The organism is Paenibacillus sp. J22FR21, assembly GCF_056269135.1.
Map to the genome: position 1 here is coordinate 980,418 of NZ_JBWDNJ010000002.1, position 57,671 is coordinate 1,038,088.

Below are 57,671 nucleotides of genomic sequence, written 5' to 3' on the forward strand. Positions count from 1 at the left end.
AAGTAATAGAAGTTAAGTGGTTGGATCTTGAATCTGCAAATAAATTCATGACTTACTTACCCGAACAATTAAAAGTAAGAAATGGAGAAAATAAAGTATCAGTCCCCTATCATTTCCATGGGAGAGTATGAGATTGATATATGAATTGCCGAAAAAGCTTCTTGTGATAATAGATTAGATAATGTCGATAGACATGAACTCTCTCACCTGCTCGTACACTGTACTATTGAGCTTGTTCGATGATAAATCGCCGCGGAGGGATAACGATGAATATGCGGATTGCCTTAGGCCAAATGCAAGAGCTGACGCAAGAAACCATGACGTTTGCCAAGCAATTAGGTGTAACGAGCGTTCAGCTCAACACACCGAATCTTCCTGGTGAACGCAGCTGGGATTTGGAGGATTTGGTTGCATTAAAGAAAACTTGCGATGATAATGGATTGTTTCTGGAATCCATCGAGAATGTCCCCATCCGCTTCTACGATAAAATCATGCTTGGTTTGCCTGGCAGGGATGAGCAAATTGAGAATTATTGCAGCATTATCCGTCATATGGGGCATGCCGGCATCCCGATACTGGGCCACCACTTTATGCCGAACTTTGTTTGGCGGACATCCTCGGAGCCGGGCAGGGGCGGAGCCATGTGTACGGCTTTCGATCTCGCGGTTGCAGCAAACGGCGTCAACCAGGTGAAATATGCTTCCAACCGTGAAGTGAGAATCCCGGACGAATCGGTCATGTGGGAGCATTATGCTTATTTCTTGAAGGCTGTGCTTCCTGTAGCCGAACAATCAGGTGTGCGGCTTGCGTTACACCCTGACGATCCGCCGGTTGCCATGCTTGACGGAACGGCTAGAATTTTCTATAAAGTGGAGAATTTCAAGAAAGCCGAGTCAATCGCTAATAGCGACGCATGGGGGCTTAATTTATGCCTTGGCTGCTGTTCGGAGATGGTCTACGGAGCCGCTAATGTCATGGAGATGATACGGTATTTCGGCCCGAGAAATAGAATCTTTTACGTGCATTTTCGCGACGTACAGGGCACTATGCCGAAGTTTCAGGAGTGCTTCCTGGGAGAAGGAAATTATCATCCGGCTGAAGTTTTGCGGGAACTGAAACAATCGGGATTCACTGGATTCATAATGGATGATCACGTGCCACATGTCATTAATGATTCAGCATGGGGACATCGCGCGCGTGCGCATGCCGTCGGCTATATGCAAGGGCTGCTGAATGCTTTGGAGCTTCTTGAACGGTAATTCACGACCCTATTCGCCAATCTAGCGGATAGGGTTATTTTTTTACCGTATTTTAACCGTTTGTTTGGTATACTAACCTATTATCTCGGATGTAGCGGCGGGGAGCGTAAATGTGAATATTCTATTGGCGGAAGATGATAAGAAGCTCGGCAAGCTTGTCAAATATATGTTAGAGAAGAAAGGCGGCTATCACGTTGATTGGGTGGAGAACGGGGAGGATGCGCTCGATTATGCCCGTGGATCGGCTTATGATGTGCTCATCCTGGACTGGATGATGCCGCTCATGGATGGTGTGGACGTATGCAAACGACTGCGAGGCGACAATTACGGACAAGCCATCGTCCTCCTGACGGCTAAGGATTCACTGCAAGATAAAATCTTCGGCCTCGATGCAGGAGCCGATGACTATCTGACGAAGCCTTTCGAGATGGATGAGCTGCTCGCTCGTCTCCGTGTGCTGGCAAGGCGGAATTTTGCCCCGAGGAAGCTGGATATTGTGACGTTCAGGCATTTTACGCTTAATCGTACCTCACATCAGCTATCGCGAGACGGCGAGGAGATTCTGCTTAGCCCGAGGGAGTATCAGCTGCTTGATTTCTTCTTGCAGAACACCGGCAATGTGCTGACGAGAGAGGCGATTCTCAATCGCATCTGGGGGCTTGGCAGTGATGTTTCCTACAAAAATGTCGATGTTACCGTGAAGATGCTCCGGGACAAACTGGACGATTCCGGTAAGGAGCCGGTCATTCACAGCATCAGGGGGGTAGGCTACCGGTTTGAAATGGACGCTTAAGAAGGGAAAGAAGCGAGACTTATTCCAATACACACAAAGGAAGCTCACGGTTACTTATACGTGGCTCATTATTCTGTTTCTGGTGTTATTCTCGATCATCGTATCGCTCTTCTTCATGATCATGGCTTACCAAGAGCAGAGCAATTCGCTTCGCAAGACCATGTTTGCGACCGAGGACGGCCGCGTTGTCGTTCCGGATTTGGAGAACAGCCGCGGCGATGATTTGTTTTTCTTCTATGTGCTGGATAATCGTGGTCAAGTGCTTGCTCAGAGCGATGCTATTCCGGAGCTTAAGGACCGCAATTTGGCGGAAATTGAAGAGTGGCAGCCCGAAGGGGATACGTTCCGGTTACGCTGGCTGCCCGAACTGCAGCGACGCTACGGGGATCTTCTGATTCGAACGGATGATCGGCTGCTCTTCGTTGGCGCGCATCCGATTATGACGACGAATGGACCGGCGACGATCTTTGCAGCGAAGGATGTCACCTTTTATTGGGATATCCTCCGGAATCTGCTCATCGTGTTCATCGTTATTCTAATTATTTTCATCATTGCAGCCGTCAAACTCAGTTCATCCATGTCCAGTAAAGCGATGATTCCGATTCAGCAAACGTTCAAGCAGCAGCAGCAGTTTCTGGCGGATGCTTCTCATGAACTCCGGACTCCGCTTAGCATTATGAACACGTCACTCGATGTGATTGAACTGGAGAACGAAGATACCATTACGCCGTATTCGAAGGAAGTCGTTTCGGATATGAAGGAAGAGATTGGCCGAATGAGCCGTATGGTGCAGCATTTGCTGATGCTCGCAAGGTCCGATGTCGGCTCAGTAGAGTTCGAAATGAGCGCTTTCGACATTGTGCCTAAGCTCCGCCAATGGGTGCTTGCTTTCGAAGGTGTTGCTCAGAAGAAAAGGATTAAACTGCGGACGATGCTGCCGGAAACGCTGACCGTGAAGGGCGATCCGGAGCGATTGAAGCAGCTGGTCTATATCTTGCTGGATAATGCGATCAAATACACGCCTGAAGATGGGAAGGTCGACGTTGGTCTTGACCCCAACCCAAGGCAGTGGCGGATCATTGTCCGGGACAGCGGTATCGGCATTGCCGCAGCGGATCAGCCTCGCATCTTCGACCGGTTTTACCGGGTCGAGAAGCATCGCTCTCGTGAAGAAGGCAGCGCGGGGCTTGGCCTCGCGATTGCGAAGCAAATCGTTATTGCCCACCGTGGTTCGGTTGTTCTCGAGAGTTCGCCGGGAAAAGGAAGCACATTCTCGGTAGAGTTTCCTGTCTAGCATACGATGAAGGCGAGCATCCCTTTCTCTTAGGACGATGAAGAGGAAGGGAATTATTTTTTTACCGTACTTTTACCATTGCCCTATATAGTTGGTACTGTAGAGACAAGATCACTGTAGGGAAAGGATGATTAAGCGTGAGACGCGTGAGACCTTGGGTGAAGAAAGCGCTGTTGGTATCCGTCATCATCGTAGCTGTCGGAGCCGGTTTAAGTGTAGTGGCCGGTGAACACGGGCGTGATGCATTGAAAGTTGTAAGGGTGAGTCAGGAGTTTCATGGCAGACCTGGAGACGACATGAAGGTTGAGATAAGAGGTGGCGAGGTCGGGGCTATGCCGGCATTACGCGGTGAAGCTATGACTGTGCCAGCGCCGCCGGTGCCGGTGTTCCGAGAGGGCGGCATACACATCGATCGGGATCATGAGAATGGTATTAGCCCCGGCGTAGCGGTAGGCGGAATCATTCTGATCGTCGGACTTTTATTGTTCTGGATGAGCAGGAGAGGCAAGAAGCCCAGAGTCGCAGATGGGGCGAATGTGCTTGCAAACATACCGACGGCATCGGACTTCCTGGACCAATGGGAAATGCAGCAAAACCAAACAAAGGAGTCGAAATAAGATGGGGATCTTCAAACGTATCAAAGATGTGTTTCTAGCCGAAACGAACGGTCTGATCGATAAGTGCGAGAAGCCGCTCCATATGGTGAATCAATATATGCGGGAATTTAGTGTCGAGCTTGAGAAGGGGCAGCGAGCACTGGCGCACCAGCTGTTTATTGAGAAGCGGCAAGCGGTGCTGATTGCGAATGCCGAGACGGCAGTTGAGAAACGGAGCCGCCAAGCGAGACTTGCGGTGGACCAAGGCGAGGATCAGATCGCGAAGCTGGCGCTGCAGGAGAAGCTGCTGCAGGAGAAGAAGCTGGCCGTCTACCGCGAGCAGTACGCAACGATCCAGGATCAGACCAAAGTGCTGGAAGAGCGTATTGCCCAGTTGCTGGTGCAATCGGAGGAGTACAATCATCGCCGCCTGCTGCTCGAATCCCGGGTTAATGTGGCAAGCTCCCTGAAGGAGCTGAACCAAAGTGTTGTATCGTTTCAGACGGACGGCATTGGCAGAGGATTCGCCCGGGCGGAGGAGAAGGTGCTGATGATCGAGGCGGAGCTTGCGGCCATGAATCATTTCAACACGCCGGCTAAACGGTCCGCGCCTCAGTATCTCGATCCGACGTTAACGGCGGAGATCGAATCATCACTAGCCGAGTTGAAGCAACAACCGGCAGCAGAACAATAGCGTTTAAGGAAGCAGTGAGCCGATTGCCGGTTCATTGCTTTTTCTTTGTATCTCGATTTAAGCTTAGAAGGTTTTTCGAATAAATGTGCGCTCTGACTATCTCGGACATGGTGATTCTTTCATAGATTACTATAAAGGGAAGAGGTGCATGAGCATGCCGAAAGTCGGCGTTGTGATGCCGGTTTATTATCAGAACGAAGCTCACATCCGAAAGGCGATTCAAACCATACGTAATCAACAATACCGAAGCTTTACCTTCCTGATTGTTATCGATGGGGCGCCAGAGCTGCTGCCGCTTATTCAAGAATGCACCGTGGGGGATCCCCGGGTAACAATCGTTTCCTATCCGTTCAATCAAGGCGTCGCATTTGCACTGAATTACGGCTTTGAAATCTTAATGGACCAAGGTTACGATTACTTGACTTGGGTATCGACGGATAACATCTATTACCGGCAATTCTTAGGTACATTAGTAAACGAATTAGATCGGGCGGATCCCAATGTGGGCATCGTGTACAGCAGCTTCAATCAAATTTTCGAAAACGGCGACCCGGCTCATACCCCGGATTTTCTCCGTACGCTGCGCAGCTGGCAGAATCGTCCCAAGGAGGCACTGCTCGATGGCTGTATTATCGGGCCTTCGTTTATTCACCGTGCGGCGCATTGCCGTCTCGTAGACGGATATCGGTTTAAATATATTCAAGACTACGATTATTGGCTGCGAATGACCGATTACTGCGATATTAAGTACGTACCTGTAGAGCTGATGGATTATCGAATTAATTCTCCGTTCAGCTTGTCTACTCACATCGCAAACGATATTTCGAAGCACCGCTTATGCTGGAACGAGGTTCACAGGGCCCATTATGAAACGCGCCAGAGACGAAGTATACCGCTCTTGTTTAGCGCATTGTTCATAGTGAAACCTGGCGAAGTAGCTCATGCGCATTCGGCGCTTGGAAACATCATCGACCAGTACGAAACTAACTTCGAGCTGATCATCGTCAGTCTAACGACACAAAGAGAAATTGAAGAAATCATAGAGTTGTTTGATGATTCTCGCATTCGAATCTTTTATTATGTCAATCATTCGATTAACTACGCCTTGCACAAGGCACTTGGGAAAGCAAAGGCGGAGTGGTGCATTATTTTCGACAGCGAGCATGCACCGGCAGATGTTACATTTATTCGTACTCTGAAAGAATCTAAGCTTATGGATGCGCAATTGACGTCATCCGTCATCAACTATAACGGGGATATCACTTCATCGAGAACGATTACGTATTTGTATCAGACGATGACCGTTCGTTCGAGGATGCAGGCGTTTATACAAGCATCGTTATAAGAGAACTACAGACTTGGTATAACAGTACGCAACGATCCAGGAACAAACCAAGGTATTGGAACAAGAACCGGCAGATAATGCCGGTTCTTCAGGTTTAGCGTCTACAGAGGCGGAGTTCGCAAGTTTTTTGAAAACAAGGAGAAGCAAAACAGTAGAGGGATGTAGAAGTAAATCATATATTCTCCGATACTAAAGTAGAGATGAGTTACTAGGTGAACTTGCTCGTCATTCCTTGTGAAATACAACAGGATTAGAATGAGCCCTATAAAACTTTTTATGCTCGTTCGTTGTTTTGTTTTGGTTGACTGTTTCAAGGTATGACAGGCGGCCCATAATCCGAGTGAGATAATGGCCAGTATTTTAACGATCCATACTGTAATTAAGAGGGATTCCATGCGCTGCATGAGAGGATAATCAAGGGTTGAAATCAAACTTAAGGTTGGCCAAATAATTTGCTCCAGCTGATTTTGACTAAAATACATGATGCTTAAGATGGACAAAATCAAATAAAAGGAGCCACTTACCAATACAGCCCAAAATGCCCACGGTTTTGCCTTCTTCTGCTCCCGAATGAAAGGGTAGATGACAAAAAGAATTTCGCATCTTATATATTCATGAGACATTTGTTTCGCGGATTTCGCGATGTCTGTTAGTGGTTGATTAAAAAGCGGTTGTATATTGTCCGGATGCAGGCGGGTTAAGACTGCTAATAGCTGTGGCATGATAAAAATAAATATACTTATCGTTCCCCACATACATAATCCAGTAACGGACTGAAAACCACCCGAAACTGCGTAATATACGACAAGCAAAATAAATACACCGATTGGCCAGATGTTGGCGTAAGGGAAGACCCAAACATGGATGATTTGAAGATAATTCCGAAAAGTTACGAAAGCACCCAATACGAAATAGAAGACCAGGATCAGATTCATAGCAGTCCCCAATGGTTTACCGAAATGCCTGATGTTAATCGCCACAAGATTCGCTTGTTCCGGTTTTTGCCGCTTAAGGATAAAAAACATCATCCAAACCAACAGTGTGAGGAAGAGTGTGGTAATAATGACCGAAATCCAGGCATCATGGCCCGCATGAAATGCGATATGATGCTGGAAGCTCATTGTCCCAAAGCTAGCTAAACTCACATACATCACAAAAAATAAATGGATTGGGGAAACAGAAAATTTATCGCTGACTACTCCATTCACGAGCATAGTCCCCATTCTTATTTAGCCTTATTTTTGTATACCAGACTTGATGATTTTAACTTTCGTACTGACAGTTGACTTCATCGAAGGATAAGCCGCATAAAACTCGGAAGCATCCCAGCCTCGCATTTTGCTTCGGAAGAAGCTGCCAAACCCAACCGGATCTAAACCTTCTTTGCAGCAGGATTGTATGAAATGTTCCAATTCATCTGATAGATATTTTTCAAGTTTCTTCTGTAAATGAGTCATATCAGAATCAGAGTAATGTTCGGGAATACCTTTTAGAACAACTTTTGCCGTTATATTCACCTTAACCGCATAGGAAAGCTGTGAGACTATCGCGTTGGATTTATTAATAAATGAAGCTTTAGACGTGATAATCTTCAAGAAAGCAATCGGTTCCTCTTCATTAGTTGAATGTTCAAGAGGGAGTTCCAAGCTGCCGTTTTTACCGTTTTCAATGAGCATCTTTAGCCATAATGCTTCTTTGTTTCCCAGTTGTTGCATGAATTTTCCGTCTTCTCGATCTTTAAACAGAACGGTGCCCTCGGTCTGGGCATTCTTATTGTTGTCTAAAGAAATAAGGGGTAAAAAAGCATCTCTTCCTTCATCGTAATAATTGAAAAGAATGGATTGTAAATCGCTATGAGGCAGATTAGCCATTTGGGCATTCTGAATAATCATATTCATGATAAATAAGGGGTCATGTGCCGGAATCGACGCAGCTAACAGATCGGTAGCCTTCTCTTTGGCAACAGCTAATTGAAGGTTACCTGAGATCGATACATCTTTAGATAGAAATTTCAGAATCGGACCAATGTTTTGCTTGGCATATTCCTTTCCAAAGACCAACATTCTCATTTGACCGTATTTGATCGGTTTATTGGTTTTGAAGTTAAGCAGCGGCATCATGTCATAACTGTTATTGGAAGTAGTTGTAAGCAGCTTCACCTTCGTTTTTTCTTTCTCCTGATAATCTCCGATAAGTACACTGGTCAGTATCTTGTGGTCATCCATGTCATAGCCGGCGGTCTGAACAATCTCGATTTGATCAATAAACTGTTCATTTCCACAAGAGGCAAGAGATATACTTAGAGCTATTACAAGCAGAGGAAAACGACCTTGTATCCTGCGTCCCAAACTAAAAGTCACTCCTCATCAAAATCACGTTTAACTTTAGCCTTGTTGGGCTTATAACGAACGCTTGTAGGGGGTTTGAGAAAGCTTGGTCTTGTATTGATCTGTGAATAAGAGGACCGGACTAAGCTGTCCTTGAGATCATTCGTACGAAGTGGAAAGAAGGGAACGGTATATGGATATCCCAATGAACGGAGCTGGGATAAATGGATAATCAAAATGGTCACGCCAAGCGCAATCCCCAAACTTCCCCAAACAGCAGCTAGAAAAATAATCGGGAATCTAAGAAATCGAATGGCATTGGACATCTTATAGATTGGAGTAACAAAGGAAGCGAGAGCAGAAAGCGAGACAATAATAATGAGAACATTGCTCGTTAAGGAGGCCTCAACTGCTGCTTGCCCCAGAATAATGCCTCCGACAATGCCAAGGGTTTGACCAATCCGACTAGGAAGGCGGGCTCCCGCTTCCCTTAAAAATTCGACCGTAATTTCTAAGAAGAGCGCTTCGATGAGCGGAGGGAAAGGAACGCTTTGTCTGGAATAGATCAGACGTCCAAGAAGTTCTTTCGGAATAATATCATAATGGTACGTAATGACAGCTACATACATTGCTGAGGCGAGCATTGAGAATACAACTCCGAAGATCCGAATGATTCGAAAAAATGAACCGAGCAGCCAAGGCGTATAGTAGTCCTCTGGTGATAGAAAAAAGTCAAATAAATTAGAAGGGCCCGTAATAAAGTAGGGGGATCCATCACAAACAACAGCTACTTGCCCCAATACAAGCGAATAAACAACCCGATCCCTGCGCTCTGTTGTTGTAAATAAAGGGAATGGGGTGAAGGAATTATCTGCAATAAGTTGATCTAATTGTGTCGTATCAAAAATGACATCAAAATTTATAGCTTTTATGCGTTTTTCCATTTTGGCAACATTTTCTTGATTTGCAGCTTCTTTAAGATACAGTAAGGAAACCCTGGTCTTGGATAATGTCCCGACTATCATTTCTTTAATGATCAAGTCGGGGCTGTTTAATTGCAGTCGAATTAGCTTCAGATTATGATCTACGTCTTCTACAAATCCGACCTTTGGTCCAACTACGCTAAATTCTTCTTCAGTTTTATTGCTTGTACGTAGGCCTTTCTTGCTTGTAATCGGAACAAGCGCATACGATTCAAGCCTTTTATCGCTGTACACAAGTAAAAGACCTTTCAACACACATGATTGGATGGTCTCCGTGTCATCCGTTATCTGAGTTTCGTCTATTGGAATATGAGCAACAATTTCCTCGATTTTACATAATGAAGTGGATGGATCTACTTGTTGAAGCGACTTTATGATGATATTAAGCATATCTATATCTACTAATGTTTTATAATAAGAAAGTTTCATTATTGTTGGCGCGGTAAGCATATAGGAGAGATCGACCGTAATAAAGTCGCTCGACTGATGGCAGGCCACAAGGAATTGCTTTATCGCTGTCTGATTCAATTGGCTTGTCGGCATGGCTGTTCAATCCCATCGTCTCGTTTATGTTTTATTTTGGATGAATACTTCGTTTATTATTCAATTTATGAAGAAGGGGCAGGCAGATGAGGGAGGAGACTCCTGCGTCCAGTCGCGAAGGGGAATTTACATTTTACACAAAACCACCGAAATCAGGATAGATTTCGGTGGTTTTTACATTTTCTTAGACATTTATAGCCGTAGGTTTACAAATCCTTAGGCTTGATTTAACGCAGTAGAAACATCTGCTCATTAATCTATACACATGGGAACGTTCCCATGTGGGAACGGTCTCACAGCTGTGAAGGGGAGTGCATCGTGGATAATCCGACCATCAAAGAAATCGCCCGGCGAGCCGGGGTGTCCAAATCTACCGTTTCGAGGATTATTTCCGGGAAGGGATATTCCAGTCCGGAAGCGCGAGATAAGGTGCTTGGGCTGATCGAGGAATTGCAATATAAACCGAATGCAGTCGCACGGGCTATGGTGTCGCAAAGGACGCATAACATTGGGTTACTCTTGTATAGACGAGATCATCCGATTGCTTCGCATCCCTTCTATGGCAAAATCGTCGATGCCGTCTTATTGGAATCAGCACGGTTGAACTATTCGATCTTCGTTACAACGGACCACGATATGTCGTATCGTTCGGCCGACTTCATGATCGAGAAACGGGTGGATGGGCTCATTCTGATAAGCCGGCTGCAGCAGAATGTCATTGATCATATCACGAACTTCGGCATCCCATTTGTCATGGTGAACGGCTCGACAGATGTTGATGGTGTCATCCATATCGTGAATCAAGACGAAGAAGGCGGCAGGATGGTCGCCGAGCACTTGACGCAAACCGGTCATGAACGAATATTCGTCATTGCCGGTCCTCAGAGTCATCGAAGTCATCATTTACGCTTGAAGGGGTTCATGACTTCTATTAGGCAGTCCGGTATTCAAGAAACATATGCGGCGATTCAATCCGCGGCAACTTCGACATTCGGAGAAGGATACGAGATCATGAGCCGACAATGGGGTCAATTTCGGGAAGACGGATATACGGCGCTCTTCGCCACTAATGACATGCTCGCTATGGGCGCGATGAAATTTCTGCTGGAGCAGTCAGTGCGTATTCCCGAGCAAGTGTCTGTGATTGGGTTCGATGACGTGGATTTCGCGACAATGTTCACGCCATCCTTGACGACAGTCAAGGTAGATACGGGGGAGATGGGCACCCAGGCTGTCCGGCTCTTAGACCAACTGATTCGGCAAGAACTACACATTGAACAACCCAAGCAGCTGACCCCGCGGCTGCTTATCAGACAGTCAACCAAATAACCAGCTATCCATTCTGAAAGGAGCGATAACCCTTCATGCGTTGGTATTTCAAGGCACTTGGAACACGAAAAATCATTGAATTCATTGTACTTGTCATCTTCGTTATCTTCTTTCTGGGACCGCTGCTGAACTTGGCAATTCTCGCCTTCACCGGAAAATGGAACTATCCGGACGTTATTCCGCATCAATGGTCCATGAAATGGTGGGCTTTCGTTTTCAAACAAGAGGACATCCCGCAATCCATCGGCTTATCCTTCCTGATCGCCTCAATTGTAACCGGACTGTCCATCGTGCTATGTATCCCGGCAGCTTATGCATTCGCACGCATTCGGTTCCCGTTCAGTCGTTTCTTCTTATTCTCGTTTCTGCTGACCCATGCATTTCCGAAGATGGGGCTGTATGTCTCGATCGCGGTGCTTTTCTACAAGCTCGGCTTGATGAATACGCTGCTTGGCGTTGTCCTGATCCATATGATTAACGTGCTCATGTTCATGACTTGGATTCCGACCGCCGCCTTCCGGAATGTACATCAAGCGCAGGAAGAATCAGCGAGAGACGTGGGAGCCGGACCGATTCGGGTATTTGTCAAAATCACCTTGCCAATGGCATTGCCCGGCATCATCGTCGCCTCGATCTTCACATTCCTAAACTCGCTCGATGAAGCACAGGGAACGTTCCTGGTTGGTATTCCGAATTACAAGACGATGCCGATTGTCATGTATTCCATTATCAGCGATTATCCGGCATACGCCGGCGCGGTGTTTTCTATCATACTGACCGCACCGACGATTATTCTGCTGCTCGCCGCCAAACGATTCGTAAGCGCGGACGTCATGTCCAGCGGATTTACGTTGAAATAACAAATCAAGTAAAGCGTGACTTAGGAGGCCGTTATGAGTATGGTTCAGAGCATTCAAGACGTTAAGCAAGCTGCGGAAAACCGAGAAATCCAGCTCTCCGTTCAACAGTTGTCGAAACGTTACCGCACCGGAGAAGGTGTAACTTCAATCTCGCTTGATGTGCGTAAGGGGGAGCTCGTAACGCTGCTTGGTCCTTCCGGCTGCGGTAAAACAACGGTGCTGCGCAGCATCGGAGGGTTTCTCGAACCGGACTCCGGCGATATTCTCATCGAAGGCGTGAGCGTGCTCAAGTCCCCGCCGGAGAAACGTCCGACTTCGATGGTGTTTCAGAGCTACAATCTATGGCCGCATATGACGGTGTTCGATAACCTGGCATTCGGTCTTAAAATACGCAAGATGAAGAAGGCCGACATCCGTAAGGCGGTCCAAGACGTTCTGAACCTTGTTCGCTTGCCGGACGCCGAGAACAAATATCCCGGTCAGCTATCGGGGGGACAGCAGCAGCGAATCGCGCTTGCCAGGTCCTTGCTCTTGAAGCCAGCCGTTCTTCTACTAGATGAGCCGTTCTCTGCGCTGGATGCTAAGCTTCGGCATGAGATGCGGGAGGAACTGCGTGAGATTCAGGCAGAGACCGGCCTCACGATGGTATTCGTCACGCATGACCAGGAAGAGGCGTTGTCGATATCCGACCGCATCGTCGTCATGAATCACGGCAAGATCGAACAAATCGCTTCCCCGCAAGAGATATACGATCAGCCTAGCTCTTTGTATGTCGCCCAATTTATCGGCAAGATGAACTTTTTGAAAGGGGTGATTTCGGAAGGCCAAGTCATGGTAGGGAAGTTGAGATTTCCAAATTCGAAATCGTTGTCCGGCGGGGGATGGCTGGCAATCCGGCCTGAAGATGTCATCATGTCGAGTCAAGAACAAGAGGGTTTACCCGGCATCGTTAAACAGATTATGGTTCTAGGCCACTATGCCGAAGTATCGATTCAATTACAGGAATATGGTGTTATTCGGGCCTTTCAACCGCGGGATGCCGTGAAGGAGCTACATTCCGGTGACCGGATTTCCGTCGGCTTCAAGAAAGTCATTACGTATCCGGAAGTCTAATCGAATCGAGTTTCAAGCGAGTCTCAAGCTAGACCCCAAAAACCCAATGCCAAGGAGGCAAATAATCATGTTAAACAAGAAATCCGCCCTTGCTTTACTGACTTTAACAACCGTTACCGCAGGTCTTCTCGCCGGATGTGGAAATACGAATAACTCGGAGAATGCCAACGCAGGTGCAGCAAATACGAAGCCGACGAATGCGAACAGTACTTCTGCTTCGACGGATACTTCGGCTGAACCCGTTGAATTCAGCTTCTATTTCACGGGCTCCGAGAACGTTAAGAATCTTTGGGACACGCTTGTGCCTATGTTTGAGAAAGACCATCCGGATATTAAGGTTAAAGAGGTCTATATTCCGTCCGGTACCGGCGCACAGCCTACTTACGACCGCATTCTCGCAGCGAAGCAAGCAGGCAAAGGCTCCGGCGACATCGATCTGTATGAGGATGGGCTGAGCAACGTAACGCAAGGGCAGAAGGACGATCTGTGGGAAACGCTTGATTCGGCCAAAATTGGCAACCTCGCTTCCGTTGACGCCAGTACGATGACGGACGTATCCAACCTGGCAGTGCCGTATCGTTCGTCCGCCGTCGTACTTGCTTACAACAGCGAGAAGGTGCAGACGCCTCCGAAATCACTGGATGAGCTGTTCACATGGATTAAAGCGAATCCGGAACGTTTTGCTTACAATGACCCGTCTACGGGTGGTGCAGGCAGCTCGTTTGTCACAACGACGTTGTACGACAAGCTCCCTGAAGATGCCATTCATAACTCCGATCCGGCCATTCAGACGCAGTGGAACACTGGTTTCGATACGCTGAAGGATCTCGGCAAATTTGTGTACGGTAAAGGCATTTATCCGAAGAAAAACCAAGGCACGCTGGATCTGCTCATCAGCGGCGAGGTGGACATGATCCCGGCTTGGTCGGACATGGCGCTCGAGCAAATCGGTAACGGTCAACTGCCGGCTACAACCAAAATTTCGCAAATCAATCCGGGCTTCAACGGCGGTCCGACGTACCTAATGGTGCCGAAGCTGTCCGAGAAGAAGGATGCGGTTAATGAATTCCTGAACTTCGTGCTGTCGCCGGAAGCGCAAGCGGTTGTCGTGACCACCATGCACGGTTTCCCGGGTATCCAGCTGTCGAACATGCCCCAGGATATCCAAGATTCCTTCAAAGGCGTGGCTGAAGGCTTCCGTACATTCAACATCGGCGATCTGGGCAGTGAAATCAACAAACGCTGGCAAAGCGATGTAGCGGCGCAATGATGAAGAAACAAGTGAAAATGGGGATACTGGGATTGCTTCTGGTCATCCCCTCTTTTCTGTTGCTGTTCGTCACGGTCGTCATCCCAATCGCGGTTTCGTTTAAGGAGAGCCTGACCAATAAGGAGGGCGGCATCGACCTGTCGAATTACAAGTTTTTGTTCACCGACAAGCTGATGCGCTCCAATATTATTTTTTCGCTGGAAGTGACGGTTATATCGGTTGTGATCGTACTGATCGTCAGTTATGCGCTGGCTGCTTACATGCGATTCAACAAAGGCAAATTAGTCGGGTGGATTCGGAATATGTATATGATCCCGATGTTTATTCCTACGGTCATCGCGACGTACGGTTTGATTCAGCTGTTAGGTAACCATGGCTGGGTATCGCGCTTTGTGCTTCTGCTTGGCGGCAGCGGTTTTCCACGTATTATTTTCGATATGAAAGGCATTATTATCGCGAATCTATGGTTCAACATTCCATTTACTACCATGCTGCTTGGTTCAGCCTTGGCAGGTATCCCGGATTCGGTGATGGAAAGCGCAAAGGATGTAGGAGCGGGGAGACTACGTCTGTTCACTCGCTTTATCGTACCACTCACCTACAAAACGCTGCTTGTGGCGGTCACCTTCGTCTTCATGGGCGTTATCGGCTCGTTCACCGCGCCGTTCCTGCTTGGTCCGAATGCACCGCAAATGCTTGGCGTCTCGATGGAGCAAATATTCGGTGTCTTTCAAGAGAAGGAGAAGGCTTCTGCGCTCGCATTCTTCACCTTCTTGTTATGCTCGTTCATGGGCTACTTCTACATTCGCAGCATGGTAAAAGAAGAGGCAGCGCGTTCGTGATGAATGTTAGGATGATTTCAAGACGGTAGTGAGGAGTGTGACAAGAATGAAACGTAACTTTCCGCTGATTACGGCTCACGCAGGCAGTATGAATACAGAGGCACATACACTTCATTCGGTTCAAATCGGACTCGAGCTTGGTGCCGATGTGGTGGAAGAGGATATTCGGGTGACCAAGGACGGAATTCCTGTGCTGGCACATGACGATGAATGGCTTACCGGCCAACGGTTGAATGTGAATATAGCGGGAATGACTTATGTGGAATTAAACGAAATGCAATTAGAGTCTGAGCATGGAAGTGCACCAAGGCTCCTTAAGCTGGAAGAGATTTTGCCGCTCGTGAAAGCTTCCGGCAAAATCGTGAATTTGGACTTAAAGGTTGATGCGGCAATTGAGCCTGCAGCGGCGCTGGTCCGCAAATTCGACCTGTCGCAGCATGCTTTCTTCTCGGGCTGCGAGTTCCAACGGGCACTGATGGCGAAGATTCTACAGCCGGAAATGCATAAACTCCTTAACACCAACGTCGAGCTGTTCAAGACCTTGCCTTATCGGGAGGCAATGATTCAAACATGTGCGGATGCCCGTGAAGCCGCATGCTTTGGCGTGAATATTTATCATGGACTCCTGAGGCAAGAATTCGTGGAATATGCCTCAGGTCTTGGATTGCCCGTATATGCGTGGACTGTGGAGGATGAAATGCAAATGCGACAATACGCGGAGTGGGGCGTACATTCCATCACGACACGCAATGTTGCGGCGTTAGTACGTGTGAAGCAGGTATTCCAGCTTGAACAGCCGTCTGTCTAACCACTCAAGTTCAACGACCCTTCCTACCTAGTAGTCATACATTCGACTATGGAAACATATCTATGAAACAATTGGTAGTTTCGTAGTATTAGGAGGCGGTTGAAGTGACCCATGAGCCTGTGTTTACGGTGGAAGAAGTCGCTATTATGCTAAATAAAGATAATCGCATCATTTACCAGTGGTTGGCAACGGGCACTTTGCAAGGAAAGCGCAGGACCAAGGGAAGAAGAAGCAGGTGGGGGATTCCCGCTTCCTCGGTAAAACCTTTTATCCCTAGCAGGTTAAGCGAACACGATAAGGCTGTTTTGGATATATCGGCTAAAATCCTAGAATTGAAGGATCGACCCTTAAGCGAGAGCAGCATGGATCTCCTGGATGAGTTATTCATGCATTTTCTCAGTCACCAAGACGTCCATGCGACAAACGCTCCCGAAGAAGAGGAAATGAAGAAGATTCGGTGCAACCGGATTGGTATCGTGACAAGGGATTGTATCGGATGGGATAAGTTAGCTTTGCACCAATTAATAAACATGAATCGGAATGGGTTCATAAGCGACGTGTCGTTAAGTGAAATCTTAATCTCGAACGAGTGGGTAGCACCTTATGAATACCTGACGAACGAAATCGTGTTTGTAAGAGATGCGAAATAAATTCTCGTATGTGAGAAAAAACGCCGGTGACCTTAAGCAGGTGACCGGCGTTTCCATATGAGTTTGGAGGTATCAGAAGTCCTGGGAGGTAGGACGCAGAACGATCTCGTTGATATCGACTTCCTTCGGCTGTTCGATGGCAAAGGCGATGGCCCGCGCCACGGCGCTTGCCGGAATCGCGGTTTTGTAGAAATCCAATACAGTGGATTGTGCCGTGCCTGTGGTGTTAAACTTCAGGTCGCTGTCTACCGCCCCCGGTTCGATGGACGTCACTCGGACCTTATCTCCGACTTCGTGACGCAGTCCTTCGGATATCGCACGTACCGCGAATTTCGTACCCGAGTAGACGGTGCCGCCCGGCGAGAAGACCTTAATCCCAGCAACTGAGCTGATATTAATGATGTGACCGTCATTCTGGGCAAGGAATCCCGGGAGAGTAGAGGCGATGCCGTACAAAACCCCCTTGAGGTTGATGTCAATCATCGCATCCCACTCATCGGTGTTCACTTCGGCCATAGGACGAATCGGCATAAGGCCGGCGTTGTTGACAAGCACGTCCAATTTGCCGTAATCAGCGATGACCGCATCGACAACAGCCTTGAACTGCACCTTGTCGGTCACATCGAGCGGATAGGCGCCGGCTTTCCCGCCAGCCTCCGTAATCTGTGCAACGACCTCGTCGAGCTTGTCTTTCCGGCGCGCTGCCACGGCCACGATCGCTCCTTTGGATGCAAGAAGTCGTGCAGTTTCCGCTCCCAGACCCGTGCCTCCACCTGTGATTAGTACTACCTTGTTCTCAATACCTTCGCTCATCATAATTCTCCTCTATGAATGTATTAGGGCCATGCCCTGGGAATTTGCTTAGACTTGTTATTACTTCACGCTGAGGTCAACATAGAACGGCACATTGGTCACGCCGAGCTCGCGGGCATAGATGAATAGTTGGCCTTTATGATGAGCCTCGTGTGCGACCAGGCGATGGAACATTTCTTCGACCGGCTCCGTAATATCTACTCCGTTAATGTTGATCGTGGCGATTTGTTGAAGATCCTCTTCGGTATAGGAGGCTAGTTTGTGCGCTGTCACCTCAGTCAATTGTTTAACGAGCTCGCGCGCTTCCACAATTGTCGCAGGAACAGGTGGAATATTCATGTCGCGTTTATCGATTTGAGCGAAGAAGAACTCCGGCGTCCAAGCAAGATGATGGATAAGCTCAAGCGTTGTCCATCCGCCTTGCCAAGGAGTCCAGCTGCCGCTGGAATCGGGAAGTTGTGCGACTAGTTCAACCAGGCTGTTATGATGCATTTTCCAGCCTTTCATGATTTTTTGGGATGCAGAAGTTGTAGTTGTTGTTGTCATTATAAATTCCTCCTAAAGTTTAGATAGCTAATGGATGAAGGCGATACAATACTCGTTGCTCTAACAATGCTTCAGCCGACAAACGGTAATTCATATAATGAGAAGATGCCAGATGGTCTTGAATGGCCGCTTCATCTTTCCATATCTCATAAAATGCATACTGACTGGGATTATCGGGACTTTCATGCAATACATAGCTTAAGCAGCCATCTTCAGCACGAGAAGGGGGGACAACCGCGAGCAGAACCTCACGAAGTTGTTGTTCATAGCCTTGTCGAGCTTTCAGAATTGCAACAATGGCAATGGTGCTCATGGTGACACTCCTTCCTTACTAACGCTCAAATACCTCAATGAGTGCCTTAGCCGCGCTTTCGGCCGATTGTGGATTTTGCCCTGTAATAAGATTGCCATCGATCTGGACGTTATCGGTCCAATTAGGTGTTGCTATCACATTAGCTCCTAATTCGCGAAACTTAGATTCTAAGAGGAAAGGCATGTATTTGTCTAACTGCGTTTCTCTTTCTTCTGCATCTGTGAATACAGCTACCGTTTTTCCGGCTATCAGGGAAGTGCCATCCGGCAGCTTCACCTTAACGAGTCCTGCAGGACCGTGGCAGACGGCAACAACCGGTTTGCCTGCTTCATATAAAGCAATAATCATCGACTGAAGCAATTGGTTGTCAGGCAGGTCGAACATCGTTCCGTGGCCGCCGGGAAGAAAGATCGCATCATAGGACGCAATATCCTTTACTTGATCAAGAGGGAGCGTGTTGTCAACGAGCGGGATCATGTCCAGCATTTCTTGAGGAGCGTCGACCAAGCTTCGATGATCGATTGGTGCTTTACCTCCGAGCGGGCTTGCAATTGTGATCTTATAGTTACGTTTAGAGAAAGCAGCATAAGGCTCACCGAACTCTGACAGCCACATACCGGTTCGTTCATCTTCACTTAATTTTTCCGCATTGGTAAGAACCATTAAAATTTGTTTTGTCATTAAAATAACCTTACCTCCTCATGAACTCATGTATTCATATCGGCCGTGGGTTAAACTTTAACATTCCTCCGCTGAGGATTGTACTTCCACTTCGTTAGAAGGCAATAACCAAACATTATGAGGAGAGTAAGTAGCAAGTACTGCATGCCTAAAACATATTGTTAACTTTGATTTCACTTATCACTCATAATAAAATCATGAATTCATTATAAAAAAATTTATTAATAATCCTTTGCAGCGTTTTCGCGTGAAGTCTTATAATAGTTCTGACGAATGGTAAAAATACGGATTGACCTGGTGGGAGGATAAGTGGGATGAGAACAAAGGCGTGGTACGCAAAAGCACCATTTCAATTTGAGCTGCGCGAGGGCGAGTTGGGGGAGATCGGCGAGAACGAGGTCCTGATTCGAGTCAAAGCGTGCGGCATATGCGGGACGGACATGACTAGCGTGAAATCGGCCGCGGCCGATTGGGAGGCTATCGGTCATGAAATCGCGGGTGTCATCGTTAGCAAAGGCGCGCATGTCAGCCATCTTGAGGAAGGGGCTTCGGTGACGCTCGAGACAAGTACGTTTTGCCGGATGTGTGAATGGTGTCGGAATGGCCGCTATGATCTGTGCAATAAGGGGCCAAGTTTCTGGGGACGGAATTTCTCAATGGGGTTCGCTGATTATATCGTCGCTCCCAAGGAGGTTGTCGTACCGTTCGAGGGAATATCCTTCGCTGTCGCGTCGCTCGTGGAACCGTTAGGTGTAGCAATGGATCTCATTGAGACGATCGATATCCGCATGGGTGATGACGTACTGGTATTAGGTCTCGGTCCAATCGGCCTGATGGCGCTTCGTCTTGCGAAACTTCGAGGTGCGCGAAAAATCTATGCTGCGGCACGATCTCATTCTGTTAAACGTATCGAGACGGCGCTCGCATTCGGAGCCGACGAAATCATTTATACGGACAAGACACCGCTAGAGACATTCGCCTTCGAACGCGGCGGGGTGGACAAGGTGCTCGTTTCGGCGCCGCCGTCGACGATTCCATCGGCAATCAAAGTGGCAAGGACCGGCGGCGTGATCGGTTACATAGGCATCGAATACGGCGAAGGCGCAAACATCAGTTTTGATGCGAATGAGTTTCATTTCAAGAAACTGCAGTTGAGGGCGTCTCATGCGACGCCGGCGCTATTCTTCCCGCAATGCATCGAGCTGCTGAAGTCAGGCGTCATCGATGGCGATGCTTTGATTACACATACGTTCTCGTTGGACGAATTTCCGGACGCGATGAAGTTGCTGCATGATGATCGCGGGTCCGCGATCAAGATGGTCTTAGTCAACGAATAGCGGGACACCTAGCAGGAGCTTGATCATGATAAAATGAAATTACTAGAATAATGTTTCATTAAATCCGCGAAATTTTGCGGATTTTTTTATTTAATAGCATTAATTCTTTTGGTCTATCTAATCGCTTTTTCTTTAATAGAACTTTAACAGATCCGACATCATTCAGGTTACTTCATTTGTTTGATTGTGGTAAATTAACCAAATACAGAAAACCAACATACTAGCATAATCATTATTGCCGCTGAGAGTGGTAGAACAATCGGACTGATATTAAAGTAAAGAGAGGGAAATCAAATCAAATGAAAAAGAGTGTAACAGGACAAAGTAACAGCGGCTTCTCCGAAACGGGGCTGCGCAGAATGCGCGACGTGCTGGAGCGGCATGTGGAGTCCGGGAAGATTCCTGGACTCGTTGCACTGGTCAGCCGGTATGGTGAGACACATGTCGAAGCGATTGGGACGATGCGCCATGACGGTGGCGCGCCGATGCGCAGGGACACGATCTTCCGAATGGCCTCGACGTCTAAGCCGGTTACGATTGCGGCAACGATGGTCCTGATCGATGAGTGCAGGCTGCGGCTGGATGACTTGGTAGAGCAGTGGCTGCCGGAACTCGCCGATCGGCAAGTGCTAAAGCGGATCGACAGTCCGCTCGACGAAACTGTGCCGGCGCGGCGGCCGATCACCGTAAGAGACCTCCTAACCTCCACGTTCGGGCTTGGCATGGATCTGACGACGATGGGGACACCGATCATGAACGCGATTTTCGAGCTGGGGCTTACGCCTAATCTACCAGTGCCAATGCCCGAGCCGGATGAGTGGATGCGCCGTCTTGGCACGCTTCCGCTGATGCACCAGCCCGGAGAGCGCTGGCAGTACCACATCAGCAACGATCTACTCGGCGTGCTTGTCTCCAGAGTCACGGGCCAGTCGTTTGAGACTTTTCTGCGCGAACGTATCTTAGATCCCCTGGGCATGAAAGACACTGGTTTTCACGTACCCGCGGGCAAGATCGACCGACTGCCAACCCTCTATGCACCAAACCCGCAGACCGGTGAATTCCTCGTGTGGGACGAGGCCAAGGAAGGACGCTACAGCCAGCCACCGGTGTTCCAGGGCGGCGGCGGCGGACTTACCTCGACCGCCGATGACTACCACGTTTACTTCCAGATGCTGCTGCATCAAGGGATGCACGGAACTGAACGGATCCTGTCTCGGCCCGCCGTCCAGCTGATGACGACCAACCGCCTGACTTCAGATCAACAAGCCGCCAGAGATGCCATGGCTAGAAACAATGTCCATATATCATTCGGCCAAGGGCAGCATGGCAGCTGGGGCTTCGGGATGGCGGTGCGCACCTACCAAGGAGACTATGCGCCAATTGGCCAGTTCGGCTGGGATGGCGGAAGCGGCACTGCGACGTACGCCGACCCGGACAATCAGCTCATCGGAATCCTGCTCACTCAGGTCGGGGCGTCCACTCCGGATTCATCGCGCCTTATTCACGACTTCTGGACCACAGTCTATCAGGCAATCGAAGACTGAGACGTGTCCTATGGATTGGCGAAGTATTGAAAGCCGCATAAATCGCGGCTAGAAGCCGAAAGGGAGTTTATTCATTTGCGAACACGAATAATGCTATTATCTCTAGTATTCCTTCTATCATTTTCTTGTATGCCAACGGTTATGGCCGAGTCTAATTCCACAAATATTCAATATTATGATACTAATTCATTCATTAAGAGTGACGGTTCATACTGGATTTGGGGCAGGGACCAATTAGTTCCAACTCATGTGCAAGGCATTACTGACGTTAAATATAGCTATGGCAATTTTTTTGTGAAGAATGATAATACCGTTTGGTATTGGAAACAACCAACAATGAATTATAATAGTGCTGATTTAGTTCAAGTTAAAGAATTGGACGGCGGTTATGCACAATTAGAGGGTTCTGGTGGAATGGCCATTCGTGATTTACAAGGTAGTGTCTTCTTTATTCCATGGGTTGATAACGACATTTTTGGCTACGATTTTCGGATTGTAAAGAAGATAGACGTCGATCATATTACGGATCTTACGAGTTTTGATAAGAGCGCACCCTATATGCCTGGAAGGGATTGGGTATTTCTGAAGGATAATGGAACTGTGTGGGCGTATAGTGGTTTTATGCCACGCCCAGTTTCTGCTGTTAAAGGATTGGATGACATTATAGATATTTACCGTAATCATGCGTTAAAGAGTGACGGAACTGTTTGGTATTGGACTGGTGAACCTAATGAATCTGCTACACAAGTACAAGGTTTAGTCAAAATCAAGTCAATTTTACCGGATTTCTTCTCCAGCATGTTTCTCGACGATCAATCAAGACTTTGGTACGGTGGATCTTATATAAATAGCTCCAATGAGGAACTTACAAAACAGCAAACACCAGTAATGATTACATCCATTGGTGAAGTGAAGGACGCTGTAACCATTAGTGACTCTTTAATTGTTTTGACACACAGCGGAGATTTATACGAAACTCCTATTACCCAAAGCAAAATGTCGAAAGCTCCTACATTTAAACGACTATCAACTAACGTACTGAATATGAAAGCAGCTGGAAGTCATATCATCATGCAAAAGAATGACGGTAGCTTATGGGGATGGGGAACAAATACCAATGCTGAACTTGGAGCAGGTGATAATCGTTCTGTTGCAATAACGCCGGTACCTGTTGGTGTTCCAATATCGTTAGAGGTTAACGGTGAGGACGTATTATTGACCAGTGGGGTTATCATGCGGAACAACCAATCCTTTATCCCGCTTCGAACTCTACTCGTAATGCTTAATGCAAACATCAGTTATGAAAGTAAAAGCAAGATCGTTATTGAAAGTAAAGAAGGAACTTCCCCTCCAATACGCTTATCAATTTATTGGAAATCCGGAGCGATCCTCTTAAATGAAAAGTCGATTGGTTCACAAACAAAAGCCTTCCTGCTGAATGGAACGTCCTACATACCTCTGAGATTTATCAGCGAGCAACTAGGTGCAGATGTTTCGTGGAGTAAGAAAGATCTTAAATTATCAATAACGTTAAAGGAGATCAATTCGTGAAGATGATATTGACGGTTATAAATGCTACGTAAATGCTGAATGTCAATCGAGTTGAAGCAAGACCATTGCAAACATTTTGCGATGGTTTTTTTGCGTTGCCAGCTGGGAATTAGTCAGGTGTCTTGCCTCTTTTTTCACTTCTTCACTTATTTACTACTTCTCAAAAAAATCGGTACTTTTAAAAAAAATCGATATATCAAAGACGGAAGACATCCCTCATACTCTTCATCAACTGGAATAATTTGAGAAGAATCGGATCGTGGAGCACAGAACGATCGATGAGGAGGAGGAGTTAAAAGAGACTTTTTCATGGTGTATTAGCTCGCTTTCCCATCCGAGACAACAGCGTGCTGCTACTCGAAGATCCAACTAACTCCTATTGAAAGGTGTGGATTTATGCGAAGGTTTTCTACTAAATTAGTTTCCATCATGTGTTTGATCGCTCTACTTACTGGTTTATTTCCTGCCGTCTCGTTCGGCGCGACCCAATCGTTCTTTGCTCCATCTGAAACATCCGGCAGCATCTCCGTCAAACTGTATCCGATGGAAAATGTCACCTCAGGTCAAACGAAGCTTGTTACGTTCGGCGTGCCATTCCCAAGAGGCTCCATAACGCCTGCGAATGTATCGAAAATTCGCGTGTTGAAGGGCGGTACTGAAATTCCCGCCTTCGTTGAAATGCAAACGCCATGGCGCAGCATAACAAATTCTTCTCTAGATGGGGCTTCCGTTCGAATTGCGCGCATCCAGATTCAGAACACGTTTACTTCCGTTTATCCGAATTCGGAGACAATTACGGTGGAATGGGGCCTTAACAACCGGGTCCAGAACATTTCGACACTTACGAATCCGAGGTCGGCATGGCATCAAGTAACGACGGGCACGTTCGCAGCGTCAGACAACGTATACGAACCTGACGTTTATGCGGTGCTGCCGAAAGACTTTCTTGCCAAAGGTGTGCTGAAAGGAACGCGGATGAACACGTTCGACAGCAGCATAACCGAGACAAGAGATAATCCGACCACGATGGATGCAACCGAGCATTGGCCGGGATACACGGAGATGGAGCATGCGTTCAAGAACAACTTCTACATGCTCGTGAACGAGGATGATCCTGCCGTTATAACCGGCGATTCCGGCTCCGGATACAGGAGCGACTACAAAACCAATTACGATCCATGGCTCTATGACCGCGCGGCAACGATGTACACGCTATACATGCGGAGCGGCTCGCTGAAATCGCTGCGAGAGGCAGTGCGGCATACCGACTATTACAAAACGAAAATTTACCCGGCGACAACGACGCCTTCCAGAGCCGTCGGACTTTTCACAATCAAAAATCCTGATCCGAACGGTTGGCCAGGCGGAAACGGCGCGATGTACAGCTACGACGAGTCGATGGCCTATACGTACTGGCTGACCGGTGACAACGATATGCTGACCTACATTCCGCTGATCGTTCAGGCGCATGAAACGAATGACGAGCCGACACGGTGGGATCCGAGCCTCGGGACTTGGACCGAACGGCATACGGCTTTCCGGTTGCTAGCCAACCTGATTGCTTACGAAGTAACGGGCAACACGACTTATAAGACGAATGTGCTCAATCAAACGGCTGATTTCATCTGGCATCAGAACGGTGCAGGCGGGCTAATTCCGGCAACCCGAGTCGACGGCGGACTCTATCATTATGGCAGCCAGCATGGCGACGGCGTGCCCGGCGATTTGATCGGTTCGACCTGGATGAGCGTGCTGACACAAGATGCCATGGTCCGCGCTTATGCGTTTACGGAAGATACGAATATCGCTAATTTTGTGAAGCGTATGGGTACTTTTCTGAATAACGCTTCGCGTTCGGATGCTTACCATAGCTTCGATACTTATGTCGGCGCACTTCGTTATCCAGATTATATGGTGAAATACGACGGGACTACGGATGCGCTGGACGGCGGACGCGGAAGCTCAAGCGATCCGACCGGAGGTACAACGATCGAACATGATCTCGAGGTGGGGAACGCGATAATGTGGGCCGACTACTTCGGTCAGTTGCTTGGCGGTTCGCCGAATACGACTTGGGAATCGGCTGTATCCGATCTATACAACGGCTACGATATCGGCGTTAACTTCTGGATTCGTCCGACCGGTCCTTCAGCGGGGAAAACCGCTTACCGGATTACGCCAAACCGCAAATGGGGCTGGGAGTTCCGCACAACCGGCAGCTTCACGTGGCTGGCGTCTCAACTGCTGTCCGGTTCCGCACCCGGCGATACGACGGCGCCAACAGTGTCGATCACAGCGCCGACAAGCGGTCAAACGGTATCCGGCACGATTACGTTGTCGGCAAACGCCTCGGATAATGTTGGCGTGGCAGGCGTGCAATTCAAGGTCGATGGCACTAATGTCGGCACGGAAGACACGTCTTCGCCATATTCGATCTCGTACAGCACGTCGGGCTTAGCGGCTGGATCGCATTCCATTACGGCGGCAGCACGTGATGCTGCGGGCAATACGACGACATCGTCCGCAGTGTCTGTGACGATAAGCGCGCCTGCCGATACGACGGCGCCTACGGTGTCGATTACAGCGCCAACAAGCGGCCAAACGGTATCCGGCACGATTACGGTTTCGGCAAATGCCTCGGATAATGTTGGCGTCGCAGGCGTCCAGTTTAAAGTCGATGGCACCAATGTGGGCACGGAAGACACGACTTCGCCGTATTCGATTTCGTACAACACGACATCGCTTACAAACGGTTCCCATTCGATTACGGCGGTAGCGCGCGATGCTGCAGGTAATACGACGATATCGTCCGCGGTGCCTGTTACCATATCGAATAGCGCCACGGGAACGGTCACTTTCCAGCAAGGAGTGAACAGTTACACCGGCGCGAAGGATGTGTCGCTCACATCGCAATACAGCGGCAACGGCGGCAATATTATCAGCGGCACGTTGAAAGTATTCGATCAAACCAGCCAGACAATGCCGTATGAAATCGATTCGCTGCTGCGCTTCGATAATATCTCGATTCCGGCCGGTAAAACGGTCGCATCGGCAAAGCTGACACTCAAGATGAACACATGGGCGACCGGCTTTACGATGGAAGGTCGTTACATGCAGACGGATTACGATCCGACTTATTCGCTCATCGGATGGCAGAACCGCAAGTCTGGAGCGCAATGGGCGACGGCAGGAGCAAAAGGCAGCGGGACCGATTATGTATCCGGCAAATCATTTACGATATCCAGCTTCACCGCAACCGGCGATCAGGTGATCGATATTACCCTCGATCCGACAATCGTACAGGGCTGGCTGACCACACCGTCCACCAATCAGGGCGTTCTGCTGTATATAGATAATCCAACTAACATTGCGCTGGATATATACTCCGCAGAAGACGCAACAACGGCAAACCGGCCGAAGCTGTCGATTACGTACCAGTAAATAATAAACGGGCCAAGGAGTTAATCTCCTTGGCCCGTTCTATACCTTAGCGTTTCGGCATTTTGCTTTCGTCCATGTAGAGCAGGTTCCAGCGATGATCGTCCAGGTCTGCGAATCCTGCGCCGTACATCCAGCCGTCAGTTTCACTCGGCTTGCCAAAGATGCTGCCTCCGGCAAACTCTACTTTTTGAATACAGGCATCGACTTCTTCCCTGCTGGCAGCGCCGAGAGAGAATATGACTTCTGCGCTATGGGATGTATCCGCGATTGTGGAACCGGTAAATTTCTCAAACGTCGCATCGGGGAACAGCAGTATCGTTGTTTGTCCAATGGCAAGCTTGGCTCTCTCATTACCATAATTCGTCGCCTGATATCCAATCTCATTGTAAAAGGCAGTTGACTTCTCGACATCTTTGACCGGCAGGTTAATCCAAATCTCCTGTGACATGGCTGTGGCCTCCTAGAATATAGTTCCAACTCCTCCTACTATACGCTACTTCCCGCAGCAGAAGCGAATTATATCTATCCTTTATTCCCTCTAACTAGTTATAATAGTTGGGGGCGATATCATCACAAGAGGAGATAGCATGAGCTTACGAGAAGGATTTAAAAAAGTCTTATTATATGGAGTTTTCATCGGTTACATAGTTTTGTTAATTCAAATATTGTTCTTATCGAGAGTTTCGATCTCAGAGCTGTTTAGTGGCCAAAGAAGTGTAGTTAGGTCCATCAATCTCATTCCTTTTCATAGTATAGGTGAGTTCATTTCCGGCAGGACGGCTAATATACAACAATTCGCTTTGGGCAATGTGGTTGGCAATATCCTTATGTTTATTCCCCTTGGTGTCTACTTGGCATTATTTAAGACCAACAAAAGAATAATAAACAATCTAATGTTTATATTGATTGTGAGTGTAATGGTTGAAATCATTCAAGGACTTCTGGGGATTGGATCAGCAGATATCGATGATATCTTTCTCAATGGTTTAGGTGGATGGATGGGTATTTTAGCGTATAAGTCTTGTCTATTCCTACTGCGAGACGAGAAGAAAGCGATTTCTGTAATCACGGTGCTATCTGCTATCGTCGGAATACCGGTTATCTATTATTTATTATTCATGATCAAAATGAAATTCTGAATATATGGATCGCCTTATGTAAGATCGGTAGGTTAATTCTACCGATCTTTTTTGCGTGCTGCGTATTATTGTCAATACTTTGTCCTCTCCCGAATAGGATTAAACATGTACCTATTCTGAGGGGTGAAAATCATGTATTCAGCAGAAATCAGCCGTACGAATCCGTCGTGTTTCTTGTTTATTATCGACCAATCCGGATCGATGTCCGATCCGTTCGGGGCAAGCACCAAGGCCGAGAGCGTCTCGGACGCCATCAACCGGTTATTGCAGAATCTTGTTATCAAGTGCGCAAAGTCGGAAGGAATACGCGATTACTATCACGTTGGCGTCATTGGCTATGGTGCCGGTGTCGGTCCGGCGTTTGGCGGCGTGTTGGCGGGAAAAGAAGTGGTGCCGATTAGCGAAATTGCCGATAACCCGTCCAAGCTGGATAAGCGTCTCAAAAAAGTACCGGATGGGGCAGGCGGATTGGTGGATCAACTCGTCAAATTTCCGGTCTGGTTCGAGCCTGTAGCAAACGGCGGCACGCCGATGTGCGAAGCGATGAGAACGGCTCATACCGTTCTTAGTCAATGGATCAGCGAGTACACGCATTGTTTTCCGCCGGTTGTCATTCATATCACGGACGGGGAATCGACGGACGGCGATCCGACGCTTGAAATGGAACAATTAAGAGCGTTATCGACGGACGATGGCCATGTACTGCTATTCAACCTGCATATTTCCGATAATCCGAGCGCAGTGGAGCTTCGCTTTCCGGAAACCGCGGATGAGCTGCCTGACGCTTATTCAAGGGTGCTCTACGAAGGTTCAAGTCCGCTGACGCCTTTTATGATCCGAGTCGCTGATCAGGAGTACGATTTGCATCTTTCGGATGGCGCGAGAGGTTTCGTGCTCAATGCGGATTTAACGCTCGTGATTCAGGCGCTTGATATCGGAACTCGCCCGGCCAATTTGCGATAAGGGCTGCTAAATATGCGAATTGATAGCGACTGTTATTCATTGCCGAAGGCGGGAAATCACAGCCATGAATATGAGGATGCCTCCCATATCAGTACACATGTTCAGAAGGAGACGACTATCAGCAGATTCGCTATAGCAGATGGAGCCAGCGAGTCCTCATTTGCCGACCTATGGGCGAATTTGCTCACAAGCGGTTATTGCTATGGCAGGATCGATGGGTTGCACATCCATAAATCGGTATCGCCATTATCGAAAGCCTGGCTGAAAAAAACCAACGGCAAAAACCTCCCCTGGTACGCGCACGAGAAGCTCAGCAGCGGGGCGTTTGCTGCTTTAGCTGGGATCACGCTCCGGTTTGCGAAGGATGCCGAGTCCGCGGCATTTGATGCGTTCGCGGTCGGCGACAGCTGTATTTTTCATATTCGCGGGGATGCGTTGATCGCGTCATTTCCTCTGAGCAACGTCGATGATTTTGAGCGTCGACCTGTACTCATTTCCAGTAACGCAGCCAATAACGTCCAGCTTAAATCGTCCGTTCACGAATGGAGCGGTACCGCCGAAGTGGGAGACGCGTTCTGGCTGATGACCGATGCCCTAGCCTGCTGGCTGTTAACCAATTACAGGGAAGATCGCAACGTAATCAGGCGATTACTTGAGCTGGAAGGAGAACGTGATTTCAACCGCCTCGTGCATGAAGAGCGACGGCGGCTTCATCGTGAAGGCCAATTCTATCTAAGGAACGATGACGTTACGTTCATTCGACTAAATCTGGTTAAAGGGAAGTGAGGCGATGTTCTGGCCCACTCCGCAAGATTATAGGGAAGCGATCCAGAATCCGCGTGTCTGCTTCAAGGATTCGGAGCTGCAGTCGGGACTCCCTGAAATGGATAAGTTCGGCCTGCCCCGTCCGATTTCGGGGAGCTTCGCCAGCGTATACAAATTGAAGTGCGGTGAGCGAGAGTGGGCGATCAGGTGCTTTACCAACAATGTAAAGGATCAGAAGATTCGTTACGATGCCATCAGCTTGCATTTACGCTCCAATCCTCTTCCTTATCTCGTTCCTTTCGAATATCTTTCCGAAGGCATCAACATTAATGGCCAGTGGTTCCCGGTCGTGAAAATGCAGTGGGTGGAAGGAGAGTCGCTGCACGATTACATAGAGCGCAATTTGCATCGTGCCGACGTGCTGCAAGAACTCTCCGACAAATGGATCGTAATGACCCGCGAGCTGCGCTCCGCCAATATTGGGCATGGTGACTTACAACATGGAAATATATTGATTAACCAAGACGAAATTATACTGATCGACTACGACGGGATGTATGTCCCCGCTTTAACCGGCATGCCGAGCAACGAGCTCGGTCATCGCAACTATCAACATCCGGGAAGGAATGAAGGACATTTCGGGCCCTATATCGATCACTTCTCAGCTTGGGTGGTATGGTTATCGATCGCAGCCGTTTGTGCCGATCCGTCAATATGGATTTCGCTTGAAGTGGGAGAGGAGGAGGAATGCCTCCTCTTAAGACGGAATGACTTTTTGAATCCGGACGTATCACGGGCGTTCGAGCTGCTGGCGCTTATTGAAGACAATGCAGTACGATCGTCTGCAAACTCCCTTCGCGCATTCGCGAAAGTGGAAGTGGCATTGGTGCCAAGACTCCCTGATCCCGAATGGGAGGGAATAGCCCTATTAAAGTCCGTAGAGGCCCGGTCTCTGCCGGAACCTTCGTATTCCGGTGGAGCGTCGTGGGTCTTGGATCATATCACCATTGAACCACGTAAGTTGCTGTCAACAACAGATCGTTTCTTGCCAGAGAGATTAGTCTCCTGCTTGATCCTATTCGCAGCAGCGTCAACAGCCGCTGTGCTATACAGTAGAGCGCCTGCCGCAGCGCTGTTCTATAGTTCGCTAATCGGTTTTGGAACGGAGACTGCTTATTTGTTCTGGCGTTTCCGGAAGTATCCTGCCGTCCGCGAAAAGTCAGCTATGAATAATAAAATAACCAAATTGGAACTTGACCTATCCGAGCTGAGAAGCGAACTGAACGAATGGATGGAGATCAAGCACAATTTTATTATGATCGAAGAAGATTTAATTCAGGATTGCGTACAAAGGCTCAAGGAAGCAGCGAATCGGGAGTTGCATGAAGCGGAAGCGGTGGAAAAGGAACTTCATATTCAGCTAAGCGGGTTGTTTGGCGAAAGACAAATCATCGACCAGCAGGAGAAAACGGAGTTGTCCGGCACGCTGGCCTCATTCCAAAAAGCATGGCTGGAAGAGCAATTAAGCAAGCACAAGATCAGCCAGGATAAAATACCGGATATAGACGATGAGATGAAACGCCGTTTAAGATCGAACAACATTCGTACGCCGGCTGATTTCAAAGACATAACGATCAATCAGTCCTATGGCCGCAAACATGTCGACAAGGTGTATTTGATTCTCGCAAACGGCGGTTCAGTTCATGTAGGCATGAGCCGAGTCCAAGCGAAAGCGCTGATCGATTGGAAAAGAAAAATCGAGCGCAGGTATCGAACGAAAATCCCTGCAGCACTTCCGCGCAGTGAAATCTCTGCCATAGCGTTAAGGTATAAGGTTCCGAAATCCAACTTGAATGTTGCAGAACAAACGTTTAGAACCGGAGCACAGGACAAGGTTGATGCGATTAAACAGGCATACCGTCCGGAGCTGGAGTCCTTAAAGAAAGAAGTGGATACTACCGGAATTCGGCTAGCGAATGAGCTTCATCGACTTGATAGACAGATCGATGAACGAAATAAGTGCCATTCGTCCAAACTGGCGGAGTACCGCGATCTAAATAAGCGCATCGCATCCTATGCGAATGTTTACTTTATAAGCTTCGTCAAACAAGTATTCCGGTTTCGCGACTGTAACAAAGTGCATGGTCGTTCGTAAGATCAGAAGCCGCTACTGCGGCTTTTTTAAATTTAATGAGATCGCTAGATTGTCGAAGTCAGGCTGTACGAATCTATCTTTCGGGAGGGCTGCCGAATGAATGGCGATTTATTAACGGTATTAATTGTTGATGACGAACTGCCGATTCGTCAGGAGCTTCGTTTATTTTCCTGGGAGAAGCATCATACCGAATGGATTGGAGAAGCGGAGAACGGCGAGGAGGCGCTGCGGTTCTGCCGCTGCCTCACGCCGGATATCGTTATAACGGACATCACGATGCCGGTCATGAACGGCATTGAGCTGTTTCGAAGCCTCAAGGCGGAGTTTCCGCAAATCCAAGTGATTCTACTTACCTGTCACTCCGATTTCGCCTATGCGCAGGAAGCGGTCAAGCTCGGTGCCGTAGAGTACCTAGTAAAAGTCACGATGGATGACTGCGATCTCGCGCTAGCGATTGACCGGGCGAAGGAGAACGTTTATCGTGAGAAGTCGCTTCGGCACAGCGAGGCGGAGCGTCAACGTCGGGAGTCGTCCGAACAGCTGATGGACATGACCCTGCAGGCTGCCGGTGAGGACATGCTGACAGCTTGGCTTCATTCTACATTCCGGGCTGCGCTTCCGATACAGCTTGCTGCGATTCATGTGGAGACGAGAAAGGCAGGGCGTCTATTCGTTCATCAAACATGCGAAGAGTCGCTGACCACACTAGAGCGCCAGAAGCCGTTCACCTGGGTTCCTGCCGACAGTGGCAGCGGTATTTATGTGCTCGTATTCCGTACGGAGGAGGGCAATCCGCCGGAAATTCACCGCGAACTGGAGGAGATAACAAAGACGCTGTATCAATCTCTCGAGAATAGGCTTCCTTACCTTAGCGATACATTCAAACTGTATGGTGTCATAAGCGAACCAATCGGGAGAAGCTTGGATTTCGCGGCTATATACCGCAGCGTTTGCGAGAGGCCTGTTGCGGTTTTCTATGATAACTCCAGTCGAGTATTTTCCACTATATCTACCACGACTGCTTCACTTGACGATCAATCGGCGAATGAAATGTCGGTCAAGCTATACAAAGCACAAAGAAACCGGGATCAGCTGGCGGCATTCATTCGGGGGGAGTTTCATCATTGGGCGATGAACACAACCATCGTACCGGAGGAGCTAAAGTCATTCGTTGCCGATTGGCTGCGCGGCTGGCATCGGGAACAAGCAGGGCAAGACCGCAACGGTAGGAAAGCGCTTGGCGAGATCATTGTTGCTGCTACCCTAGATGAATTGGTGGATGCTTTCATCCATGAAATCGAGTCGACCGACAGAATCAAGAAGTGTCGCAGAGAAATCACGGAAGCAAAGTCGTTTATCGAAGCCAACCTCGACAAGCCGATTACGCTCAACACGGTATCCCGGGAGGTCGGTCTGAGCCCGCATTACTTAAGCCGGCTGTTTCGAGAAGAAACGGGAGTTCCGTTCAACGATTTCGTAATCGGCAGAAGAATTGACAAGGCGACCGATCTACTGCTGCATACATCGCTTCGAGTCTATGAGATTGCGCAGCAGGTTGGCATTCCTAGCTACCGTTATTTCTCCGCTATATTTCGCGAACGGACCGGAGTGGCTCCAACCGAGTTAAGAATGACAGACCATAATGGCAAAGGATGATAGGAATGAAACGGATCTATCGCTGGTATAGGGGTTGGAGCCTCGCGACCAGACAATTTCTGTTTTTATTTATCATAACGTTCGCTTTCTTTATACTTCTGGCCTGGAACAACTACTACAAGGCAGCTGATTTGTTTAAGAATCAAATGGTATCGGATTCCGTGACGTTGATTGCACGCACGAACCAGTTTCTGGATACGTATCTGGACAATAGCCGGAATGTTCTATTGTTGTTATCGACGGATGCCAAACTGCTGAGGGAAGGAGACAGCCACCATATATCCGAATCGCTCCGATTCATTGTCGAGAACAATAGCGCGCTAGTGAAAACGCTGTATTTCGTTCGCAAGGATGGTAATGTGTTCGCCAGCTCCCAGCTCAATTACGATATTATCGGCAATCCGCAGCTAGACTCGATTTATGACATGTCTCTGAAGAGCTACGGCGCGGTGGTTGTCAGCCAGCCTTATGTATCTCCGCTCTCCGGTCAGACGGTGTCCATCTCCAGGCCGGTAAACGGCGATAACGGAGAAAGTATTGGTGTCGCAGTCATCGAGCTCAATCTGGATAATCTGAATCGGAAAATAAGTGAATATACCTCCGGTTCCTACCAGACGTTCGTCATCATGTCCGATACAGACAGAGTTGTAACGTTCGATCGCGATAACGGCATACTGCCGCAAAAGCCAGGCACTTATCACGAGGACCTCCCCAATGCGTTCGTCGGCAAACTTGCGGAGCTCCCGATAACGGCAAGTGAAATGAGCGGGCCAACCGGCAAGCTCGTTGTCGTCAAATCCGGACAGAATCGGCTTGGCTGGACGCTGCTCGTGCTGATCAAGGACCGATACTTCTATCAAAACGTAATCCGTTTGTTCGATAATTACAAGGCGGCCGCCAGCATATGGTTCGTGGTTCTTCTGTTCATGGCGTTTGCGATGTCTCGCTATATGACCAAATCGATTCGAATGCTCGCAATCAAGATGGACCGGGTACATGATATGGGCGTCATCCCAAGTCTTGTCGTGAAGAGAGATGACGAGATCGGACGGCTTTCCCAAAGTTTCAACGCCATGATGGAGAGGATCCGCAATCTGCTGCAGGAAACGAAGCAAATGGAAGAGCGGAAGAAATTGCTGGAGCTAAAGGTGCTGCAGAGTCAGATTGCTCCACATTTTCTGTACAACACGCTGGCATGCATCGGAAGTTTGGCCAAGCAGCACCGGACGCAAGAGGTGAAGGAAACGATCAGAGCACTAGTCGGCGTATTATCGCTCAGCTTCGATAAAACATCAGAATTTATTACCGTCAAGGAAGAGCTGCAAGGACTAAACATGTATATGCAGATCCAGAAAATAAGATATGGAGATAAATTCAGCTTAGTTCAGGAGATCGATCCGGAAGTGTTGTCCTGCACCATACTGAAGCTCACGCTGCAGCCCATATTGGAGAATGCTGTTTTTCACGGGGTCGTCCCAAGCCATTTCGGGAAAGGTCTCATTAGCGTCCGGGGATCCGTGCGGAAAGGCAAACTGCGGTTTTTTATCCGCGATAATGGGGCTGGAATGGAGAAGTCGAAGCTCCGAAAGGCACTTGACGAGCAGGTGGAAGAACATGGAAGAGAGCGTTCCTCGGGCATTGGGATGGCGAATGTCCACCATCGTCTGAGGCTTCACTATGGTGCTGCATACGGGCTAAGGATCGGCAGCGTGCCGAATGCGGGGACGGTCGTCTGCATTACGCTCCCCGCACTGCAACAATGATTAATTAGGAACGGCTTGAACCGAGATTGTCGGTTTTGTACTTCATTTCGCAAGATCACTGTATAGTTGAAAGCTTCGAAGCCTTGTTATACTTGGTTTGCGTAATTGAATGCGCTTACACATAGAAGCGAGGTGAACCCTATGAACCAGCGAGTTGCCGCCTTTGGAAGTAACATTTGGCGTTTCAGAGCTTATTACTTGATGCTCTCACCCGGACTTATTTATTATATCGTCTTCAAATACATCCCGATGTATGGCATCATTATCGCTTTCAAAGACTTCAACATCATGGACGGGATCTGGTCCAGCTCGTGGGCTAGCCCATGGAACAAGCATTTCATTACCTTTTTTCATTCACCGTATTTCTCGCAGCTGCTAACGAATACCTTTCTGATCAGCTTCTATAAATTACTCTTCGGGATGATACCTCCCATAGTCATGGCGCTGCTGCTTAACGAATGTCGGATACGCTGGTTTCGATCGCTCATCCAAACCTTAACGTATATGCCGCATTTTCTGTCTTGGGTGATCATATATGGCATTCTGCTTGCGCTTCTGTCCCAAAGCTCCGGTTTGCTGAATCAATGGTTGAAAGATGCGGGAGGAACGGCAATTCCCTTCCTAACCTCAACGTCTTCCTTCCGTACCATCCTGGTCGGATCGGAGATTTGGCAAAATCTCGGCTGGGGAGCCATCATCTATTTGGCGGCAATTGCCGGCATCGATCCAACGCTATACGAGGCGGCTCGGGTGGACGGCGCGGGAAGATTGCGAATGATCTGGCACATTACGCTTCCCGGTATTCGGACCGTTATCATCATGCTGTTGATATTGAAGCTGGGCCATATCCTTGATGCGGGCTTCGAACAAATTTATATCATGTACAACATCCAAGTCTATGCCGTCGCTGACATTCTCGATACTTGGGTGTTCCGTACCGGCCTGCAGCAGCTTAACTTCAGCTTGGCCTCGGCGGTTGGATTATTCAAGGCTGCGATTGGATTGGTTCTTGTGCTGGGGTCGAACAAACTCGCAAAGCGGTGGGGAGAGGGCATATGGTAAAAAGCACGAATGACCGCATCGCCGATACCGTAGTTTTCGCCATTCTGCTCGTGTGCGGGCTTGTCGCGGTATTCCCTCTTCTGTACGTTCTATCCGTTTCGCTCACACCGTTCAGTGAAGTACTTAAGAATGGAGGCTTCATTCTTGTGCCGAGATCAATCACATTTGGCGCCTACCACAAGCTGCTCACGGAATCGAATATTCCTCGCGCCTTCGGGGTTACAGTACTGATTACCGTCATCGGTACGATACTCAATATGGTGATTACGGCTTTAATGGCGTTTCCGCTAAGCCGCAAACAGCTTCCGGGACGCAACTTCTTTCTGATGATGGTAGTCTTTACACTGCTGTTCAGCGGCGGGATCATACCGACTTATCTGGTCGTCAAGTCGATCGGGCTTTTGGATTCCATTTGGGCCATGATTTTGCCAAACCTGGTATGGAGCTTTAACGTGCTCATTATGAAAAGCTTCTACGAGTCGCTTCCTGAGGAGCTGTTCGAATCCGCAAGAATCGACGGGGCCAAGGAATTCCGTATCTTATTGCAGATCGTCATCCCGCTATCCGTACCGGTAACGCTGACTATCGGATTGTTCTATATGGTGGGTCACTGGAACGAATTTTTTCAAGCGATTATGTACGTAACCGATCGGACGCTGTTCCCCCTTCAGGTGGTTGTGCGCGAGATATTGATCCAAACCCAGCAGCCGCTGGAAAATGCCGATAACATGACACCGAGCGAGACGCTGCAAATGGCTGCCGTTATTCTGGCCAGTTTGCCCATTATTCTGGTATATCCGTTTATGCAGAAGCATTTCACTAAAGGCATGCTGCTAGGCTCTGTCAAAGGTTGAAGCTCGGCGACCCGTTACTGCAGGAACGGGAATGACCGGTTTAACAATATAAGCGTATAAACGAAAGGGGATCTAACCAATGAATCGAATGAAAGCTGTTGCCGTCACGCTAAGCAGCCTTGTGCTTGTATGCAGCTTACTTGCAGGCTGTTCATCGGGCAATTCCTCGAATGCTTCGAACAAGAACAATTCCGAAGCATCTGGCGCAAGCACCGCGAATTCCGGTGAAACGAAAGGCGAGATCAAGCTCGATATCATGGAGACCGGTAACAATTTACCGACTCCGGACAAGGATTTCATTAAACACGCTATTGATAAAGCGATTCAAGCAGATGTGAATTTAACCGTATATGCGTCGGGCGATGATTATCAAAACCAGCTGAATGTACGGTTGGCATCCGGTAATTTCCCCGATTTATTCCAAGTATCGGATCGTGCCGCACTGAAGCAATTCGTGGATCAAGGGCTTGTGCTCGATTTAACCCCTTACACGGATAAACTGCAGCCGGTGAAGGATTTCATCGGCGGTGAGAGCTTGAAGAAGACAACGATTAACGGCAAGGTGTACGCCGTTCCGAAAGCGCCAAGTATACCGTATAACACCTATTGGATACGCAAAGATTGGCTCGACAAGCTCGGCCTTCAGCCGCCTTCTACAATTGACGAGTTTCTGAATGTAGTGAAGTCGTTCGCAGAGCAGGATCCGGATGGAAACGGCAAGAACGATACGCTCGGACTTACCGGCAGCAAGCTTTCCACGTTCTCCCCGATCTTCGGCGCATTCGGCGTAGGGGACCCGAACACGTTCTACGTCAAGGATGGGAAACTGAACAATTCGATGTATGATCCGGCAATGATAGAGGCACTCGGTTTTATTAAGAAGCTGATTGACACCGGCGCTGTAGACCCGGAGATTATGGCCAATACCGGTCTTCAGCATCAGGAGAAGGCGATTAAAGGGCAAGCAGGCATCATCTGGATCGATTGGCCGAACCTGAGCAAGGATCAGTTCACCGAGCAAATTAAGAAAGTAAATCCAAACGCGAATTGGATACAGCTCGCACCTCCTAAAGGGCCGGGCGGACAGTTCGACGGACCGTACGATCTAGGCGGCACCACCGGCATCTATGCGATCCCCAAAGCGCTGGAAAACGACAAGGAAAAACTGCAGAAAGTATTCGATCTGTTGAACTTCGTTTCCGGTAAGGAAGGTTCAATGCTGGTACAGTTCGGCATAAACGGAACGCACTACAATTTGGAAGGCGATAAGGTCACGCCGACTGCGCTGATGGGCAAGGAAGCCGGATTTACTTGGCTATATCAGTTTACCGGACGTCCCGAATTAACCTACTTAGAGACGAAATTTGCGCCGCAGTCCACCTATATCCAATTCGCCAACAGCCAGCCCAGATTACAAATTCTGAACGGGTTCCTGACGAATCCGGAAGGGTACAATCCGGCGGATACCAGTCGTTTCATAGATGAAGAATTCGTTAAATTCATCTATGGCAACAATCCGTTTACGAAATACGACAGCTTTCTTCAAACGCTTGAATCAAGCATGAACTTCAAAACGTACTTGGATGCATCGACCAAACAGCTGGAGGAGCTCGGTTACGGCAAATAAGGTAAGAGGCTAGAGCGCATCCATTGCGTGTAAACGCTTTACAGGATTAATTTACCAACTCAACCCTGGCAATGACTACGAAGTCGGAGGTAAATTATGAGCAAATGGTATAGAGGGTATCTTGGTGATGCTTATAAACTATTTCTCTTATTCCTGCTACTAGTGCCGTACATCCCTGCCGGAAGAAGTACGCTCGCGGAAGGGTTGAAGCTTACAACCGGAAACTATTATTACAGCCCTGCTCCTGATGCGGGCAATTCTCCCGACTACGGGGCAGCCGGCTTGGTATCCTCAGAGGGGGGCAAACTTCTTGACGACCTGATGACGACCTATGCCGGTTGGATGGGAAGCGCCACAGCCAAAGGAACGGTACAAGTGGTGTTTGACCTGCTGAAGGACTACCCGCTGGACAGCATTAATATTGTATTGAATTCGCCAAATGGCTATTGGGGCTATAAACAATTTACGGTGAAATACCGACCCGAGGCTACGACGGACTATTATTATATTGCAGGCAAGCATGTCAGATCAGGAACCGCCTTGAACGATTCGGTTAGCATCCCGATGAACAACAAGACGGCCAGATTTATAGTCATCGATATTAAGCGCTCTAACGCTTATCAGCATATCCCGCTTACGGAAGTGCAAATCGTCAGAGGTACAGGCGATGAAGGACAGATTGCTGCACCTGCTTTTACCGTAGAGCAGATGCAGGCTGAACTGAAGAAAGACGCTTTGATGGTAGATAAATACGGACAATGGATCTATGATACATGGGCCGGAAAGGTTGAAACGGACGCTCAATTACAGGCGGATTATGCGAATGAGGCGAAAGCGCTGGCGAAGGTGTCGCTTGACCGCCGACAATATGATCCGTTCGGCGGGATCAAAAGCGGAGGGCAGAAAGCAGCCACCGGATTTTTCCGACTTGAACAACTAGATCATAAATGGTGGTTTATTACGCCTGCCGGCTACAAGTTCATTCTAAAAGGCGTGGATGCGACAAGCATATGGGAATGGGGTTACGGAACACCGTATCAGCATATCGACGGCACGCCTCGCCAAGTCTTCGAGGAGCTTCCGGATCCGAACATTTACGCGCCAGCTTACGCAATTGACTTAAACGGAGAAAGAGTCAGCTTTGTCATCGCCAACATCATGAGAAAATACGGCAGCGACTATGAGTCGAAGTGGGAAGAAATCACTAAGAAGCGAATGATCGATTGGGGCTTCAATGCCTTTAGCAAGTGGACCCGACCTAACCATGTTACATTCCCTTATATACAGGTGTTGCAAGATCCTATGAATTTAGAAAGAATTCAATGGACCTACGATGTGTTCGATCCGCAAGCGAAGTCCATGATCGACAACGCTCTGAGACCGCAGCTTAGAGAGGCGAAGAACGACCGGTGGTTGATTGGCTACACTTACGATAATGAGGCGGGATGGTCGACCGATATCGTCAGAGAGATTTTGAATTATGACTCGACTTCTGCGGCTAAGAGAGCTTTTGTGGATTTTCTTGCACCTCGATACAACAATGATATTGCTGTCCTTAATCAGCTTCTGGGTACGGACGCTGAATCATTGGACACCTTGATGAATACATCGATCGCAATCGCGAAAGTTCCGGCTGTCGATGTATCGGACTATATCAAGCTGGCATCCAAAACGTATTTCTCGACAATCCGTTCGATAATCGAGAAATATGATACGAACCATTTGTTCCTAGGCTCATCAATCGTTTCTACCTGGCGAACCAGTCTGGATTGGGATTCGGCAGCCATGGAATTCGTAGATGCTTTCTCTGTTGATATGTATTCGAAGGATACAAGTTGGCTTGCCAGATACGAGGCATTCGGTAAACCTCTGTTGAATCTGGAGTTTACATTCAGTACGAGTGAGCGCGGGTTAACGCCCGTCAATGCGGCTACAGCAACGGTCGGTATAGCGGAAAGAGGTGCGGCTTTCAAAGCTTTCATCGAGAAGCAAGCAGCGCATCCGCTGTTTGTCGGCTCGGGGTGGTTTGGGTATTTCGATCAGGCAGTCACCGGACGCAAAGACGGCGAGAATTTCAATACCGGTTTGGTAAACCAGCAGGACCAGCCTTATACGGATATGGTCAATATGATGAAGAGTGTCAACGCAGAGCTGGAAGCGATCCATGAGAATGGGGGATAGGATTTTGCTGTAATAACAAGCTCGAGACGAATAGGTCTCGAGCTTGTTTGGTTTCCATAGCCTAACAAGAAGGCTTTTTTTGGAGTTGACAATCCAAAATCAAATTGTTAGTATGAGCACAGAAGTTTGGAGTGAACACTCCATAAATCGAAAGGGGATAGGACAACATGAATTCAACTCAAACTACAGCACTTATTACAGGAGGAACAAGCGGTATCGGGCGAGCAATTGCGAATCAGCTTGCTGCACAAGGCATCCACGTCGTGGTTGCGGGGCGCAATGTGGACCGTGGGGAACAGACAGTTGCGGCAATTCTAGCAGCGGGAGGAAAAGCAGATTTCGTGCAAACGGATCTTCGCGATGCGTCAAGCGCAAGAAGCCTGGCGAAGCGCGCAATTGAACTGGGTAACGGACGAGTCGACATTCTTGTCAACAATGCAGGCGTCTTTCCGTTCGGACCGACGCATGAGACAATGGAGGATGATTTTGATCTCGTGTACGCACTGAATGTCAAAGTACCTTATTTTCTAGTCGCAGAATTGGCGCCGCTGATGGCGGAAAGCGGCAAGGGGGCCATCGTCAACATATCGACGATGCTGGCCGATTATGGAATGTCCGGTATGAGTCTTTACGGTTCGAGCAAGGCAGCAATCAACCTGCTTACCAAAGCATGGGCAGCCGAATACGGCCCAAGCGGTATCCGTGTCAATACCGTCAGCCCCGGTCCTACGCGTACGGAAGGCACTGAAGCAATGGGGGAAGGACTTGATCAGCTTGCTGCCCAAGCACCGGCAGGGCGTCCTGCATCAGCCGATGAAATCGCTGAGGCCGTCGTCTTCCTCGCGACGGATCGTGCCAGCTTCATTCATGGCGCAAACCTAGCCGTCGATGGTGGACAAACTGCAGTTTAATTATTAACAATCTCACCGTTTTTATTAGAGTAAAACCGATCCAGGCAAGATTCGAAACTCATCACATCCTAACGTTTATTAATGGATTGCATCATCCAATTTTGGTATACTACATGCATGGAAAATATAATGGATGTCCAAACGCCAAAGCAGCGGCTGACAAAAAAGGGAAAAGAGACACGCGCGCGTATCGTCGCCGCCGCAGCCAAATTAATGTTTGATCGCGGCGTTGCCGGCACAAGCGTGGAAGATGTGCAGCGGGAGGCCAAGGTCAGCTCCTCCCAGTTGTACCACTATTTCAAGGAGAAACGCGATCTCGTATTAGCTGTCATTGTGTATCAAACCGAACAAGTGCTTGATGCCCAGGAGCCTCTGCTAAGTCATTTGGATAGCATGGAGTCGCTTCGCATGTGGCGCGATGCCATCGTGAAGCTTCAGATTGAACGGCAATTCCAAGGCGGCTGTTCAATTGGCTCGCTTGCCAGTGCGCTTGCGGATACAGATCCGGCAGCGCGCAGCGAACTCGTTGCCGGCTTTATGCAGTGGGAACTGGCTATTCGCAAAGGACTACGCGCTATGTATGACCGTGGGGAGCTGAGAGCCGACGCGGACCCGAACCATCTCGCGCTGTCGCTGCTAACTGCGCTTCAGGGAGGCCTTCTTCTTACTCAGGTTCGGAAGGAGACGAGCCCGCTCGAAGCTGTATTGGACGCCATGCTTGCGCATATCCGCACGTTCGTCGTCTGATTTACCGTCCGATTAAATCATGTTTCTTCTGTAGTTGATATTGTTACTTTGAAGCCGCTAATGATAGCGGCTTTTTTTGTTGTGCTCCAAACTTGAGCACTTATTATTTAATTCGCTTGACTACAAATAAAGGGCATGATAATATAACTCATGTAACCAGCAAATATAAATATAGATGGTTACAAATTAAGTCGTCAAAGGAGGATGGATGAGAACGTAGACGACAGAAAATGGATCGAATGGATAGCACGGATAACGAGTTCAAACGCGATGAATACTAATGAACACAAGGATATTATTATCGTTTATAAACACAAATACACAAATACACAATTAGATCATGAATAGGAGCGAATACAATCATGAACATTATCGAAAAGAAACTATATACAGCTACTGTTAACGTACAAGGTGGAAGAGATGGGAAAGCAGTTTCCAGCGATGAGAATCTAAATGTAGATTTGCGATATCCGAAAGAGTTAGGCGGTAACGGAGAGGGAACGAATCCGGAGCAATTGTTCGCCGCAGGATTCGCGGCTTGCTTTGAAGGCGCGATGGGCACTGTCCTTCGTTTGAAAAAAATCAAATCGGATGGCATTTCCATTGCTTCTAGCGTCACACTCGGCAAGGATGCGAATGACGGCTATGCGCTTGCTGTAACGCTGGACATTACGCTTAAAGGCGTAGAGCGCAGCATTGCGCAAGAAGTCGTAGATGAGGCACATAAAGTTTGTCCTTACGCCAAAGCGACTAAAGGAAATATTGAAGTCATCTCGAACGTAATCGGTTAAGACTTATGAACGCACTTCAATGTAAATAAGGAGGTTATAAGATGGAGGTCCATGCATTATTTAAAGAAACGTTTCAGGGACAAATAAGTCATGGAATCACACTTGTAGACTTCTATAAGCCAGGAAACAACGCTTGTCTAGAGCAGCTTAACATTGATCTTAGCCTGGCTCAGGAAGTTAGATATCAAGCTGCCGTAGTCAAAGTTAATATAGATCAGGAGCAAGAACTTGCAGCAGAATACGATGTGTCGAGTGTGCCAACCTTATTGTTGTTCAAAGATGGTTATAAAGTGGAAACTTTAGTCGGACAACACAGTAAAGAGGCATTGCAGAAGTACATCATCAGCTATGCAACAATGAGCGACTCTTGCGTTTGACGGTTCTTAACGGCAGCCATACAGGCTGCCGTTTCTTCTATATCATTGGCTTTGAATACGTTTGCGCAATCGCAATAATCAGGGATTATTGCATAATTTAGGTATTGCGGAGAGACAATAGTGTAACTTTGAGATATTGAAATGTAGGAAAAGAGTGATTAGAAATGACTGCGGTCCCTCGACAATGGAAGGAGCTTCGTGAGTCATCGGATTTCGTATGCTATGAACATCCAACGAACGATGAGTCTTTTTTCATCGGCTATTTTCATTCCCTCTTGGAACCGAACGTTTTGCACGATCATATCCTCGGTCCACTGAGCAACGAATCGAATCAGACTTTCAATGAATTGTACCGTTCGATTCCGGTTGGGGAGAAAGAAATAAGTAACGATTGGGATACGATTCAAGGCAAGCTTCTGCGGGGATATGTCGTCATTCAATATGGTCTGCAATCGGATCAATGCATGGTGGTCAATGCCGCGACAGCCAAAGGACGAAGCATTTCAGCGCCTGAGATCGAATTTACGGTGGAAGGGCCCAAAGAGGCTTTTGTAGAAGCATTGAACATGAATCTCAATTTGATTCGTAAGCGAGTGCCCTATCCCGAGCTGCGCGTTAAGGAGTTTGAAGTAGGGGAAATATCAAAGGCCAGAGTAGCGGTATGTTACATAAAGGGATTAACGAACGAACAATATTTGAATACGTGTATCCAGCGCATTACGGATGTTCAATTCGATCAAATAACGAATATCACAGTCCTTCAACAAATGATTGAAGATAATTCCAACTCCATCTTCCCGCTGACGATCGGAACCGAAAGGCCGGATTATGCGGCTTGGGCACTTTCATCGGGGCAAATTTGCGTGTTGATGGACGGTTCCCCGATTGCGGTTTTTGCACCGGTCAATCTGGGGTATTTTTTTATCACCTTCGAAGACTATTATTTGCCATGGATCGTTGGCTCGATTTTACGTGTCATTCGCATGTCTTCCGTGCTGTTTTCCGTGTTTTCCTCCTCCTTGTATATTGCCGTGATGACTTATCACGGTCAGGGCATTTCGAACGTTTTTTTACCCACGATCGTTTCTTCTAGGATGAATGTACCTTTTCCGCCTTTCGTGGAAGTGCTCATTCTGGAGCTTGTCATTGAACTGCTTCGGGAGGCAGGCGCCAGATTGCCTACCAAAATCGGTCAAACCATCGGCATTGTCGGAGGTATCGTGCTCGGCACAGCGGCTGTCGAGGCTGCGCTGACAAGTAACTTTTTATTGATTATTGTAGCGTTATCAGCATTGGCCTCCTTTACTACCCCAATCTTTCGAATGAGCGCCACCATACGACTTCTACGGTTTCCATTTATCATATCCGCTCAATTAGGAGGGCTGCTTGGCATTTTCATTTGCACCATTGCTATTTTTGCGCATTTGCTTCGATTAACGTCACTTGGAATGCCTTATCTCGTTCCGTTTTATCCCTTCCGCGCTACGGATGCATATGACACCGTGATACGTCCTTCCTATTCTAAGTTTAATCATCGCTTGAGCTACTTTAGATCGCAAAGACCGGTAAGATTCAATAAAGAACAACCAAAGAGGAAAAAAGACATCGACGAATGAGCGGCTGGAGGAATGCGAAGATGAAGGCAGTGGAACCTGCGCGCTTGACAGTATCGCCTTATCTGGTATTTCCGTTGGTGCATGCCATGCAATTCGGCTCCGAATATCTCGACATGTCCATTAAACCGATCCAGTTCGCCGGCAATGACACATGGATTTCAGTTCTTATTTGCGGGCTGTGTTTTCACGTCATCATCTGGATGATTTATGGCATACTTAACAGCAACAAGACGGATCTGCTCCAAATTCACCAACGATTCTTCGGCAAATGGGCGGGCAGCGGGCTAAACATGATATTCATCGTTTACTTCTTGCTCCATGCAAGTTTGTTAATGAGACTGTTTATCGAAATCGTACAAGTGTGGCTGTTTCCTGAACTCGCGACATGGCTGCTCGCGTTGGTGCTGCTTCTTCTTGTTTATTATATCGTTACGGGCGGTTTTCGGGTGATCGTAGGCATCTGCTTTTTCAGCTTATTTAGGCATCTATTAATCATGTCCATGCTATTCTCGGCCGGGTATTTTCATTTCAATAATTTGTCGCCTATCATGGATCATTCGTTGAGCGAGCTGCTCATGGCGACTAAGGAGCTGACATTCCCCTACGTAGGCGTAGAGATGATATTCTTTGTATATACGTTCATCAAGACGCCTGAAAAGTCGCACAAATGGGCACAATTAGCGAATTTTATTACGACATTATCCTATCTTGTCGTTGTTCTGTTTTCATTGTTGTTGTTCAAGATCGAACAATTATCCAATCAATTATGGCCGCAATTGACCAAATATAAATTCGTAAAGTTCCCGTTTATCGAGCGATTCGAATTCGTTGGCGCTTCTGCGCAGATATTTTGGATTATTCCGATCATTTGCCTTTGTATATGGGCTTCCAGCCGGGCGGTTAAAGTCATGTTTTCCGTTAAACAAAGGACGGTCTTACCGATTTTTTTGGTTGTTGTGTTTGCCGCCGTAAGTATGATTGCAGGCCGCAATCAAGTCGAAGCACTTCAATCCCTGTTAGCCCAAATCGGCTTCTATATGATATTTGCGTACATCCCGTTTATGTATCTAGTCGATAGGGTCAGAGTGAAAGTGAAGAGCACGGTATGAGCCGTTTATTCCTGTCGCTAGCGGCCATCTGCTTCCTGTTAACGGGGTGCGCTACACAACAAATTCTAGACAGAGTTACCCTATTTATCGTCTGCGCCTTCGATGAAGCTCAGAACGATCAAATCGAAATTACGATAGCGACGACCAGGTTTCAGAGCGGGAAGCCCGGCTCGATCTCCAATCAATTACTCTCGAAGGTCGGCTATACGAGCGTAGGGATTAGGGAATTATTGGACACGCGATTGGACAGACCTCTCAATTCGGGTAAACTTTCCGTGGTTTTAATCGGAGCAGAGCTGGCAGCAAAGGGACTTAGGAACGAATTGGATATGGTTTTACGTGACGCGCAAGCTTCTCGAAGGATGTATTTGGCTGTTGTTGACGGAAGTGCAAAAGAAGTACTGCGGAAGAATTTCAGCTCGGATCAGGAAAAAGGGTTGTACTTGTTTAACTTGCTCGATATGAACGAACGTGCGAATCTTGTGCCCAAACAAAATCTGCATGAGTTCGGCTATGCCTTTCTGGGTAAAGGAATGGATCCTCTATTACCTATACTTAAAGCACAGGAAGATCAAATTTACATTGCCGGCCTGGCTTTGTTCAAGGATGACAAATATGTAATGAAGCTGAATGATAAGCAGATGAGGGTCATGAAGCTGCTTAAAGAAAATGTGAAGCGCGGTGCAATTGAAACGAAGCTGAACAACGGATCTCACGTTGCGGCCGAAGTTATCGGAACAAAGGTGCGTTATCGGATCGACAAAGATAAAGAACGTTCGAACTTGTCGTTAAACCTTCATTTACCTGCCCGAATCGTCGATTCAAGGGCAGTGACCTTGAATCGACCCATGATTGAGCAAATCGAAGCCAGTTTCGAAAAAGATCTAACCGATTCCGGAACGGAACTTATCAAAAGATTTCAGAAAGAAGGAATCGACCCGCTCGGTTTGGGGGATTTCGTTAGGAGCAAAACGAGAAATTGGAACGAAGAGAAGTGGAATAGAGAATATGGCTCGTTAAACGTACTGGTGAATGTAAAGATGGATATTGAAGAGACCGGAATCACGAAGTGAAGCTGCCGCTTAGGCGGCTTTTTCTAGGCTTGATTTTAAATGCTATAGCATATAAAATAGGCGATAAGGCGCTTGATGTCAAAGGAGACGATTATGGAACTGTATGATTTCACGGGATTTCAGATTCATCGCACAGATGTGAAGATGAACAATTATTTCACGAAGCAATTAAAGCCATTCGCAATTACGCCGGATCAATGGGGCATTCTTGGTGTACTGGACGGCGATAAGGCAACGACTCAGAAAGAGCTTGCGGAAGCCATTGACCGGGATCAAACCACGGTTGTTCGAATGATTCATTCTTTGGAGAAGAAAGAGTTTGTTCAACGCTTCGTTCATGATACGGATAAACGTTCCCACAATCTATACCTCACCGACAAAGGAATGGAGCTTAAATCCAAGGTGCTTCCCGTTGTCATCGCAGCGCATCATTATGCGACAAGATATTTGAGTAAGGTGGAAATCAATGAATTGAAAGCAATCCTCGAGAAGCTGTATGCAGCCGTTAATGATGAGTAAAGGGGAGGTGAGCAGCATAATCATTAACGCCTTATGCATGCTATAGCATGTAGTTTTAAAATTAAAACATGAGTTAAAGGAGCTACTTCAAATGATAACGATGATTTTGCAAGTAATTGTCGGTGTGTTTTTCATGTTCACGGGGATTAGAATTATAAGCGGCAAAATGGCGCATGAATTCAAACGCTTCGGACTGCCGCCGATGTTCAATCTCATGACGGGGTTTATTGAGATCGTTAGCTCGATTGGGATGATTGTTGGTATTTGGTACTCAGTTACAGCCGTGATAGCCGGACTTCTATTAGCCGTAACGATGCTTGTAGCGGCCTTCGTTCTTCTTGTCGTTGCCAAAGATCCAATTGCGAAAGCAATTCCGTCGATCATGTTATGCCTGCTGTCTGTAGGAATCACCATTAACCTATTGGTATAACCGGACTTATGCCATATTGAGATAAAATTAAAGAATTCTCATCATCTCTTACTCTCAACAAAATGATACAAAATGTCTCTCTCAATGATTGAGGTCATAGATTTAAAGCCCTTGTATAAAAGGGGTTGATGTTGGTTTTCCTAGTATTTATGCGTATAAATGCGAGTTTTGACAGATTTCAAATTGAATTTGTCAGCGCAACATTTCGTAACCTCCATGCGTTATAATAAACAGCTTTTCGACGCAGCGGGTCTTCATGACTCGCGGAAAAGGAGGTTAGGGTATGAATGTAGTACGTAAAGTGCTGATCGCATGGCTGCTGTTGGCTCTTGCGATTCCGGCTTTTATTGCAGATGCGGATTCGCTTTCCACGCAAGCGAAGTTCGAGGTACTAAAGGGAGAAGGAATCTTCACCGGAATGGGGGACGGAAGCGCAGGACTTAACCAATCGATGACGCGCGAACAATTCGCCGCCGTGCTGTTCCGACTCTGGGGGTTATCAGACAACATCAACACGGTAAAGTCGAGCTTTAACGACGTGTTGAAGTCGAGATGGTCTTATCACGAAGTGGAGGCTGTGAATCAGGCTGGGCTCATGACGGGAACAGGCGTGCGCAAGTTCTCTCCCGCCGCTAATGTAACGGTGGAGCAACTGGCTGCTGTACTGGTTCGAGCATATGGCTATGGAAATGGCAGTTCTACGGTTGCAGGCCTCGTATCTGCATGGGCAAGGAGTTCGGTCAGTGCCGCGCTCGATCACGGCTTTATCTCTTACCAGAGCAATTACAAAGCAGCCGCTACCCGCGGGCAGCTCGTCGACGCCGCTTATGCCGTTTATCAACAGCAGAACCAACATAAGATTCAGGTGAGCAGCATTCAACCGCTCGCGAACAGTATCATTCTAGTGACCCTGAAGCAAAAAGTCGCCTCGATTGATCTGTCTGACTTCTCGTTAAAGGACGATCAAGGTACGGTTATCGCGATCAGAACAGCGACTCTGTCATCGGATGGCATGACCGTTACGATCTTGACGGGGCCTCAACAATGGAATGTCATCTACACACTCACGGTGGACGGAACGGGCTGGCGTTATTCCGCCGTTAGGGATAACAACGACGGCACGACTGACACTCGTCCTACCGTAACCAAGGTCGAGAACCTGGGAGATCGGACGATTCGGCTGACGTTCTCTGAGCAGCTAAGCCGCTCCACGGCAGAGGATCCGGACCATTACGACATCGTTTCAGGTAACCTTAGTCTCTATAGTTTTGCGTTATCCGACGATCGACGCATGGTCACGATCACGACGAGCACGCAAGAAGACGGTTATCTGTATCGGCTGTCCGTATCCGGCGTGAAGGATCTAACAGGCAACACGATGACTTCCCGGAGCGACTTGTTCTTCTACGGCATTTACGACCTCGATGGATCGAAGCCGACTGTCGTTAGTGTCGCCGGTCAGAACAATTCGACAATCCAGGTTGTCTTCAGCGAGAAGGTCGACGCAAGCGACGCTCGCAATGTGAACAACTACAGCATCAATAACGATTTGTACGTCACCCGCGTGACCATCGCGAGCGATGGCAAAACGGTAACGCTGTACACCAACGAACAAGTGAACGGCAGGGAATACAAGCTGACGATTCGCAATATTGCCGATCTAGCCGGTAACGTCATGGACGCGCGGCGCGATATTGTTCTCAAAGGCACGAACGATCACGATAAGCCTGAAGTCCAATCGGTGTCAGTACTTAGCAATTCGACCGTCGAAGTGCAATTCAGCGAGAAGGTTAACGAGGGTCAGGCGAAGAACGTTTCGAATTACACGATTAACAATAATCTCAGAGTAACGAATGTCATTCTGGGTAGTGGCGGAGACACAGTTATTCTTACGACGACGAAACAGACGGATGCCGTGCTGTATACGATGACGATTCAAGGGATCTCCGATCTGGCAGGAAACGCGATGGATAAAGCGACGAACCTGTATTTCGGAGGCCTTGTCGATTACAGCTCTCCGACCATTGTCGGCATTCAAGCGGCAGCACGCCAAGTGGTCTTAACGTTTAGTGAGCGTTTGGAAGCGAGTACGGCGAACCGCGTGAGCAACTATAAGCTGGGCAGCGATCTAGGAGCAGTCAAGAGTGCGGTGTACGACGATGCGAAGAAGTCTGTCACTCTCACGACCAATACGCAGACGCCGGGCGACGTTTATTCCGTCACCATCAATCATGTGAATGACCTAAGCGGCAACGAAATCGCGGCGGATACACGCATCCAATTCGTCGGCAGCGATCGCGAAACGTCCGGATCGATCGAGTTTCAAAAGCTCGAAATTGTCAATCAAAATACGGTTCAAGCAACGTTCAGCCGTGCGTTGTCCGACTCCGAAGTCGGCTCTCTCGACTTGACGATTCTGAAGGATAACAACCGTAATGTCGACGTGAGCGGGTGGAGCGAATACGTTGTCCGCAAGTCCGGCACGAATAACGTGGTTGTCATCCAGCTAAAGACGAAGCAAACGGGCAATCCTTCCCTGTTCGTCGCGGGGCATGTCTACACCGGCCGCATCTCTGATTTGCCTGGTTTGGTCAACACGGACGGGGCGAATCAGAAGGTATTCCCAGGCACGGAGAAGAAGAACGACGAACCTTACGTTACCCAAGTGTCGGCGCTGAACAACAGGGCGATCAAGGTCACCTTCAGTGAGCCCGTTCGTAACGTTAGCGCGTCTGGATTCAATCTTCTGCGCGATGACGATTCGGCGATCGACATTGCCCGAGATAGCCTGAACGAAACGAACAGAATCGTGACCGAAGTGACTCTATATCTAGACGAAGATGTGCGGTCCGGCAAGACTTACTTCCTGCGTTTCAAGGACAGTATCAAGGACGCGGCGGGATGGAACGCCATCCGCACGCAGGACGGCACGAAGCCTTATCAAGTTGTGTTCGCGGGAACGTCGACTACCAATCAGGCACCTACGGTCACGAAGATCGTTTCGACGGACCGCTACACATTCGAGCTTCAATTCAGCGAGCCTATATGGCTTGATGACGATGGGGGCTTCTCGCTGTACGCCGTATCCGGAGGAAACGACATCGACATTCAATCAAGCGGAAACGCGAGCTACGTCCTGTCCCCGGACCGCAAGTCCATCACGGTTTACCTGAACGCCGACCAGCTGGATCCGCTGAAATCGAATCAGCGCTATCGTTTGGAATACGATTCGAATCACGGACTGATCGTGGACGATCAAAGGGATAAGCTGGAGGACTCTGACAACAGCAGCGTCTATGTCTTTACCGCATCAAGTGCGAATAATGCCATTCCTTATATTGCGAAAGTAAACGCGCAAGGAACGGAAATCAAGATTACGTTCAGCGAACCTATCAAAGGCTACTCGGATGAAACTAATTTCTTCAACATCGTAGTAGATGGCAAACAAATCACGCCCACGGAAGGTCGTCTGGACGGGCAAACAATCGTATTGAAAGTGCCGTCGCTAGCTTCGGGCAAGATCGGAACGATCTCGAGTACCAGCAAAGGGGTCGACTCGATCCGGGATTACAACCGTTTATCTCCGGACCCGGATGCGATATTTACGTTCGGCGTACAGTAAGTAATCCCTATCGAATGACGTTTAAAGGAGGACCCTCGTGGTCCTCTTCTTTTTGATAATAAATGATTTACAGGGGAACGTACGTGCGCTATGCTTGAATGGCACCAAATAATGGAATTCCTACTGGGCGATGTAGAGGCGTTCTGCAATTTATTTAACATGGATTGGGGAGGACGACATGGTCAATAATTCTGCAATTCGAACAAACATAATAGGTGGTAGTGAAGTTGGTGCCATCTCGGTTGACATGGATAAACGCAGCATTCATGAAACGAATAGCTTATTTTGGAATACCAAAGGTAATGACGTGTTAGGAGGAACCGCACTTCCGTTCTATGGAGCATATGTCTCGGAAGATAGTTGCCGGCTGTTTGGCGATGTCTCGGGGAAGAAGATGCTGGAAATAGGTTGTGGAAGCGGGCAATCCTTGCAATACCTAGGGGAACGCCAAGCATCTGAGCTATGGGGGATGGATCTGTCTGCAAACCAACTGGAGAAGACAAAGCAGCATTTGACGGCATGCGGTCTTTCGGCCACATTAATCTGTTCGCCCATGGAAGAAGAATGCGGTCTGCCTAACAATTATTTTGATTTTGTTTATTCGGTTTATGCGATCGGCTGGACAACCGACCTTGAGGGAACTTTTCGCCGCATAGCGTCTTACTTGGTAAAAGGCGGGGTATTTATTTTCAGCTGGTCTCACCCGATACATAAATGTGTTACCGCAGAAAACGATAGTCTTGTATTTAAGAAATGTTATTTCGATGAATCTTGGTACTCGGTAACTCTTGGTGAAAGTACGCTAACCTTATCGGACCGTAAACTATCGACTTTTGTGAATGCGTTGGCAAGAGAGGGATTTGTAATTGAGCAAATGATTGAAGAATCGGATGAAGAATTAATGATGCAGTCGAGTGACCGCGATTTTGCAAATAAAGCAAAGATGCTTCCCGTAACCTTTGTAATCAAGGCGCGAAAATTATAGAGTTTTGATGTTGAAATGGAGGAGGTTTGAAATGGGATTCCCGACACATATCGTATCTGCCGGCGGAATTGTAGAGGATGGCAACGGAAATATACTATTGGTCAAAGCTCATGATGATGGCTGGGTTTTCCCAGGTGGCATTATTGAAGTCGGTGAAAATCTGATTAACGGTGTGATTCGTGAAATCAAAGAGGAAAGTGGAATCGATGCGACCGTAAGCCATTTGATTAACATTGTTTCTAATACAGGTTTACATAAGTGGTATGACGGCGTGACGGATGTCCCTACGAAGGTCATGTTTGATTTTGCGTGTAAAGCGGAGGGAGGCGTGTTAACTACCTCGGATGAAACAAGCGACTCTCGTTGGGTTCCAAAGGATCATGTCTTGGCGTTTCTGACTCTGCCATTCATTCGTATTCGCTACGAAAGCTATTTGAATTTTAACGGCTCGGTGAATTATTTGGAGTACACTACTCCGACAACGTCAGAATGTGAAGTCAAGGTACATAGGCATGTTTAATAGAACTGCTGAACAATCTTGATCAACACGACAAGGCGAAATTGAATAAAATGCCGTTCATGCCATAAATGCCGGAACCCTATGAAACATAAGGGTTTCGGCATTTGGCGTTCTGGTGCTTACTTTTTTATGAGATCAATCAAGGTATCTCCAGAATTGTTTACCCCTGCGGGATCGCACTTTCATCCAAAAAGCCGATTTCCCATTGATGACCGTCTAGGTCTAGGAAACTTCTCTGATACATGAAGCCGAGATCTTGTGTGTCATTTGCAATATGGCCACCTGCTGCAATCGCTCTGTTAACTAACTTGTCCACTTTGTCGCGGCTCTCGACCATTAATGCAATCAAGACTTCGGTTGTTTTGGATGAGTCCGAAATCTCTTTCTTGGTGAAGGTCTTGAAATACGATTCCACCAACAACATGGCGTAAATGTTTTCTCCGATGACCATGCAAGTTGCATTGTCGTCAGTGAAGTTTGGGTTGAACTCAAAACCTACTTCGGAGAAAAATGCCATTGCTTTCTTCAGGTCTTTTACTGGAAGATTAACAAACATACTTTTGGCTGTTTCTGCCATCCCGATCACCTCAAATATACAGTAGCACTATGCTAAATTGAATGTCAAACCAAGAACTGTGTTCATAACCGGCTAAACTATTATTCTATTAGTCCAAGCACTTTCACTTTCTATGAACAACTTTGCTACTCTCATCTTAAGCAGTTTGCCATTGGCAGCTGCTTTTTTCATTAACGTATCGCAACAAAATACTGAATACCTATGTACAAAATGTGGGATAATTATCTAAAAATGCTCCTCTCGATTCAATTTTAGTAGGTATGGTTAAATTTTGTTCATTACGATCGAATTCGTTGAGAATTGATAAGTGTCTGAGGAGGGGTCTTATGTTGAAGAACTATCGGCTGACCAAAGCAGTCAAGCACGGTCTGGGCCACTTCGATCCGAATGATACAGGCGGCTTCGGAAGCAAAGAAGAGATACAAGATGAGTTCCAACAGATGGAACGGAAGCTCCGCAATCTGCAGGACAAGTTGTTTGCTTCGAAGACGAATGGTGTGCTCGTCTTGTTCCAGGGGATGGATTGCAGCGGGAAGGACGGCGTCATCAAGAAGGTACTGTCCAACTTGAATCCGCAGGGCTTTCGAGCGGAGAGTTTTAAGAAACCGACTATTGAAGAGTCTGCACATGACTTCTTATGGAGAACGCATAAGGTCGTCCCTGCCAAGGGTTATATTACCTCATTTAATCGTTCTTATTACGAGGATGTGCTCATTACCCGGGTGCATGGCTTGATAGAGGACAAGGAAGCAGCAACTCGGATGAAGCATATTCGGCATTTTGAGAAGCTTCTAACGAACAATGGCGTGTTGCTGATCAAAATTTTCCTACATATTTCACCTGAATTTCAGCTTGAGAAAATCCGCGAACGGCTCAGCAACCCGGAGAAGCTATGGAAATTCGATCCAAGCGATCTCAAAGAGCGGCATTACTGGGATAAATACATTGACGCATACGAAGATGCTTTCCGATACACGGCAACCAATCACGCTCCGTGGCATATCGTCCCAGCCAATGAACGATGGTTCCGCGACTACTTAGTGCTCCGGACGATTATAAGTTCCTTGGAGAAGCTGGACCTCTCTTATCCGGAACCGGACATCGAGACACAAAAGCTTCTGGAGCAACTTCAATCGAGCGCTTCCCTGTCCCAATAGTTGGAGCAACCCCTATGTAACTGTTGCTTACAGTGTATTTAATATCCGAAGCATCAGCTTGTAGGACAAGCTCGGCGGGGATATTTGGTTGCCTGTACCGCACAGGTATAGATCATGCTTAGGCGAATAATAGGCAAAGGCTCCGGATAATCCGGAATGTCCCATCAGGCCCGAAGGAAGCCATAGCAAGCGGAATATGAAGGGGAGAGTCCTTATAGTAAAGAGGGATAGCCGCTCCGCCCCAAGTCAGTCGCCTGTCTCCTGATTCCACTTGCACAACAGCTCCGAAAATATGTTTATTATCTACCGCTGAGTGAATGAGACGATCAAGATTTTGTATGCGTTGTTGCATGAACATAAAGAAAGGGATTGAAAGATGACAATTAGATTGTATTATCATTCTTCCTATTTAACCGAATGGGAGACAAAGATTACGAATTCGCTCAAGAGAGATGACGGATGGTACGTTCAGTTGGAGGAAAGCGCCTTTTATCCTCATGGAGGGGGACAGCCTTGCGATACGGGAACGATTAACGGCATCCCTGTATTGGATGTTATCAGTGAGGAAGATGAAGTGCTTCATAAAGTAGAGCAATTGCCGGAGGGAATGGCGGCGTCTTGCAAGATCGATTGGCAGCGAAGATTCGATCATATGCAGCAGCATAGCGGTCAGCATCTACTGTCGGCGGTTTGTCTTCAGTTATTTGGTGCAATGACGTTAAGCTTTCACCTGGGCATCGAATCCGCGACGATTGACGTGGATAAACCCGAGCTAACTTTAGAGCAGCTATCCCATCTGGAGCGGGAAGTGAACAAGACCATCTACGATAATCGCCGAATTATTAGTTATTTGGTTTCCGGGGAGGAAGCAAGCCGATTGCCGCTGGCAAAGCCGCCGAAAGTATCGGGGAACGTGCGGATCGTGGAGATTGAGAGCGTGGAATACAATGCGTGCGGTGGGACACATGTATCGTCTACGGGTGGAATCGGGATGATCAAGCTGTTAAGAACGGAGAAGATGAAAGGAAATACCCGAATTTCATTCAAATGCGGGAGCCGCGCCTTAACGGAGTTTAACGACTGCATGGGGATATTAGGGACGCTATCATCCAAATTCAATACCGGAAAAGAGGATATTGTCGCTCGCGTTGAGAAGTGGGAACAGGAGCAAAAACAGCTTCAAACCGATTTAGCTGCTCTTAAGGAGCAGAACGATTCTTTTATCGCTCGCGATCTCTTGGATCGGGCGGAATACGGCTTGATCGCGCATCAGTTTGAGAATAAGCCGTTGAAAGATTTGCAAAGCCTGGCATTAAAGCTCACGTCATTGACCAACGATCCCGTGCTGCTTGCCGATCTTGCGGATTTCAAAGTGGTACTGGCGCATAGCGGGGGAATCGAACATTCTTGCGGAGCGTTATTCAAGCAACATCTAGGGGCGTACGGCGGCAAAGGCGGAGGCAGCAGAACCATGGCTCAGGCAGCTTTCGGGACGCTGAACGAAGCATTAGCGTTCTACGAATTCGTAATTGCAAGTTTCCGAGGTAGTGTCGATTGACATGAAGTTTGTCCAAAGTGTTGACCCTTACGTAACGGAATGATTTATAGTGAATATGAGAGCGAAGGAAATTGGAGGAGAAGCAAACATGAGAAAACTCGTATTGTTCATGCACGTGTCGCTGGATGGGTATGCGACGGATTCAAACGGAGGATTAGGTTGGATTCCTTACAATGAGGACTTAGAGAAATACGCTGAGGAAGTCGTAGCCGAAGTCGGCTCTCCCGTATACGGAAGCACGACGTATCGGCTGATGGAGAGCTACTGGCCTTCTTTGCTGGATGATCCGGATGCGTCGAAGCACGATTTGGAGCATGCCAAATGGCTGCAGGATGTTAAGAAAATCGTCATTTCCGGTTCGATGGACCATGTCGAATGGAACAATACGATGCTGATCAAGGACAATATCGCGGAGGAAATCAAGGCGCTCAAGGAGCAATCCGGCAAAGATCTCGTTATCTTCGGTAGTCCGGGGGCGGCGAAGACATTGCTTGAGCTCGGCCTGATCGACGAATTCCTGTTGACAATTTGTCCGGTCATCTTGGGTGGCGGAAAATCGGTATTCCACGGCGAAGGCGAGAA

52 protein-coding genes (2 of these 52 cut by a window edge) are annotated in these 57,671 nt (G+C 47.9%); 43 read left to right on the forward strand and 9 right to left on the reverse strand.

What is annotated here, in order from left to right; genetic code table 11:
* The 7 genes from AC0YNS_RS10230 to AC0YNS_RS10260 all read left to right on the forward strand — a co-directional run.
* A protein-coding gene (locus AC0YNS_RS10230; protein ID WP_475781016.1) for an NUDIX hydrolase crosses the window boundary here: on the forward strand, positions 1-131 show its end. The gene continues 298 nt to the left of window position 1, outside the view; the window shows 131 of its 429 coding nt (coding positions 299-429); the start codon falls outside the window, past its left edge; the stop codon is at positions 129-131.
* Positions 132-266: 135 nt separating this feature from the next.
* Entirely contained in the window at positions 267-1,259 is a 993-nt protein-coding gene (locus AC0YNS_RS10235; RefSeq protein ID WP_475780881.1) for a mannonate dehydratase, read from the forward strand.
* Between the two features lie 112 nt (positions 1,260-1,371).
* Positions 1,372-2,052 (forward strand): response regulator transcription factor, encoded by a 681-nt coding sequence (locus tag AC0YNS_RS10240; protein WP_475780882.1) that lies wholly within the window; start codon positions 1,372-1,374, stop codon positions 2,050-2,052.
* Positions 2,036-3,346 carry a sensor histidine kinase gene (locus AC0YNS_RS10245; RefSeq protein ID WP_475780883.1) on the forward strand — a complete coding sequence of 437 codons (1,311 nt, stop codon included), beginning with the start codon at positions 2,036-2,038 and terminating at the stop codon, positions 3,344-3,346. Before AC0YNS_RS10240 ends, AC0YNS_RS10245 begins: the two co-directional genes overlap by 17 nt.
* 137 nt (positions 3,347-3,483) lie before the next feature.
* Positions 3,484-3,963 (forward strand): hypothetical protein, encoded by a 480-nt coding sequence (locus AC0YNS_RS10250; RefSeq protein ID WP_475780884.1) that lies wholly within the window; start codon positions 3,484-3,486, stop codon positions 3,961-3,963.
* 1 nt (position 3,964) lies between these two features.
* Positions 3,965-4,636: a PspA/IM30 family protein gene (locus tag AC0YNS_RS10255; protein WP_475780885.1), complete on the forward strand. Its 672-nt coding sequence runs from the start codon at positions 3,965-3,967 to the stop codon at positions 4,634-4,636.
* 148 nt (positions 4,637-4,784) lie between these two features.
* Positions 4,785-5,981, forward strand: coding sequence for a glycosyltransferase family 2 protein (locus AC0YNS_RS10260; RefSeq protein WP_475780886.1), 1,197 nt, complete (start codon positions 4,785-4,787; stop codon positions 5,979-5,981).
* A gap of 101 nt (positions 5,982-6,082) precedes the next feature.
* On the opposite strand, the gene AC0YNS_RS10265 is transcribed toward AC0YNS_RS10260, so the two are convergent.
* From AC0YNS_RS10265 to AC0YNS_RS10275, 3 genes are read right to left on the reverse strand one after another with little or no spacing between them, the layout of a single operon-like run.
* Positions 6,083-7,189, reverse strand: coding sequence for a GerAB/ArcD/ProY family transporter (locus tag AC0YNS_RS10265; RefSeq protein WP_475780887.1), 1,107 nt, complete (start codon positions 7,187-7,189; stop codon positions 6,083-6,085).
* A gap of 27 nt (positions 7,190-7,216) precedes the next feature.
* Complete coding sequence (locus tag AC0YNS_RS10270; RefSeq protein WP_475780888.1) at positions 7,217-8,329, reverse strand: Ger(x)C family spore germination protein; 1,113 nt, start codon at positions 8,327-8,329, stop codon at positions 7,217-7,219.
* Positions 8,330-8,337: 8 nt separating this feature from the next.
* Positions 8,338-9,834, reverse strand: a complete 1,497-nt coding sequence (locus AC0YNS_RS10275; RefSeq protein WP_475780889.1) for a spore germination protein — start codon at positions 9,832-9,834, stop codon at positions 8,338-8,340.
* Positions 9,835-10,152: 318 nt separating this feature from the next.
* Here AC0YNS_RS10275 and AC0YNS_RS10280 point away from each other — a divergent pair, with 318 nt between their 5' ends.
* The 7 genes from AC0YNS_RS10280 (at position 10,153) to AC0YNS_RS10310 (ending at position 16,706) form a co-directional block, all read left to right on the forward strand.
* Positions 10,153-11,163, forward strand: coding sequence for a LacI family DNA-binding transcriptional regulator (locus AC0YNS_RS10280; RefSeq protein WP_475780890.1), 1,011 nt, complete (start codon positions 10,153-10,155; stop codon positions 11,161-11,163).
* 35 nt (positions 11,164-11,198) lie between these two features.
* A complete protein-coding gene (locus AC0YNS_RS10285) occupies positions 11,199-12,023 on the forward strand; it encodes an ABC transporter permease (protein WP_090975376.1) in 825 nt (274 codons plus the stop codon).
* Positions 12,024-12,056: 33 nt separating this feature from the next.
* A complete protein-coding gene (locus tag AC0YNS_RS10290) occupies positions 12,057-13,136 on the forward strand; it encodes an ABC transporter ATP-binding protein (RefSeq protein WP_475780891.1) in 1,080 nt (359 codons plus the stop codon).
* Positions 13,137-13,203: 67 nt separating this feature from the next.
* Positions 13,204-14,406, forward strand: coding sequence for an extracellular solute-binding protein (locus AC0YNS_RS10295; RefSeq protein ID WP_475780892.1), 1,203 nt, complete (start codon positions 13,204-13,206; stop codon positions 14,404-14,406).
* Complete coding sequence (locus AC0YNS_RS10300) at positions 14,406-15,248, forward strand: ABC transporter permease (RefSeq protein ID WP_475781017.1); 843 nt, start codon at positions 14,406-14,408, stop codon at positions 15,246-15,248. The genes AC0YNS_RS10295 and AC0YNS_RS10300 overlap by 1 nt, the downstream gene beginning before the upstream one ends.
* Positions 15,249-15,294: 46 nt before the next feature.
* Positions 15,295-16,056 (forward strand): glycerophosphodiester phosphodiesterase, encoded by a 762-nt coding sequence (locus tag AC0YNS_RS10305; protein ID WP_475780893.1) that lies wholly within the window; start codon positions 15,295-15,297, stop codon positions 16,054-16,056.
* 104 nt (positions 16,057-16,160) lie between these two features.
* The gene (locus AC0YNS_RS10310) at positions 16,161-16,706 is read left to right on the forward strand and encodes a hypothetical protein (protein ID WP_475780894.1); all 546 of its coding nucleotides are present in this window, start codon (positions 16,161-16,163) and stop codon (positions 16,704-16,706) included.
* Positions 16,707-16,778: 72 nt separating this feature from the next.
* Here AC0YNS_RS10310 and AC0YNS_RS10315 read toward each other — a convergent pair whose 3' ends face one another.
* The 4 genes from AC0YNS_RS10315 to AC0YNS_RS10330 are packed head-to-tail and all read right to left on the reverse strand — an operon-like array spanning position 16,779 to position 19,059.
* A complete protein-coding gene (locus AC0YNS_RS10315) occupies positions 16,779-17,522 on the reverse strand; it encodes an SDR family oxidoreductase (protein WP_475780895.1) in 744 nt (247 codons plus the stop codon).
* Positions 17,523-17,579: 57 nt separating this feature from the next.
* Positions 17,580-18,065: a DinB family protein gene (locus AC0YNS_RS10320; RefSeq protein WP_475780896.1), complete on the reverse strand. Its 486-nt coding sequence runs from the start codon at positions 18,063-18,065 to the stop codon at positions 17,580-17,582.
* A 19-nt stretch (positions 18,066-18,084) separates the two neighbouring features.
* Positions 18,085-18,378, reverse strand: coding sequence for a putative quinol monooxygenase (locus AC0YNS_RS10325; RefSeq protein WP_475780897.1), 294 nt, complete (start codon positions 18,376-18,378; stop codon positions 18,085-18,087).
* Positions 18,379-18,396: 18 nt separating this feature from the next.
* Entirely contained in the window at positions 18,397-19,059 is a 663-nt protein-coding gene (locus AC0YNS_RS10330; protein ID WP_475780898.1) for a type 1 glutamine amidotransferase domain-containing protein, read from the reverse strand.
* Positions 19,060-19,373: 314 nt separating this feature from the next.
* Here AC0YNS_RS10330 and AC0YNS_RS10335 point away from each other — a divergent pair, with 314 nt between their 5' ends.
* The 4 genes from AC0YNS_RS10335 to AC0YNS_RS10350 all read left to right on the forward strand — a co-directional run bounded on the left by AC0YNS_RS10335 (position 19,374) and on the right by AC0YNS_RS10350 (position 26,932).
* A complete protein-coding gene (locus AC0YNS_RS10335) occupies positions 19,374-20,396 on the forward strand; it encodes a zinc-dependent alcohol dehydrogenase (RefSeq protein WP_475780899.1) in 1,023 nt (340 codons plus the stop codon).
* 299 nt (positions 20,397-20,695) lie between these two features.
* A complete protein-coding gene (locus AC0YNS_RS10340) occupies positions 20,696-21,940 on the forward strand; it encodes a serine hydrolase domain-containing protein (RefSeq protein ID WP_475780900.1) in 1,245 nt (414 codons plus the stop codon).
* A 75-nt stretch (positions 21,941-22,015) separates the two neighbouring features.
* Complete coding sequence (locus tag AC0YNS_RS10345; protein ID WP_475780901.1) at positions 22,016-23,491, forward strand: stalk domain-containing protein; 1,476 nt, start codon at positions 22,016-22,018, stop codon at positions 23,489-23,491.
* 396 nt (positions 23,492-23,887) lie between these two features.
* Positions 23,888-26,932: an Ig-like domain-containing protein gene (locus tag AC0YNS_RS10350; RefSeq protein WP_475780902.1), complete on the forward strand. Its 3,045-nt coding sequence runs from the start codon at positions 23,888-23,890 to the stop codon at positions 26,930-26,932.
* 46 nt (positions 26,933-26,978) lie between these two features.
* On the opposite strand, the gene AC0YNS_RS10355 is transcribed toward AC0YNS_RS10350, so the two are convergent.
* Positions 26,979-27,380: a VOC family protein gene (locus AC0YNS_RS10355; protein ID WP_475780903.1), complete on the reverse strand. Its 402-nt coding sequence runs from the start codon at positions 27,378-27,380 to the stop codon at positions 26,979-26,981.
* 139 nt (positions 27,381-27,519) lie between these two features.
* On the opposite strand from AC0YNS_RS10355, the gene AC0YNS_RS10360 reads away from it, so the two are divergent.
* From AC0YNS_RS10360 to AC0YNS_RS10465, 22 genes are all read left to right on the forward strand, one after another.
* Positions 27,520-28,071: a VanZ family protein gene (locus AC0YNS_RS10360; protein ID WP_475780904.1), complete on the forward strand. Its 552-nt coding sequence runs from the start codon at positions 27,520-27,522 to the stop codon at positions 28,069-28,071.
* 132 nt (positions 28,072-28,203) lie between these two features.
* A complete protein-coding gene (locus AC0YNS_RS10365) occupies positions 28,204-29,034 on the forward strand; it encodes a vWA domain-containing protein (RefSeq protein ID WP_475780905.1) in 831 nt (276 codons plus the stop codon).
* Between the two features lie 12 nt (positions 29,035-29,046).
* Positions 29,047-29,820, forward strand: a complete 774-nt coding sequence (locus AC0YNS_RS10370) for a hypothetical protein (protein WP_475780906.1) — start codon at positions 29,047-29,049, stop codon at positions 29,818-29,820.
* A 4-nt stretch (positions 29,821-29,824) separates the two neighbouring features.
* Positions 29,825-31,954 carry a hypothetical protein gene (locus AC0YNS_RS10375; RefSeq protein ID WP_475780907.1) on the forward strand — a complete coding sequence of 710 codons (2,130 nt, stop codon included), beginning with the start codon at positions 29,825-29,827 and terminating at the stop codon, positions 31,952-31,954.
* A gap of 96 nt (positions 31,955-32,050) precedes the next feature.
* Positions 32,051-33,610, forward strand: a complete 1,560-nt coding sequence (locus AC0YNS_RS10380; RefSeq protein ID WP_475780908.1) for a response regulator — start codon at positions 32,051-32,053, stop codon at positions 33,608-33,610.
* A gap of 5 nt (positions 33,611-33,615) precedes the next feature.
* A complete protein-coding gene (locus AC0YNS_RS10385) occupies positions 33,616-35,373 on the forward strand; it encodes a cache domain-containing sensor histidine kinase (protein ID WP_475780909.1) in 1,758 nt (585 codons plus the stop codon).
* 141 nt (positions 35,374-35,514) lie between these two features.
* Positions 35,515-36,435, forward strand: a complete 921-nt coding sequence (locus AC0YNS_RS10390) for an ABC transporter permease (protein ID WP_475780910.1) — start codon at positions 35,515-35,517, stop codon at positions 36,433-36,435.
* The gene (locus AC0YNS_RS10395) at positions 36,429-37,289 is read left to right on the forward strand and encodes a carbohydrate ABC transporter permease (protein WP_475780911.1); all 861 of its coding nucleotides are present in this window, start codon (positions 36,429-36,431) and stop codon (positions 37,287-37,289) included. The genes AC0YNS_RS10390 and AC0YNS_RS10395 overlap by 7 nt, the downstream gene beginning before the upstream one ends.
* Before the next feature lie 79 nt (positions 37,290-37,368).
* Positions 37,369-38,916, forward strand: coding sequence for an extracellular solute-binding protein (locus tag AC0YNS_RS10400; RefSeq protein ID WP_475780912.1), 1,548 nt, complete (start codon positions 37,369-37,371; stop codon positions 38,914-38,916).
* Positions 38,917-39,012: 96 nt separating this feature from the next.
* The gene (locus AC0YNS_RS10405) at positions 39,013-41,097 is read left to right on the forward strand and encodes a hypothetical protein (protein WP_475780913.1); all 2,085 of its coding nucleotides are present in this window, start codon (positions 39,013-39,015) and stop codon (positions 41,095-41,097) included.
* A 167-nt stretch (positions 41,098-41,264) separates the two neighbouring features.
* Positions 41,265-42,008, forward strand: a complete 744-nt coding sequence (locus AC0YNS_RS10410) for an SDR family NAD(P)-dependent oxidoreductase (protein ID WP_475780914.1) — start codon at positions 41,265-41,267, stop codon at positions 42,006-42,008.
* 117 nt (positions 42,009-42,125) lie between these two features.
* The gene (locus AC0YNS_RS10415; RefSeq protein WP_475780915.1) at positions 42,126-42,755 is read left to right on the forward strand and encodes a TetR/AcrR family transcriptional regulator; all 630 of its coding nucleotides are present in this window, start codon (positions 42,126-42,128) and stop codon (positions 42,753-42,755) included.
* Between the two features lie 362 nt (positions 42,756-43,117).
* The gene (locus AC0YNS_RS10420; RefSeq protein WP_475780916.1) at positions 43,118-43,546 is read left to right on the forward strand and encodes an organic hydroperoxide resistance protein; all 429 of its coding nucleotides are present in this window, start codon (positions 43,118-43,120) and stop codon (positions 43,544-43,546) included.
* 41 nt (positions 43,547-43,587) lie between these two features.
* Complete coding sequence (locus AC0YNS_RS10425; RefSeq protein WP_475780917.1) at positions 43,588-43,923, forward strand: thioredoxin family protein; 336 nt, start codon at positions 43,588-43,590, stop codon at positions 43,921-43,923.
* 164 nt (positions 43,924-44,087) lie between these two features.
* Complete coding sequence (locus AC0YNS_RS10430; RefSeq protein ID WP_475780918.1) at positions 44,088-45,539, forward strand: spore germination protein; 1,452 nt, start codon at positions 44,088-44,090, stop codon at positions 45,537-45,539.
* Positions 45,540-45,559: 20 nt separating this feature from the next.
* Positions 45,560-46,648 carry a GerAB/ArcD/ProY family transporter gene (locus tag AC0YNS_RS10435; RefSeq protein ID WP_475780919.1) on the forward strand — a complete coding sequence of 363 codons (1,089 nt, stop codon included), beginning with the start codon at positions 45,560-45,562 and terminating at the stop codon, positions 46,646-46,648.
* Positions 46,645-47,721 (forward strand): Ger(x)C family spore germination protein, encoded by a 1,077-nt coding sequence (locus tag AC0YNS_RS10440; protein WP_475780920.1) that lies wholly within the window; start codon positions 46,645-46,647, stop codon positions 47,719-47,721. The genes AC0YNS_RS10435 and AC0YNS_RS10440 overlap by 4 nt, the downstream gene beginning before the upstream one ends.
* 93 nt (positions 47,722-47,814) lie before the next feature.
* The gene (locus AC0YNS_RS10445) at positions 47,815-48,240 is read left to right on the forward strand and encodes a MarR family winged helix-turn-helix transcriptional regulator (RefSeq protein ID WP_475780921.1); all 426 of its coding nucleotides are present in this window, start codon (positions 47,815-47,817) and stop codon (positions 48,238-48,240) included.
* A 91-nt stretch (positions 48,241-48,331) separates the two neighbouring features.
* The gene (locus AC0YNS_RS10450) at positions 48,332-48,670 is read left to right on the forward strand and encodes a DoxX family protein (RefSeq protein ID WP_475780922.1); all 339 of its coding nucleotides are present in this window, start codon (positions 48,332-48,334) and stop codon (positions 48,668-48,670) included.
* Between the two features lie 283 nt (positions 48,671-48,953).
* Complete coding sequence (locus tag AC0YNS_RS10455) at positions 48,954-52,292, forward strand: Ig-like domain-containing protein (RefSeq protein ID WP_475780923.1); 3,339 nt, start codon at positions 48,954-48,956, stop codon at positions 52,290-52,292.
* A 178-nt stretch (positions 52,293-52,470) separates the two neighbouring features.
* Positions 52,471-53,277, forward strand: a complete 807-nt coding sequence (locus tag AC0YNS_RS10460) for a class I SAM-dependent methyltransferase (RefSeq protein ID WP_475780924.1) — start codon at positions 52,471-52,473, stop codon at positions 53,275-53,277.
* Between the two features lie 31 nt (positions 53,278-53,308).
* The gene (locus AC0YNS_RS10465; protein ID WP_475780925.1) at positions 53,309-53,797 is read left to right on the forward strand and encodes an NUDIX hydrolase; all 489 of its coding nucleotides are present in this window, start codon (positions 53,309-53,311) and stop codon (positions 53,795-53,797) included.
* Between the two features lie 160 nt (positions 53,798-53,957).
* Here the strand turns inward: AC0YNS_RS10465 and AC0YNS_RS10470 are convergent, their stop codons facing one another.
* Complete coding sequence (locus tag AC0YNS_RS10470; protein ID WP_475780926.1) at positions 53,958-54,374, reverse strand: VOC family protein; 417 nt, start codon at positions 54,372-54,374, stop codon at positions 53,958-53,960.
* Between the two features lie 326 nt (positions 54,375-54,700).
* On the opposite strand from AC0YNS_RS10470, the gene AC0YNS_RS10475 reads away from it, so the two are divergent.
* The 3 genes from AC0YNS_RS10475 to AC0YNS_RS10485 form a co-directional block, all read left to right on the forward strand.
* Entirely contained in the window at positions 54,701-55,531 is an 831-nt protein-coding gene (locus tag AC0YNS_RS10475) for a PPK2 family polyphosphate kinase (protein ID WP_475780927.1), read from the forward strand.
* A 376-nt stretch (positions 55,532-55,907) separates the two neighbouring features.
* On the forward strand, positions 55,908-57,089 hold the full coding sequence (locus AC0YNS_RS10480; RefSeq protein ID WP_475780928.1) for an alanyl-tRNA editing protein: 1,182 nt from the start codon (positions 55,908-55,910) through the stop codon (positions 57,087-57,089).
* Positions 57,090-57,177: 88 nt separating this feature from the next.
* A protein-coding gene (locus AC0YNS_RS10485) for a dihydrofolate reductase family protein (protein ID WP_475780929.1) crosses the window boundary here: on the forward strand, positions 57,178-57,671 show its 5' portion. The gene runs 76 nt beyond the window's last position; only the first 494 of its 570 coding nucleotides appear in the window; it begins with the start codon at positions 57,178-57,180; its stop codon lies beyond the right edge, outside the window.

What these genes read in the sequence shown, in the direction of transcription:
- AC0YNS_RS10400 (WP_475780912.1), top strand. Translation starts at nt 37,369, where the DNA reads ATGAATCGAATGAAAGCTGTTGCCGTCACGCTAAGCAGCCTTGTGCTT.
- AC0YNS_RS10380 (WP_475780908.1), top strand. Translation starts at nt 32,051, where the DNA reads ATGAATGGCGATTTATTAACGGTATTAATTGTTGATGACGAACTGCCG.
- AC0YNS_RS10415 (WP_475780915.1), top strand. Translation starts at nt 42,126, where the DNA reads ATGGAAAATATAATGGATGTCCAAACGCCAAAGCAGCGGCTGACAAAA.
- AC0YNS_RS10470 (WP_475780926.1), bottom strand. Translation starts at nt 54,374, where the DNA reads ATGGCAGAAACAGCCAAAAGTATGTTTGTTAATCTTCCAGTAAAAGAC.
- AC0YNS_RS10475 (WP_475780927.1), top strand. Translation starts at nt 54,701, where the DNA reads ATGTTGAAGAACTATCGGCTGACCAAAGCAGTCAAGCACGGTCTGGGC.
- AC0YNS_RS10285 (WP_090975376.1), top strand. Translation starts at nt 11,199, where the DNA reads ATGCGTTGGTATTTCAAGGCACTTGGAACACGAAAAATCATTGAATTC.
- AC0YNS_RS10365 (WP_475780905.1), top strand. Translation starts at nt 28,204, where the DNA reads ATGTATTCAGCAGAAATCAGCCGTACGAATCCGTCGTGTTTCTTGTTT.
- AC0YNS_RS10455 (WP_475780923.1), top strand. Translation starts at nt 48,954, where the DNA reads ATGAATGTAGTACGTAAAGTGCTGATCGCATGGCTGCTGTTGGCTCTT.
- AC0YNS_RS10370 (WP_475780906.1), top strand. Translation starts at nt 29,047, where the DNA reads ATGCGAATTGATAGCGACTGTTATTCATTGCCGAAGGCGGGAAATCAC.
- AC0YNS_RS10355 (WP_475780903.1), bottom strand. Translation starts at nt 27,380, where the DNA reads ATGTCACAGGAGATTTGGATTAACCTGCCGGTCAAAGATGTCGAGAAG.
- AC0YNS_RS10325 (WP_475780897.1), bottom strand. Translation starts at nt 18,378, where the DNA reads ATGAGCACCATTGCCATTGTTGCAATTCTGAAAGCTCGACAAGGCTAT.
- AC0YNS_RS10290 (WP_475780891.1), top strand. Translation starts at nt 12,057, where the DNA reads ATGAGTATGGTTCAGAGCATTCAAGACGTTAAGCAAGCTGCGGAAAAC.
- AC0YNS_RS10320 (WP_475780896.1), bottom strand. Translation starts at nt 18,065, where the DNA reads ATGACAACAACAACTACAACTTCTGCATCCCAAAAAATCATGAAAGGC.
- AC0YNS_RS10335 (WP_475780899.1), top strand. Translation starts at nt 19,374, where the DNA reads ATGAGAACAAAGGCGTGGTACGCAAAAGCACCATTTCAATTTGAGCTG.
- AC0YNS_RS10440 (WP_475780920.1), top strand. Translation starts at nt 46,645, where the DNA reads ATGAGCCGTTTATTCCTGTCGCTAGCGGCCATCTGCTTCCTGTTAACG.
- AC0YNS_RS10465 (WP_475780925.1), top strand. Translation starts at nt 53,309, where the DNA reads ATGGGATTCCCGACACATATCGTATCTGCCGGCGGAATTGTAGAGGAT.
- AC0YNS_RS10460 (WP_475780924.1), top strand. Translation starts at nt 52,471, where the DNA reads ATGGTCAATAATTCTGCAATTCGAACAAACATAATAGGTGGTAGTGAA.
- AC0YNS_RS10235 (WP_475780881.1), top strand. Translation starts at nt 267, where the DNA reads ATGAATATGCGGATTGCCTTAGGCCAAATGCAAGAGCTGACGCAAGAA.
- AC0YNS_RS10395 (WP_475780911.1), top strand. Translation starts at nt 36,429, where the DNA reads ATGGTAAAAAGCACGAATGACCGCATCGCCGATACCGTAGTTTTCGCC.
- AC0YNS_RS10295 (WP_475780892.1), top strand. Translation starts at nt 13,204, where the DNA reads ATGTTAAACAAGAAATCCGCCCTTGCTTTACTGACTTTAACAACCGTT.
- AC0YNS_RS10360 (WP_475780904.1), top strand. Translation starts at nt 27,520, where the DNA reads ATGAGCTTACGAGAAGGATTTAAAAAAGTCTTATTATATGGAGTTTTC.
- AC0YNS_RS10445 (WP_475780921.1), top strand. Translation starts at nt 47,815, where the DNA reads ATGGAACTGTATGATTTCACGGGATTTCAGATTCATCGCACAGATGTG.
- AC0YNS_RS10275 (WP_475780889.1), bottom strand. Translation starts at nt 9,834, where the DNA reads ATGCCGACAAGCCAATTGAATCAGACAGCGATAAAGCAATTCCTTGTG.
- AC0YNS_RS10405 (WP_475780913.1), top strand. Translation starts at nt 39,013, where the DNA reads ATGAGCAAATGGTATAGAGGGTATCTTGGTGATGCTTATAAACTATTT.
- AC0YNS_RS10315 (WP_475780895.1), bottom strand. Translation starts at nt 17,522, where the DNA reads ATGATGAGCGAAGGTATTGAGAACAAGGTAGTACTAATCACAGGTGGA.
- AC0YNS_RS10390 (WP_475780910.1), top strand. Translation starts at nt 35,515, where the DNA reads ATGAACCAGCGAGTTGCCGCCTTTGGAAGTAACATTTGGCGTTTCAGA.
- AC0YNS_RS10430 (WP_475780918.1), top strand. Translation starts at nt 44,088, where the DNA reads ATGACTGCGGTCCCTCGACAATGGAAGGAGCTTCGTGAGTCATCGGAT.
- AC0YNS_RS10255 (WP_475780885.1), top strand. Translation starts at nt 3,965, where the DNA reads ATGGGGATCTTCAAACGTATCAAAGATGTGTTTCTAGCCGAAACGAAC.
- AC0YNS_RS10480 (WP_475780928.1), top strand. Translation starts at nt 55,908, where the DNA reads ATGACAATTAGATTGTATTATCATTCTTCCTATTTAACCGAATGGGAG.
- AC0YNS_RS10410 (WP_475780914.1), top strand. Translation starts at nt 41,265, where the DNA reads ATGAATTCAACTCAAACTACAGCACTTATTACAGGAGGAACAAGCGGT.
- AC0YNS_RS10350 (WP_475780902.1), top strand. Translation starts at nt 23,888, where the DNA reads ATGCGAAGGTTTTCTACTAAATTAGTTTCCATCATGTGTTTGATCGCT.
- AC0YNS_RS10385 (WP_475780909.1), top strand. Translation starts at nt 33,616, where the DNA reads ATGAAACGGATCTATCGCTGGTATAGGGGTTGGAGCCTCGCGACCAGA.
- AC0YNS_RS10300 (WP_475781017.1), top strand. Translation starts at nt 14,406, where the DNA reads ATGAAGAAACAAGTGAAAATGGGGATACTGGGATTGCTTCTGGTCATC.
- AC0YNS_RS10305 (WP_475780893.1), top strand. Translation starts at nt 15,295, where the DNA reads ATGAAACGTAACTTTCCGCTGATTACGGCTCACGCAGGCAGTATGAAT.
- AC0YNS_RS10260 (WP_475780886.1), top strand. Translation starts at nt 4,785, where the DNA reads ATGAGCATGCCGAAAGTCGGCGTTGTGATGCCGGTTTATTATCAGAAC.
- AC0YNS_RS10435 (WP_475780919.1), top strand. Translation starts at nt 45,560, where the DNA reads ATGAAGGCAGTGGAACCTGCGCGCTTGACAGTATCGCCTTATCTGGTA.
- AC0YNS_RS10420 (WP_475780916.1), top strand. Translation starts at nt 43,118, where the DNA reads ATGAACATTATCGAAAAGAAACTATATACAGCTACTGTTAACGTACAA.
- AC0YNS_RS10340 (WP_475780900.1), top strand. Translation starts at nt 20,696, where the DNA reads ATGAAAAAGAGTGTAACAGGACAAAGTAACAGCGGCTTCTCCGAAACG.
- AC0YNS_RS10450 (WP_475780922.1), top strand. Translation starts at nt 48,332, where the DNA reads ATGATAACGATGATTTTGCAAGTAATTGTCGGTGTGTTTTTCATGTTC.
- AC0YNS_RS10375 (WP_475780907.1), top strand. Translation starts at nt 29,825, where the DNA reads ATGTTCTGGCCCACTCCGCAAGATTATAGGGAAGCGATCCAGAATCCG.
- AC0YNS_RS10330 (WP_475780898.1), bottom strand. Translation starts at nt 19,059, where the DNA reads ATGACAAAACAAATTTTAATGGTTCTTACCAATGCGGAAAAATTAAGT.
- AC0YNS_RS10425 (WP_475780917.1), top strand. Translation starts at nt 43,588, where the DNA reads ATGGAGGTCCATGCATTATTTAAAGAAACGTTTCAGGGACAAATAAGT.